Genomic DNA, 53195 nt, shown 5'->3' on the forward strand with positions numbered 1-53195 from the left:
ACTTCGCGCCGCGCTACGGCACCACCCGGGAATTCATGGCCATCGTCAAGCGCAACGCCGGCCGCGACCTGGACTGGTTCTTCCAGGCCTACCTGTACCAGGCCGCCCTGCCCGACCTGCAGGCCACCCGCAGCGGCGATACCCTGCAACTGGCATGGAAGACGGAAAAGGACACGCCGTTCCCGATGCCGGTCGAGGTGCGCGTCGGCGCCAAGGTGGTCACCGTGCCGATGACGGATGGACGGGGCAGCGTGGCGCTGCCGGCGGGAGCCAGCTACACGCTCGATCCGCATTCGAAGGTGCTGCGGCGCGAGGAGCAGATCGAGCGGTATCAGCAGTGGCGGGAAGAGCAGCAGAAGAAGACGAAGCCGAAAAACTGAGCGCCGTCGTCCCTGCGAAGGCGGGGCCCCATACTGAGCAACAGGAATCCGGTATGTCGGAAGTTCTTCTGATGTTTCCAAGGTACCGAATTCGGACGTTCAGCATGGGTCCCTGCCTTCGCAGGGACGACGTTGCTTAAAATAGCCAGGTTTCAGAACGCCGTCTCCAGCGTCGTCCTCAGCTTGATATTCCCCGGATACCTCCAGCTGCGCTTCTGCACCCCCGCCACCGGATCGATGTACTTCACCTCGAACCCGTCGTCCTCGCGCAGGATGTTCGCCAGCGCCACGCGCAGCTGCACCGTCGGCGCCATCTTCCACACCGCATACGCTTCCAGGTCGCGCCGCGCCGGCAGGTAGGTGGCGCGGTCGATGCTGCTCGAGACGGGCGCCGCGGCGCGGAAGGCGAAGCTGCCGCCGGCCGACCAGGCGCCGCCCTTCCAGTCCAGGCCCACGTTGGCCGTCAACGGGATCTGCTGCTCCATGCGGTTGTCCGGTCCGGGCACGTCGTCCACGCGCGACCAGTTGCGGGCGACGTTCGCACGCACATCGAGCGCCAGGGCCTTGATCGGGAATTTCGTGTCCAGCTCCAGGCTCCTGCTGTCGGCGCGGCCCACGTTCTCCGGCATGAAGATCCAGCGGTAGCCGTCGAAGTAGACACGGTTGCCCGTGTAGTTGCCGATGCGCCGCCATGACGTTGCCAGCGATACCATCGCGCCCTCGGCCCAGTAGTGTTCCCAGGCCGCGTCCACGCCCCAGGCCAGTTCCGGCTGCAGGCGCGGATTGCCGATGTAGTCGGCCTCGGTGGCGTCGTTGTTTTCCCAGGTCTGGCGGCGCGGCAGCAGGTTCGCCAGCTCGGGCGCCTTATACGTGCGGCTGACGGCCAGGCGCAGCTGGTCGCCCTTGCTGCCCGGGACCTTCCACAGCACCTGGGCGATCGGGCTCCAGACGCTGGAGCGCACGCGCGTGGTGGCGAAGGTGTTGCCGGCGGCGTCCGTGCGGATGCCTTCCCAGCGCGTGCCCAGGTACACGGACCAGGCCTGGTCGAGCGTCCACTCGTCCTGCGCATACAGCGCCAGGCGCGCCAGCCGGCCGTCGGAGAACTCGTCGGCCGGCAAGGTCGGCGGCAACGGGCGCACGGCGTCGCGCTCCGTGCGCGTCTCGTCGCGCCAGCGCATGCCGCCGTCCCAGCCGGCCGCCAGCACGTGGCCGCCGTCCAGGGTCTTCGTCAGCTTGCCCGTCGAATCGACGCCGCGCTCGCGCCCCTTCAGGCGGATGCGCTGGTCGGTGGCGGGACGTCCCGCCGCGTCGTCGCCGATGCCGGCGCTGTCGCTGTCCTGGTGCGCCCCTTCGATGCCCACCTTCGCCTCCAGCTTCGTACCGGAATCGAAGGCATGCGTCCAGCTCAGGTCGGACTTCAGCGTCGCGTTGTCGCTGGCCACGGTCGAACGCAGGTCCGGCACCTGCGGCGGCGCACCGATCGCCGTGGCCACCAGCGCATGCGCATGGTTGCGGAAGCGGTTGCCGTTGACCAGCGTTTGCCAGGACAGCGTATCGCCGCCGTCCAGCGTCCATTCCAGCTTGGGATTGATGCTGTAGCGGTTGATGTGCCCGTCCTCGGCCACGTCGGTACGGCGCAGCAGGTCGACGCTGCCATCCCGCCGCGTATTGTCCTGGAAACCGAAGAAGTGCCGGTCGAAGCTTTCGTGGTTGACGTTGGCCGCCAGCGCATAGCCGCTGCGCTCCCCCGTGCCGGACAGGTCCAGCGTCGCGCTCGGCCCCTTGAAGTCGCCGCCCGCCAGGTAGCCCAGCTTGGCCTCGCGCTTGGGCTTGGCCCTCGACTTGCGCGCGCTGCGCAGCACGATATTGATCGTGCCGGCCACCGCCTGCGTGGAGAACTCCGCCGTGGGCGCGCGCATGACCTCGATGCGCTCGACCGTGTCCGGCGCCAGGTCCTCGAGCGAGAAGCCGGGCGGCGTGCGCTGGCCATCCAGCAGCACCTGCGTGTAGCCGCTGCCCAGGCCGCGCATGCGCACTTCGACGCTGCGCCCCGTGTTCACCACGGTAACCCCGGGGATGCGCTTGAGGACATCGGGCAAGGACGTATCGCCATAGCGCTCGATGTCCTCGCGTCCCACGACGAGCTTCATGGCCGTGTCGTCGCGGCGGGCGTCGTAGTCGGCCGCCTTGCCCTTCACTTCGACCTGCGGGGTCGCCTGCTGGGCCATGGCCGGCCCGACGACACCGGCCGCGGCCAGCAAGACACATCGCGATGCAGTGGAAATACCGACCATGCTGCGCCTCCTCGGAGTGGAAAATAGCTGTTATTGGAACAACCATATTCCATACCGAAGTAGTATGCAACGTTTTTATGGAAGTTTTTTTACCACTTTGTAGCAATCGAGATTGCGTCATTCGCGCAAACGCCCTTCCGTATCGATCCGGCGCACCTCGCCCAGCTTCAAGGCGCGAATGTCCCCTTCGATCTTCGCCAGGTCGCCCACGACGATCCACACCGGCTGGCGCGGCAGGATGAGGCGGCGCGCCAGCGCATCGATGCCGGCCGGCGTCTGGGCCGCCACCCGCGCCGCATAGGTGTCGTAGTAATCGTCCGGCAGGCCGTACTGCAGGATGGTCGCGTAGGCATTGCTCAGCTGCGCCACGGTCTCGAAGGCGCCGGGCAGGCCCAGCGTCTCGTTGGCCTGGGCATCGGCGAGTTCGCGTGGCGTGACGGGACGGCTGCCGGCGATGGCCGCGTATTCCCCGGCCAGCTCGCGCAGCGCGGCGGCCGTGCGGTCGGTCTGCACGGGAGAGGCGCTGTACAGGATGCGCTGGCCCACGGCCTGCACGAGCGTCGAGCCGACGCCGTAGGACCAGTGCTTGTCCTCGCGCAGGTTCATGTTCAGGCGCGCGCTGAAGGTGCCGCCGAACACGTCGTTGAGCAGGTTCAGGGGGATCGTGTCCGGCGACGCGCGCGGCGGCGCCAGCTGGGCGGCCACGATCTCGCTCTGCAGCGCGCCCGGGCGGTCGATCAGGTAGACCGTGGTGCCGGCCGGCTGGGCCACCGTCGCCACGTGCTTCGCCGGCACCGTGCCGGGCCGCCAGCCGCCGAAGGCGCGCTCCAGCTGCGGCAGCAGCGCGGCCAGCGTCGTGTCGCCCACGACCAGCAGCGTCGCATTGCCGGGCTTGAACCAGGCCGCGTGCCAGGCCGCCAGGTCGGCCCGCGTGATCTGCGCCACCGCTTCCTCGGTGCCGCTGCCCGTGAGCGGCAGCGCATACGCGTGGCCGCGGCCGTAGACGAGCGCCGGCAGCGCGCGCAGGGCCATCGCGCGCGGCACCGTCTTCTCGCGCTGGATGCCGGCCAGGCGCAGCGCGCGCTGGCGCTCCACCTCCGCCGCCGGGAACGACGGATGCAGGGCCAGGTCCGCATACAGGTCCAGCGCCCACGCCAGCGTCGGCCGCAGCACGTTCATGTTGACGAAGGCGCCGTCCAGGTTGATCGTGGTACCGAACGAGGCGCCCAGCGCTTCCAGCGCGCGGCCGATCTGCAGCGCGTCGCGCGTGGCCGCGCCGGCCCCGCCCGTGCCCTCTTCCAGCATCCGCAGCGCGAAGCTGGCCAGGCCCGGCTGCCGCTGGGAGTCGGACGCGAAGCCGGCATCGACCATCAGCGACAGATTGATCACGGGCGCGCCGTGGCGCTCGGCCAGCACCACCTTCAAACCGTTCTTCAGCGTCGCCTTTTGCATGGGCGGCAGCGCCAGCGTTTCCGGGCCGCCCATGGGTGGCCCCTGGCTGCGGTCGAGCGTGGAGGCGCTGGCCGACAAGCCGGTCGGGAACGGGTCGACCTGCAGCACGAAGTCGCCGTCCGCCAGCCACTCGCGCATCGCCCGGCGCACGCTGTCCGGGGTGGCGGCGCGGATGCGCCCGGCGTACGTCTTGTAGCAGTCGGGCTGGCCCGTGAACACGGCGCAGCGCGCCAGCACGTCGCTCTTGCCGCCGAAGCCGCCGACGCGCTCGAGCGCGCGCGCCTGCCCGGCCAGGATGGCGATGCGGGCGCGCTGCAACTCCTCCGCCGTCGGACCGTGCGCGAGCAATGCCTGCAATTCCTCGTCGGCCGCGCGCGCCATGGCGGCCGTGTCGGCGCCCGGACGCGCCGTCAAGTTGATGCCGAACTGGCCGGCGATCTCCTCCGATTCGTCGCCAGCGAAGGCCGACGTCGCCAGCTGGTCCCTGACGACGAGGCGCTGGTACAGGCGCGAGGCCTTGCCGCCGCCCAGCACCTGGGCCGCCAGGTCGAGCAGCGCTTCTTCCGGCGTGTCCGCGCCGGGCACGTTCCAGATGCGGTAGATGCGCGATTGCGGCACGCGGTCCTGCACCTGGGCGCGGTGCGTGCCCGTGCGCCTGGCGATCCAGGCGCGCTGCTTCGCCAGCGGCGGTCCCGGCGGGATGTCGCCGTAGTAGCGCTCGACCTTGGCGCGCGCCTGCTGCGGCGTGATGTCGCCGGCCAGCACCAGCACGACGTTGTTCGGGCCGTAGTGGCGCTTGAACCAGGCCGTCACGTCGTCCATGCTCGCCGCGTCGAGGTCGGCCATCGATCCGATCGTGGTCCAGGAATACGGATGGCCGCGCGGCCAGGTGTTGTCGGCGACGAGCTGTTCGACGACGCCATAGGGCTGGTTCTCGCGCTGGCGCTTCTCGTTCTGCACCACGCCGCGCTGCAGGTCGAGCTTCTTGCGGTCGAGCACGGGCAGCAGGTGGCCCATGCGGTCGCTCTCGGCGAACAGCGCGTAGTCGAGCATGGAGGCCGGCACCGTCTCGAAGTAATTGGTGCGGTCCTTGTTGGTGGTGCCGTTCAGGTCGCGCGCGCCGATCCCCTCCAGGGCGGACAGGAAGGTCTTGTCGAAATGGGCGCTGCCGGAAAACATCAGGTGCTCGAACAGGTGGGCGAAGCCCGTCTTGCCCGGCTGCTCGTCCTTGGAACCCACGTGGTACCAGGTATTGACGGCCACCACGGGTGCCTTGTGGTCTTCGTGCACGATGACCGTCAGGCCGTTCTTCAACACGAAGCGTGTGTAGGCAATGTCGGGCGTCGGGACATCGACGGCGGGAGCGGCTTGCGCGCCAGCGCCATGCGATTGCACGACGAGCCACAAGCCCAGCAAGCAAGCCAGTACACGCATGGGTTCTCCCTGGAACGATCCATTCAAACAGGCTATTGTAGGCGCGATGCCTGCGTACCCGATGCACGCCTGTCTGCAAGAAATGTTGCAGCGGCTTGTAGTTCTGGACTGACATCCTCCGGAGGCGTGGTCTGTCTGCATGATCCCGCCATGGGGCGTATGATGCGGACTTAGCCACCAGCAAGGACAGCCTCATGAATCAACGACGCTCCTTTCTCAAAAGCTCCGCCGTTCTCGCCTCGGTGCTCGGTGCGCCGGCCGTGGTGAAAGCCAAGTCGGTACCGGCCGCCGTTGCCGCCGCACCGGGAGAACGCATCCTGCGCCTGTACAACACGCATACGGGCGAAACGACGCGCAGCGTGTTCTGGGCCGAGGGCCAGTTCATCCCCGACGCCTTGCAAGACATCAACAAATTGCTGCGTGACCACCGCAACAACAAGGTGGCGGAAATCGATCCGCAATTGCTGTTGCTGCTCGACCGTGTCAGCGCGAAATTCGGCGACCATCCGACCATCCACGTCATTTCCGGCTACCGCTCGCCGGAAACGAATGCGAAATTGCACGAGAACACGAGCGGCGTCGCCAAGCACAGCCTGCACATGGACGGCAAGGCGATCGACGTGCGCATCCCTGGCCAGGACCTGGCCAAGCTGCACAAGGCGGCCATGGCCGCGAAGGGCGGCGGGGTCGGCTACTATCCGGACTCGCAATTCGTCCACATGGACGTCGGCCGCGTGCGTTACTGGTAAGCGGCCGACGATGCGCCGGATCTTGTCGCTGCTTGCCTCCCTGCTGCCTGCTGTCGCCTTCTCCCAGGTGCAGCAGTCGGCGCAGGAGGCGCCGCCGGCCGCGGCCGTCGTGCCGCCCGCCCAGACGGTCACCGTGACCTCCACGCGCGATCCGGTCGACAAGTCCTACCGCAAGATGCTGCACGGCATGGAACGCTTCGAACGCCAGCACGGCCTGGCGCCGAAGGCATCGCTGCGCTTCCGCCTGTTGCCGCGCACGCCGCGGGTGGACATGAGCGGCATCACGCTGCGCGTGGTCGGCGACGGCATCACCCTGCCGATCCCCGTCGCGCCCGACAATACCTTCACGCTGCCGCGCAACGAGCAGGCGCTGCGCGAGGACGCGGCCGTGATCGCCAACCGCAAGACCACCAGCATGACCTGGCGCGCCCAGGTGATCACGCCCGGCCTGCCGCCCGACACACGCCGGCTGGGCGACCTGCGCCTCGAATGCCTGGTCGGCGTGGAGGCGGGCCTGGTGTCGAACAGCTCGCCGCTGTTCGGCTGGATCGCGAACGTGCTCACGAGTCCGGAGCAAGTCTGCAACAGCCCGGACGGCAATTTCCTGTTCTTTACGGAGCGCCCCGTGTTCTCCGTGACGCTGCGTGCCGGCGCGCGCACCGAGATCCTGCCCTTCCGCTTCCTGTACGCGGGCGGCGAACAGACGCGCGACATGCTGCAGTACTGCGATTGCCAGGTGCTGCTCGACCGCACATATTACGCACCGATCTGGGACAGGACCTGGCCCGACGACACGCTGGTCAGCTTCGACTACATGGATGACGCCGCGGAGGCCGCGCCATGAGCCGCCTGTTCGCCGCCGTCCTCATCGTCGCGGCCCTGGCCGGCTGCGCCACCCGTTCGCAGGCGCCGGGCACGCTCGTGCAGCAGCAGCGCTTCAACCAGCTCGTGGTACCGGGCAAGACCACGCGCGCCGAGCTGCTGGCCGCCTTCGGCCAGACCCGCAACGTCGTGTTCGACAGCGGCATGGAAGCCTGGGTCTACAGCACCGACGCTGGCAACGGCCGCACGGCCGAGCTGGTGCTGCTGCTGGACCGTGCCGGCGTGGTGCGCAAGATGCGCACGCGCCCGCCCTATCCGAGCGATCCGGCGCCCTGAACGGCGATGCGTGGCAGAATGGAAACTTTCAACCCAGCCACCACCGCCATGCACGATTCTCCCGAAGCCGTCGTCCAGCGCCAGCTCGACGCCTACAATGCCCGCGACATCGACGCCCTGCTCGCCACCTATGCGCCGGATGCGCGCCAGTACGAGCATCCGGGCAAGCTGCTCGCGACCGGAGCGGCCGAGATGCGCGAACGCATGGCCGTGCGCTTCCAGGAGCCGAACCTGCACGCGCGCCTGCTGCAGCGCGCCGTGATGGGCAATATCGTCGTCGACCATGAGGAAGTCACGCGCACCTTCCCCGATGGAACGGGCACCGTGAACATGGTGGCGGTCTACGAAGTGGTCGACGGCCGGATCGCCAGCGCCTCGGTGCAGGTCAGCAACAAACGCCTGCATGCGGCTGCCGAATCGGTGTAAAGTCGAGCATCATTATTTTTTGGAAAGATCATGATGCGCAGGACGATCGTCGCGGCCATGCTCGCCGCAGGATGCGTAGGGGCGGCCGCCGCCGATGAGCTGAGCCCAGTCGAACAGCGCATCGTCGCCGAGGTCAAGGCCCATTCGCCGCAGGCGCTGGCCCTGCTCGAGCAGAGCGTCCTGATCAACAGCGGCACCATGAACACGCAGGGCGTGCGCGCCGTCGGCAAGCTGTTCCGCGACCAGTTCGACGCACTCGGTTTTTCCACCCGCTGGATCGAGCTGCCGCCCGAGATGAAGCGCGCCGGCCACCTGGTCGCCACGCGCGAGGGCAGCCAGGGCAAGCGCCTGCTGCTGCTGGGCCACCTGGACACCGTGTTCGAGCCGGGCAGCGCCGTGCCCATGTGGCAGCGCAACGGCGACCGGATCCGCGGCCAGGGCGTATCCGACATGAAGGGTGGCGACGTCATCGTGATCGAGGCGCTGCGCGCGCTGAAGCAGGTCGGGGCGCTCGAGAACACGAGCATCGCAGTGATGTTCACGGGCGACGAGGAAGAAGCGGGCAATCCGAAGAGCGTCTCGCGCGGCGACATGGTCGCGCTGGCCAAGCGCAGCGACATCGCCCTGAGCTTCGAGGGCAGCATCATCGACAAGGACGGCCTGGCCACGGCTACCGTCGGGCGCCGCGCCACGGCGAGCTGGGAGCTGGACGTCAAGGGCAAGCCGGGCCATTCCTCGACCGTGTTCGGCGCCAACGGCTACGGCGCCGTGTACGAGGCGGCGCGCATCCTCGACGCGTTCCGGCGCGAGGTGGCCGAACCGGGCCTGACCTTCAACCCCGGCCTGATCGTGGGCGGCACCGAGCTGACGGCCGACGACGCCGCCTCGCGCGGCACCGCCTTCGGCAAGACCAACGTCATCGCGGCCGGGGCCAGGATCAAGGGCGACCTGCGCTACCTCGACTATGCCCAGCGCGACCGCGCCCAGGCGCGCATGCAGGCGATCGTCGCGCAGAGCCTGCCGGGTGCCAGCGCCACCATCGCTTTCCACGATTCGTATCCGCCGATGGCCGTCACGCCGGGCAACCTGAAGGTGCTGGAAGCGTATTCGCGCGCCAGCCGCGATGCGGGGCTGGGTCCGGTGGGCGCCGTGCCGGCCGAGGCGCGCGGCGCCGGCGACGTCCAGTTCGTGGCCCCGCTGCTCGACAGCCTGGACGGCCTGGGCGCCAACGGCAACGGCGCCCACTCGCCGGACGAGGACCTGGACGTCGGCTCGATCGAGCGGGGCGCGATCCGGGCCGCGCTGCTGATCTATCGCCTGACCAGGCCAACCTCGCGCTGAACTTCCGCTGATTTTTTATAGAATGCAGCCATGGCACGACTACAGCTTACCTTTCCCGAGGACCAGTACTGCTACACGACGCTGCTGACGGTGCGCGTCACCGACATCAACGCCGCCGACCACCTCGGCAACGACTCGATGATCTCGATGATCTCCGAGGCGCGGGCCCGCTTCCTGTTCGAGTACGGCGTCGCCGAGACGGAGCGCGACGGCACCGGCATCATCGTCACGGACCTGGCCACCGTCTACCGCGCCGAGGCCCATGCGCGCGACCAGCTGCTGTTCGAGGTGGGCGTCATGGACTTCAACAAGTACGGCGGCGACGTCATCTTCCGCGTCACCCGGCCCAAGGACAAGTGCACGATCGCGCTCGCCAAGCAGGGCTTCGTGTTCTACAACTACAAGACGAGCCAGGTGGTGGACATGCCGGACGACTTCCGCGGCAAGTTCGACCGGGTGAATTGGGTCGATTGATCGTCCGTCGTCCCTGCGCAGGCAGGGACCCATGCTGAAAAACCGAAGCCGGTGCTTCGGTTCCACTCAAGTCTGGCGTACCGAATTCTGGTGCTCAGCATGGGATAAAACAGTCCACTGGACTGTTTTATCCTGCGCGGGGACGACGGGCAGCGAAACGCTTACACCATCGGCGGATCGGTCTCGCGCACGAACACGCGGTGGCTGGCCAGCGCCGTCTTGAACGCGTCGATCGGGGCGTCGACCAAGAGGCCCGGGTCGGCCGAACCGTCCGGCAGCGTGGACGGGACCATGGCCTTGGCCAGCAGCTGGGCGCCGGCGCCCAGCACCAGGATGGTCTTGCAGTGGCGGTACTGTTCGCGCACGAAGTCGATCGCGTGGGCGTTGCGCGCCAGCGCTTCCACGGCCTGCGCGCCATCCGGCACGATCATCGCGTCGAACAGCACCGACGGCGCCGCTTCCAGCGTGACCTCGACGTCCAGCGCGTCGCCGTTCGCGGCCGGCAGCTTGCCCAGCATATTGCCGACCAGGCGCGGCACGGCGCCGTCGTCCAGCAGCGACTGGTACAGGGCGCGCACCTGGGCGGCGTCGCTGTCGCGGCCCACCAGGATGGCGACGCGGCGCGTGCGGATGCCGGTCTGGCCCGGGCGCGCCAGCAGCGACAGCGCCGGCGACGGGGCATAGCTCGGCACTGGCGCATCAAGGGCGCGCGGCAGCGGATCCGGCACGTCCATGCCGAGGCCTTCGGCGACCTTGGCCGCGAGGTCCGCGTCGACGTTGGCCAGCAGCGCCAGGATGCGCTCGCGCACGGCCGGGGTCTGCACGCGGGTCAGCTCGAAGCGGAAGGCGTTGGCGATGTGGGCCTGCTCGACCGGGGTCTGGCTCTGGTAGAACAGGCGCGCCTGGCCGTAGTGTTCGGCGAACAGCTCCGGATTGCCGCGTACCTTGTCCTCGGTGGTGAAGCGCTCCGGGAAGCTCATGAAGCCCATGCGGCCGGCCTGGAACGGGCAGCCGCCGCCCAGCGAATTCGGCTCGTAGTTGACGCGGCCGCGGTGGATCGCCTGGCGGTGGAAGCCGTCGCGCTGGTTGTTCTGGATCTGCACGACCGGCGAGTTGATGGGAATCTCGTGGAAGTTCGGGCCGCCCAGGCGAGTCAGCTGCGTGTCGAGATAGGAGTGGTTGCGGCCCTGCAGCAGCGGGTCGTTGGTGAAGTCGATGCCCGGCACGATGTGCGCCGTGCAGAACGCCACCTGCTCGGTCTCGGCGAAGAAATTGTCCGGGTTACGGTTCAGCACCAGGCGGCCGACCGGGGTCAAGGGCACCAGCTCTTCCGGCACGATCTTGGTCGCGTCGAGGATGTCGAAGGGGAAGGATTGCGCCTGCTCTTCGGTAAAGATCTGCAGGCCCAGTTCCCACTCGGGGAAGTTGCCCGACTCGATCGCTTCCCACAGGTCGCGGCGGTGGAAGTCGGGGTCGGCGCCGGAGATCTTGACCGCCTCGTCCCACACCAGCGAGTGCGTGCCCTGCAGCGGGGTCCAGTGGAATTTCACGTAGCGCGATTCGCCCTGGGCATTCACGAGGCGGAAGGTGTGCACGCCGAAGCCCTGCATGGTGCGGTAGCTGCGCGGGATGGCGCGGTCCGACATCACCCACATCAGCATGTGCGCGATTTCCGGCGACAGGCCGGCGAAGTCCCAGAACGTGTCGTGGGCGGTGGCCGCCTGCGGCATCGCATGGTGCGGTTCCGGCTTGGCCGCGTGCACCAGGTCCGGGAACTTCATCGCATCCTGGATGAAGAACACGGGGATGTTGTTGCCGACCAGGTCCCAGTTGCCTTCGTCCGTATAGAACTTGACGGCGAAGCCGCGCACGTCGCGCGCGACGTCGGTCGAGCCGCGCTCGCCGGCAACCGTCGAGAAGCGCACGAACACCGGCGTGCGCTTGCCCTTGGCCGCGAACGGCGCGGCACGCGTCAGGCTGGAGAAATCGTCATAGGCTTCGAAGAAGCCGTGCGCGCCCGAACCGCGCGCGTGCACCACGCGCTCGGGAATGCGCTCGTGGTCGAAATGGGTGATCTTCTCGCGCAGGATGAAGTCTTCCATCGCGGTCGGGCCGCGCAGGCCGATCTTCAGCGAGTGCTGGTTGTCGGCGACCGGCACGCCCTGGTTGGTGGTCAGGTGGCGCTCGGCCGGATCGACGCGCACGCGGTCCAGCGGCAGCACGGTGGCGTTCTCGCCTTCCGGCGGCTGGCCGCTGCCGACCTTGGACGAGCTGGCGATCTCGGTGCTGGTGCTGCCCGTGGCGGCGTGGGTGGCCGGCTTGGCGTGGGCGCCTTCCTGCGGGACGCGCGACGCATCGCCGTATTCGGCCGGCTTGTTCGGGTTGAACGGCATGCTTGCCGCCAGGTCCTTCTCGGCGGCGATCTTGTCGAACAGGCGGTCCTCGACCGGATTGTGGGGCTTGGCGGCGGGCGGGGTCGGGTCCGAGGGACCTGCCATGGTGCTCAGGACCGAGCCTGCGCCATCGGGCTTGCCTGTTGCCGGGGTCTTGCTGTTGGAAGTCATCCTGTCCTCACTGGTTGGTTGTTGGCATTTGTCCAACAGCCAAGTTAGCCCAGGAAGACCGGACGCTACGTTAGCGCGCTAACGTAGCGTTGATGTCAGCATTGAATCGTTTCTATCATTGCGATAGCTTTTTATTATATTACTGCCATCATCGGCCCGCGAGGCCACGCCGGTCCTTCAGCGGCGCGATCTCCTTGTCGAACCAGACGTCGATCATGCGCTTTTCGTAACGCAGCGGTTCCGTGTCGAAGTAACGGTTGAAGTTCTGCTGGTAATTCATGTCCGACAGCTTGGCGTCGCCGCTCTTGAGCACCTGGCCGTCCTGCTCCAGCGTGTAGTGCAGGTCCATGCGCGGCCAGTCGGCCATGCCCTTCACCACGCGGATATCCTTGCCGGCACGGGCATTCGGATACAGGCGTCCGGCCGGGTCGAAGTCGGTCACCTCGATGCGCAGGTTCTGGCCCGGCGGCAGCGACTTGCCCAGCTCGACGAAATGGTCGGTGATCTGCTGCAGCAATTCGTCGCGTTCCCAGGTGGCGAACGGCAGGTCGTAGAACGTTTCGGGTTTCACGTAGGTCACCGTGACGTCGGCGAACGCGCTGCTTGCGCCCAATGCCAGGACGCCCGCCAGGGCCGCCCTCTTCATGAACGATTTCATGGTCATGTCCTTTTCTCGAAATCGGGTATCCGGACACGAATATACGCCTGTTCGCACGGCGGTGTCCGTCGCCGGAACGTCAAACTTTGTATCGGAATGTTAGGCCCCGCACCGGCAATTCAAGAGCCCGCTCGCAGAATGGGGGCAGGAGGAGAACGCCATGCCCGAAGGTCCATCGCTGGTCATGCTGAAGGAACAGACGGCCCGTTTCGTGGGCCAGGAGATCGTGCGCGCCGACGGCAACACCTGGGCCATCGACACGGCGCGCCTGGTAGGCCAGCCCGTGCTGGCGCTGCGCACCTGGGGCAAGCATTTCCTGATCCGGACGCCGGCCATGACGGTGCGCATCCACTTCCTGCTGTTCGGCACCTACCGCATCGACGAGCGCCGCGACAAGGTGCCGCGCCTGTCGCTCGGCTTCGCCGACGGCGGTGAAATCAATTTCTATGCATGCTCGGTCAAGGAATTCCACGGCGACCTCGACGCCGACTACGACTGGGCCGCCGACGTCATGTCCGACGACTGGGATCCGGCGCGGGCACGCAAGAAGCTGCGTGCAGCGCCAGACATGCTCGCCTGCGACGCCCTGCTCGACCAGGATATCTTTTCCGGCGTCGGCAACATCATCAAGAACGAGGTGCTGTTCCGCATCCGCCTGCATCCGCTGTCGACGGTGGGCAGCCTGCCCCCGGCCAAGCTGCGCGCGCTGGTGCAGGAAGCGCGCCAGTACAGCTTCGACTTCCTCGGCTGGAAAAAAGAAGGGGTGTTGAAACGGCATTGGCTGGCGCACAGCCAGAAGACCTGTCCGCGCTGCCACATCCCCTTCCACAAGGGCAAGCTCGGCAAGACCGCGCGCCGCGGCTTCTGGTGCGAGCGCTGCCAGAAACGCTACGGCTGAGCCGCAGCGGTGCACCCGCACCGTGGCGGCGCCGCCGATGACCCATCCGGGGGCATGGACCTGCCCGTCGCATATTCCCGCATACCATGTGTTGCGACATTGTGACTTTTTTACGCGCCCACTCAATATTTCTTGTTGTTAATGGTTACTGCCCATACTACAATCAAATTGCCGTAGTACTGCCCTAACGCAATATCCGCTCTTTTTCCTGACGCATTCACGATACGGACATCGTTTATGTCATTCCTTGCTTCTGCCGCGCCCAAACTCGCTCCCTGGAAGGTCTTGCTGGTCGACGACGAACCGGATATCCACGACGTCACCAAGCTGACCCTGTCGCGTTTCCGCCTGGACGGACGCGCCCTGACCTTCCTGCACGCCTACAGCGGCGCCGAGGCGAAGGAGGTGCTGGCGCGCGAGAAGGACATCGCGCTGGTGTTCCTGGACGTGGTGATGGAGCAGGAAGACAGCGGCCTGGAAGTGGCGCGCTGGATGCGCCGCGAGCTGGACAACCAGTTCACCCGCATCGTGCTGCGCACCGGCCAGCCGGGCCAGGCGCCGGAAGAGCGCGTGATCGTCGACTACGACATCAACGACTACAAGGAAAAGACCGAGCTCGATCGCACCAAGCTGTTCACCACGACCTTCGCCGCGCTGCGCGCCTACCGCGACATCATGAAGGTCGAGGATGCGCGCCGCACCCAGCAGAACTACCGCGAAGGCCTGGAACGCGTGATCGCCGCGTCGACCCACCTGTTCCGCCAGCGTAACCTGAAGGATTTCGCCAGCGGCCTGCTGCAGCAGGTCGTGGCCCTGCTGCGCCTGGAACAGAGCATGCTGCTGCGCCTGGCCGGCGCCAGCGTGATCACGGGCGAGAGCAAGTACGAAGTGCTGGCCCGCATCGGCGACCTGGGCGAGCCCGACATCGGCCCGGAGCTCGTCGCCCAGCTCGACGAGGCGCGCCACAACCGCATCTCCAAGCTGCACGGCGACACCTATGTCGGCTACTTCCCCAACAGCAGCGGCAAGGCCTCGCTGCTGGTATTGAAAGGCGTCGAGGAGATCTCGGAGATCGACGTCCAGCTGCTCGACGTGTTCTGCTCGGGCGTCGCCGTCGCTTTCGACAACATCCTGCTGAACCAGGAAATCACCGATACCCAGGCCGAGCTGATCCTGCGCCTGGGCGACGTGGTCGAATCGCGCTCGAACGAAGCGGGCAACCACGTGCGCCGCATGGCCCAGGTCTGCCACATGCTGGCGCAGGAATCGGGCATGCCGGAAGACGAGACCGCCGTGCTGATGCATGCCGCGCCGATGCACGACATCGGCAAGATCGCCACGCCGGATGCCGTGCTGCTCAAGCCGGGCCGCCTGACGCCGGAAGAGTGGGAGATCATGAAGCAGCACCCGACCGTCGGCCTGCAGATCCTGGACGGCTCGCAGCGTCCGATCCTGAAGGCGGCCGCCGTGATCGCCCACCAGCACCACGAGAAGTACGACGGCAGCGGCTACCCGCAAGGCCTGAAGGGCGAGGACATCCACCCGTATGCGCGCATCGTGGCGGTGGCCGACGTGTTCGACGCGCTGACCCACGAGCGCGTCTACAAGGAAGCCTGGCCCATCGACCAGGTGCGCGACTACCTGCGCGAGGTGGCGGGCAAGCACCTCGATCCCTACTACGTCGACCTGCTCATCAAGAACCTCGACAAGGCGGCCGAGATCAACCGCATCTGGCCGGACTGACGACCGTTGCCCGGCGGGACAGCTGCCGTGTTGTCGGGTACCATGCGGGACGGCGAAACGAATCGCCCTTCCGACTCACTCCTGCATGCCTCCGATGCGCATTCGAACCCGCCTCCTGATCCTGATCCTCGCCGTGCTGGTGCCCGCCTTCCTGGCGGTCGCGCTGGCGGTCGGCTACGTCTACGTGGAGGAGCGGCGCGCGCAGGAAAACAGCGTCACGGAAACGGTGCGCGCCTTTTCCCTGCTGGTCGATAACGAGCTCCAGACCAACGAGGGCATCCTGCATGCGCTGGCCAGTTCGCCCGCGCTGGCCGAGGGCGACCTGGACGAGTTCTACCGCCACGCCAGGGCGATCGTACCGCTGCGCGGCGGCGCCATCGTGCTGTACGACGCGGCCGGGCGCAGGCTGCTCGACACCCGCATCGCACCGGGGAACGCGCTGCCGGAGCGGCGCCTGGCCAATATCGACGCGCTGGCGCGCCGCTACGGCGCCGACCGCACGCTGGTGTCCGACGTGTTCGCGTCGCCGGAAGGCGGCCACCGCTTCGTGATCCAGATCCCCGTGCACCTCGGCGGGCGCATCGCCTATTTCCTCAGCATGAGCTCGGATGCCGCCTCCCTGCAGCAACTGCTGACGCGCCAGCGCTTCCCCGATCAATGGCAGGCCGCGATCACCGATCGCCAGGGCCGTATCGTGGCGCGCCTGCAGGAAGCCGAACGGTTCCGCGGCCACCTGGTGCGCGACGAGGTGCTGCGCAGCTTCGCGGCGGTGTCCGAGGGCACCGTGTCCGCCACCAACCTGGCCGGCATTCCGATGCGCGGTTTCTTCAATACCGTGCCGGACGCCGGGTGGCGCGTCATGGTCACGATCCCCCAGGCCGAGTTGCGCCGCGTCCCCTTGCATACCGCCGCCTTCCTCGGCGCCATCATGACGGTGCTGCTGGTGCTGGCCGTGGCGGCGGCGCGCTGGTTCGGCCAGCGCGCCGCCGCGCCGATCGAATACCTGGGCCGCAGCGCCGAGGAGATGGGCCAGGGCCGCGAAATCGTCTACGAGCCGCAGGGCGTGCTGGAAATCGATACGGTGGCGCGGCGNACCTGGGCCGCAGCGCCGAGGAGATGGGCCAGGGCCGCGAAATCGTCTACGAGCCGCAGGGCGTGCTGGAAATCGATACGGTGGCGCGGCGCATGAGCGAAGCCAGCCGCCAGATCCTGCGCGCCCAGGGCGAGCTGGAACGGCGCGTGGCCGAGGCGGTGGCGAACAGCGAGCGCGCCCAGCACGCCCTGATGCGCGGCCAGAAGCTGGAAGCGCTGGGCCGGCTGACGGGCGGCATCGCGCACGAATTCAACAACCTGCTGCAGACCCTGACCACGGCGCTGCAGATGGCCGCGCTCACCTCCAACCAGCCCAAGGTGCAGTCGCTGATCGAGACCTGCCGGCGCACCGTGGGCCGCGCCACCGCGCTGACCACGCGCCTGGGCTCCTTCGGCCGCGTGCAGGATGCGCGCCTGCTGACGGTCGACCCGGCCGACCAGGTGCGCGGCTCGCTGCAGCTGCTGCGCGGCGTGCTGCGCCAGGGCAGCAGCCTGGAAGTCGACTGCGCCGAGGATGTCTGGCCGGTGACGGTCGACCCGCTGCAGTTCGACCTGGCCCTCCTGAACCTGTCGATCAACGCGCGCGACGCCATGCCGGACGGCGGCCGCCTGGGCATCGCGGTGCGCAACGTCGTCGTGGAGCAAAGCACGGAACGCGCCGGCGGCGACTACGTCCGCGTGAGCGTCTCCGACACCGGAACCGGCATGCCGCCCGACGTGCTGGCGCGCGCCCTCGACCCCTTCTTCACCACCAAGGAACCCGGCCAGGGCACGGGCCTGGGCCTGCCGCAAGCCTATGCCTTCGCCACCCAGTCGCAGGGCTGGCTGACGCTGTCCAGCAGCGTCGGCGCCGGCACCACGGTCGACCTCTACCTGCCGCGCTCGCGCCAGCCGCTGTCGCCGCAATCTCCGGCACGCACGGGCGCCGCGGCGCCGCGCGGGGCCGGCCGCGTGCTGTTCGTCGAGGACGACGAACTGGTGCGCGAGACCGTCGTGCGCGGCCTCGAGCAATCCGGTTTCGACGTGGTGGTGGCGCCGGGCGGCGACCAGGCCCTGGCCATGATCGAGGCGGGCCTCGATGCCGACGTCGTGTTCTCCGACATCGTCATGCCGGGCAAGGTGAGCGGCATCGACCTGGCCGGCATCCTGCACGAACGCCGTCCCGGCCTGCCGGTGGTGCTGGCCACCGGCTATACCGACCAGCGCGTGGCCGTCCCCGGCGTGCAGGTGCTGGCCAAGCCCTACGAAATCGACCAGCTGGTCGATCTGCTGGCCGGCCTGGCCCGGCAGGAGTAAATCCCATGGCAACGTCGCTGCACCCGCTCCCCTTGCGCATCGGCCCCGGCGCCGACCTGCGCGCCGAACTCGCCGCCGTGCCCGCGCGGCACGGCGTGGCCGCCGCCTTCGTCGTGCAGGGCATCGGCAGCCTGAACGTGGCGCAGATCCGCTTCGCCGGGCGGCCGGATTGCACGGCGCTGCACGGGGACCTGGAGATCGTCAGCCTGGGCGGCTCGCTGTCGCCGGACGGGCCGCACCTGCACATCGCCGTGTCCGATGCGGATGGGCGCGTGATCGGCGGTCACATGGGACCGGGATGCATCGTGCGCACGACGGCGGAGGTATTGGTGATGCTCTTGCCGGATCACCGGTTCAGCCGCGAGGACGATCCGGCGACGGGGTACAAGGAATTGTTCATCCGTTGAACGTACGGTAGGGTGGACGGCTCTGCCGTCCACGCGTTCCAGCGACACATGAGCCACCGATCGGTCAATCGGCTTCGTGCACGGTTACGACTGATCGCAAGACGCGTATCACCGCGTGGACGGCGAAGCCGTCCACCCTACTCCGCCGCGACCAGTTGTGGCTTCTTCAGTTTACGCGGGAAACGCAGGTGATACCGCAGCCCCTTGCCGGGTTCGCTCTCCACGCGCAAGGTGCCACCCAGCGCCCCCGTCACCAGGTTGTACAGGATGTGCGCCCCGAGGCCGCTGCCGCCGCTGCCGCGCTTGGTCGTGAAGAACGGGTCGAACAGCTTGGCCAGCGTGTCCGCGTCCATGCCGGCGCCGTCGTCGCCGTACTCGAACGTCACCATCTCTTCTTCCAGTGCGGCGTGAATGCGGATCTGCCCCGCCTGCTCGCGCTCGAAGCCGTGCACCAGGGAGTTCATCAGCATGTTCGTCAGGATCTGCGACACGGCGCCTGGGAAGCTTTCCAGGACCAGGTCCTTGGGACAATCCACCTCCACCTTGACGGGGCGGCCCTTCAGTTTCGGCTGCAGCGACAGCAGCACCTCGTTCACGTAGGCGCCCAGGTTGAAGCTGCGGATGTCGTCCGAGGACTGGTCCACGGCCACCTGCTTGAAGCTGCGCACCAGGGCCGCGGCGCGCTGGGTATTGGTGGTCATGATGCGCAGCGACTGGTCGACCACGTCGAGGAAGGCGTCCAGGCTCTCTTGCGTCATGCTGCCGTCGGCCAGCTCCTCGCGCGTGAGCTTGAGCTCCTGCACCAGGTGGCTGGTGGCGGTGACGCAGATGCCCAGCGGGGTATTGATCTCGTGGGCGACGCCGGCCACCAGGCGGCCCAGCGACGCCAGCTTTTCCTGGCGCACCAGTTCCGACTGCGCTTCCTGCAATTGGGTGAGGGCCTGGTTCAGCGCCGCGTTCTGCGCCTCCAGGCTCTCCTTGGCCTTGCGGATCGCGCGGTCGGCCTGCATGCGCGCGATGGCGACGGCCACGTGGCTGGCGATGAAGGCGAGCAGGTCCAGCTCGGCCTTGGAATACACGATGATGGGGTCGTAGCTCTGCACCACCATCACGCCGTAGGCCTTGTCGTGCACCAGCATCGGCGCGCCGATCCAGCTCGCGATGCCGACGTTGCCGAGCGGCTCGCGCACCTTGCCGGACGCCTGCAGGCGCGCGAAGCTGCCCGCATCGTGCAGCTGCGCCTGGCGCGTCTGCAGCACGTACGACACCATGCCGATGCCGAACGGGAAGCGCTTGTGCGGTGCTTCTCCATCCTTCTCGTCGACGAAATACGGGATGCTGATCTCGCCCGTGTCCGGATGCGTGAGGGCGATCAGGAAGTTCTTCGCCACCATCAGCTCGGCGATGATGCGGTGCAGGCTGGACGCCAGTTCGCCCGTCTCCAGCGCGGATGCGGACAGGTCGGCGATCTGGTACAGCGCATGCTGCACCTGCTCGGCGCGGCGCCGTTCGGCTACTTCGCGCGCCAGCGCGCGGGTGCGTTCCTGCACGGCGCGTTCCAGCCGGTCCATGCTCTGCAGGCCCTGCAGCGCATTCGAGATATGGTTGGCGATCAGGGAAAACAGCGCCTGGTCCTCGACGCTGTAGGTGTGTTCGGGCAGGTAGCTCTGGACGACGATGACGCCCACCGCCTCGTGCTGCTGGTCCAGCAGCGGGCAGCCCATCCAGTGCTCGGCCACGCTGCCCGTGCCCCAGGTGCTGCCGTTCTCGCGCGAGCGCTCCTCGTCCGACGTCATCGACAGCGCCTGCTTGTTGAGCAGCACCCAGGCCGTCGGCGACTGTTCGGGCGACGCCAGCTTCACGCGTTCCTGCGGGTCGGGCCCCTGGTCGAGCGTGTCGACGAAGTAGACGAAGCGCACGGTCCCGTCCTCGCGGTCGGCCAGGGCGACGTAGAAGTTTTCCGCATACATGATGCGGCCCAGCGCGCGGTGCACGGCGCCGATGAATTCGGTGATGTCGGTGCAGCTGGCGGACAGCTGCCCGATCTCGAGCAGCATCGCCTGGACGGCTTCCAGGCGGGCAAGACGGCTTTCCATGGTTCCCCTATCGGCACAATAATGCGTCAGGGAAATATTAGCAGCTCATATTGCCCGCTGGAGCATTTGTCGCGGAAATACCATCAGAAAACGTGGACGGATCCCCGCCCACGCGAAGACGCGCTCAGCGCGGCGCGCGGAAATCGTTCTCGACCCAGGCCATGGCCGACGCCGGCGACAGCTTGAAATTGGCCTCGACGCGCACCTGCGCCACCTGCTCGCCCATCTCGTCGATGGCGGCCAGCAGCGCGTAGGGGTGGTCCTCGTCCGGCACGATGTCCAGCGTGACCTTCAATTCGCCGTCGGCGGTGGAGACCACGGTGCTCTTGTGCAGGATCGCGTGCAGGTGCTGCTCGTGGCGGCGGATGACTTCCGACGCCGTCTTGACCAGCGTGTTGAACGCATTGACGTCGAGCGGCTTCGGGTTCTTCTTGTCGCGTCCCATGGTCCAGGGGCCGACCAGGGCCGGTTCGGACTCGCCCTCCTTGTACATGGCGACGGCCCAGCCCTCGTCGTCCTCGTTCTTGATGACGCGCGCGGTCCAGCCGTTGTCCTGCCACAGGCGCGCTTCCTGCACGGGCGCGTCGTTGTCGGGTGCTTCGTCGTGTACTTCGTCGTTCATGGGTTCCATCGTGATCTGCGGGCCGTGCCCAAAGCCAGATCATAGGGAATTAGCGCCTGCCGGACAAGCGCCGCACCCATGAAATTCCTCGCTTGATTCAGATGATGCGCAGGTCGGGTCCGCGCGGCGGGACGATCGGGGGCCCGGGCGGCGTGCGCAGCGGATCGATGGCCGGATTCGGGATCTGGCGGCCGGTCGGATCGCTGCGCGGATCGACGTGCGGATTGATGACGATGGGCGGAATGGCCGGCGGCGCCGAGGGCGGGTTCTTGTGGCCGCCCCGGTCGAACCATGCCCGGTACGCTTGCTGAAACAGTTGCATGGGACCTCCTGTGACACAGCAGGCTGTCAGTATAGACCGCATGTCCTGCATTGCAAGGCTTGCTTTCCGGCAGCTTCCCGCTTGCGCAGGCCGTACCACTCATCATCCCCTTGCACCGTTCGGCCCCGCCGGAATGCAGCCTGTCTCACGTCGATGGAGGCGCTGTTCCGATGCAGATACATTGTGACCATGCCGCCGACAAATGGGAACAGCGGAAAGAACGTCACAACGCATTCAACGAGGAGCCATCATGAAAAAGACCGCCGTATTCGTCATCCTGTTCGGAGTTGCCCTGCTGTTGTGGAACCTGTTCGCCTGGCACGGCGACATGGCCTTCCACGTCAACGGCGACGACATCGACGGCCCGCTGGAGGGACTGCTGGCCGTGCTGTTCGCGGGCGGCGGCGTGCTGCTCGCCGGCGTGATCATGCTGACCGTGGGCGCCGTGCTGGCCGTGGTGTTCGCCGGCGTCGGCATCCTGTGCCTGGGCGGCATGGCGCTCGGTGCGCTGGTCCTGGCGCTGGTGGTGTCGCCGCTGCTGCTGCCGCTGTTGGTGCCGGTGGCGATCGTGTGGTGGCTGGTGTCGCGCTCGCGCCGCAACCGGATCATGCAACATCCGGTGTAGGGTGGACGGGTTCCCCGTCCACGCGTTCAAGCAACCGGCGCGTCGAAGCGAACAAGGTTTGAACGCGTGGACGGCGGAGCCGTCCACCCTACGCCGCGTACTGCTCGTAACCGCGTGCCCGCAACGCGCACGCCGGGCAGGTGCCGCAACCGTGGCCCCAGGCGTGGGGCGCGCCCCGTTCCCCCAGGTAGCAGGTGTGGGTGTCGAAGCGGATCAGGTCGACCAGCGCTTCGCCGCCGCATTGTTCCGCCAGTTCCCAGGTCTGCTTCTTGTCGAGCCACATCAGCGGGGTCTCGACCTTCAGGCGCGTCGCCATGCCCAGGTTGAGGGCCACCTGCAGGGCCTTCATCGTGTCGTCGCGGCAGTCCGGATAGCCGGAGAAATCGGTTTCGCACATGCCGCCGACGAGCACCGTCAGGCCGCGCCGGTAGGCGACGGTCGCCGCCACCGTCATGAACATCAGGTTCCGTCCCGGCACGAAGGTGTTCGGCAAGCCGTTGGCCTGCATCTCGATGGCGACGTCGCTGGTCAGTGCCGTGTCGGAGATGCGCCCGATCAGCGACAGGTCGATCATGTGGTCCTCGCCCAGGCGCTGGTCCCACTGCGGCGACAGCGCGCGCATCTTGGCCAGCACGGTGGGACGCACCTCCAGCTCGATCGCGTGGCGCTGGCCATAGTCGAAGCCGATGGTCTCGACGCGCTCGTAGCGTTGCAGGGCCCAGGCCAGGCAGGTGGTGGAATCTTGGCCGCCGCTGAAGAGGACCAGTGCGGTATCGGGTTGATGCATGTTAAATATTCCTGAGCTAAGTTGACACTAAGCGTCCGCCATGGCGTTTGACAATCCGTTAAGATGTGGCCGGCAAATTGACACAATGGAGAGACATGTTTCCCGCAAGACCCGACCAGACCGAGGCGAAGACGACGGCGCAATCACGAATTTTGGCACAAATCGTGCTGGGCGTGAACGCGCTGTGCCTGATCCCTGCTGTCGGGGCGCAGGAACAGCAGCCCGCTTCCCCGCCTGTCGCTGCCGAGCAAAAGCCGGCCACGGAAGCCCGGCCCGACGACAAGACGGCCGCGCCGCTGCCGATGGACGCGCCCTCGCGCGCCGTCGACTACGACGTGCGCATCGAGGCGCCGCGCGATTTGCGCGAGCTCATCGAAGGGAACATCGACCTGATGCGCTGGCGCGGCAATCCGCGCGTCGATATGGAACAGCTGCAGCGCCTGGTCCGCGTCGCTCCCGAACAGATCAAGACCCTCGTCGCGACCGAGGGCTACTACTCGCCGCAGGTGTCCAGCACGCTGGATACGTCCGCAGCCAAGCCGGTAGTGCGCATCAATGTCGAGCCGGGCCAGCCGGTGGTGGTCGGCGACGTCGACATCGAATTGCGCGGCTTCGTCCCGGCCGACAAGGGCAGCGCCCCGGTCGATGCCGCCAGCCTGCGCCAGGGCTGGTCGATGGGCACGGGCGCGCGTTTCCGCACAGCCGACTGGGAAGCGGCCAAGCGCAACATGCTGCGCCAGATCGCCCAGCGCCGCTTCCCGCGCGCCCAGCTGATCGAGTCCAGCGCCACCGTCGATCCGGACACCCGCAAGGCGCAATTGAAGGTCGTCATCGACAGCGGCCCGGACGCGCGCTTCGGCGCACTCAGGATCGAGGGCCTGAAGCGCTATCCGGCCCGCGTGATCACGAACCTGAACCACATCCGCCCCGGCGACGAATACAGCGAGGCCGCGCTGCAGGCGCTGCAGGGCCAGCTGCAGGACACGGGCTACTTCGCCACGGTCGAGGTCAGCGCCGACATGTCCGGCGTGGTCGCGCAGCAGGTGGACGACCTGGCCCAGGGTGCGCAGCCCGCCGCCACGGGGCCCACCGCGGCCCCCACCACGCTGCCCGTGCTGGTGCGCGTGACGGAAAACAAGCGCAAGAACGTGTCCGTGGGTGTCGGCTACTCGACCAACACGGGCGCGCGCGCCCAGGCCACCTACGGCGACCTGTTCGTGTTCGGCAAGCGCAACAAGAGCAGCGTGCTGTACGAGCAGAAGCACCAGGCCGCGCGCACCGACTTCTATTGGCCGACCACGTCGAACGGCTACAGCAACAGCGTGGGCGGCGGCTTCGACCGCGAGGACATCGAAGGCCAGATCACCCGCACCACCAGCGTCTCGGCCACGCGCAGCTGGGGCTCGCCCTTGCTGGAGCGCAGCCTGAAGCTGGAAGCGCTGACCGAGCAAGTGACCCTCGAAGGCCAGACCACGCCCAGCACGCGCGTGAAAAGCCTGCCGCTGACCTTCTCGATCACGAAGCGCCACCTGGACAGCCTGGTGGCGCCGACCAAGGGCTACATCGCCAACGTCCAGCTGGGCGCGGCCGTGCTGCCGATCCTGACCGACGAAAAGTTCGTGCGCCTGTACACGCGCGCCCTCGCCTACAAGCCGGTCGGCAGCGAAGGCACGCTGATCCTGCGCGGCGAATTCGGCGCCGTCGGTTCCGGCGACAAGGCCGGCGTGCCCTCCACCTTCCTGTTCCGCGCCGGCGGCGACGGCTCGGTGCGCGGCTACGGCTACCAGCAGCTCGGCGTGCCGGTCGCCAGCGCGATCACGGGCGGCCGCTACCTGTTCACGGCCAGCGCCGAATACGACTGGTGGTTCAAGCCGCCATACGGCGCGGCCATCTTCTACGATGCGGGCAATGCCGCCGACAACTTCAGCGACCTGAAACCGAAAGCGGGCTACGGCGTCGGCGCGCGCTGGCGCAGCCCGGTCGGACCGATCAACGTCGACGTCGCCTACGGCCAGGCGGTGCACAAGGTCCGCCTGCACTTCTCCCTGGGATTCACCTTCTGATGGAAGTCGATAACAACACCTCCGAACAAGCGGCGCCGCCGACAGGACACAAACCGCGGCGCTGGCCGCGCCGCGTCGCGATCGGCGCCGCCGTCACCGTCGTGGTGCTCGGCGGCGTGGTCTGGTACCTGGGCCGCGAGACGACGCTGCAGATGATCGCCCAGCGCGTCGCCAATGCCAGCGGCGGCGCGCTGACGCTGTCCGGCGTCTCCGGCTCGCTGTACGGCCGCATGCACGTGGACCGCATCGTGTTCCGCACCGAGACCCAGCTGATCACGGCGAACACCGTCGACATCGACTGGAAGCCCTGGCAGTTCCTGTCCAGCGGCGTCGAAATCAACCAGCTGTATGCCGCGTCGCTGCGCCTGGAGACGCTCAAGGAAACGGACGAGAAGTCGACGATGCCCACGCGCCTGGCGCCGCCGTTCAAGATCGCCGTCGAGGATGCCCGCCTGGCCAAGCTGGTCATGGTCAACAAGGGCGCCTCGACCGAGATCGACGACATCCGCGCGCGCCTGCACGGCGACAAGCAGCAGTGGAAGCTCGACTACGCGGGCGCCTCCACGCCCTGGGGCCAGGTCAAGGCCAACGGCACCATCGCCAACACGCTGCCCTACAAGCTGGACCTGAACGCGAGCCTGAGCCAGACCCAGGCCCCGCCCCCGGCGGCAAAGCCGGGCGAGCCCGCACCTGCGGTGACACCGGCCAACCTGGGCGCCCAGCTCACCGTGCACGCGGGCGGCGACCTGCAACGCACCGTCATCGACGCCAGCGGCAAGGCCGCGCGCGCGCAGGGCAGCGGCCAGCTCGTGCTGGCGCCGTTCGCGGACCTCCCGCTCCAGGCGTTCAAGCTCGATGCGCGCAACATCGACCCCGGCTTCTTCAGCCCTTCGCTGCCGACGGCGGACCTGAACCTGAACGTGGCCGTGCGCCTCGACCCGGACCGCAAGCTGGCGGGCACGGTCGACCTCAAAAACGACGGCCCGACCGGCACGCTCGACCAGCAGCGCCTGCCGCTGCGCGCCATGCGCGGCCAGTTGAGCGGCAACCTGGATGCGCCCGTCATCTCCGACGTCCTGATCGACCTGGGCGCGGCCGGCCGCTTCACGGGCCAGGGCGGCGTGCAGCGCGGCCCCAACGAGGAGGGTCTCGGCACCGCCGAATTCGCGCTGCACACGGACCGCTTCGACCTGCACGAAATCCAGGCCAGCATGAAGCCGACGAAGATCGCCGGCGACCTGCGCATCGCGAACACGCAGGACACGCAGACGCTGAACATCAACCTGTCGGACGCCGGCATGCGCCTGGTGGCCGAGGCGGCGCTGAACAACAACGTGCTGACCGTGCGCGACGCGCGCCTGACGGCCGGCCGCAGCAGCGTGCGCGTGACGGGCAATGCCAACCTGCTCGACAAGAAGCCGTTCAAGGTCAATGCCGTCGCCAGCCGCTTCAACCCGGCCGACTTCGGCGACTTCCCGCAGGCCGACATCAATGCCGAAGTGAATGCGGCTGGCGCGCTGTCCCCGCAGTGGCAGGTGAACGCGGACTTCGCGGTGAAGCAGAGCCGCCTGTTCGACCAGGCGCTATCCGGCCGCGGCAAGCTGACGGCCGACGCCACCCACGTCGACAATGTCGACGCCAGCCTGGCGCTGGGCCAGAACACGGTCGACGTGCGCGGCGCCTTCGGGCGCGAGGGCGAACGCCTGTCGTGGCGCGTCGACGGCCGCCAGCTGGCCGCGCTGCGCTCGGACCTGTACGGCGCCGTGCAGGCCAATGGCGTCGTCACCGGCACCATGCAGGCGCCGCGCACCACCTTCGAGGTCGATGCGCGCAGCCTGGGCTGGGTGGCAAAGGAACGCAAGGCCAACGAAGGCCGCCTGCATGCGAGCGGCGAAGCCTGGCTGGGCGGCAAGGCGGACGCGCGCATCGTCGAGGTGCGCGCCAAGGGCGACATGCAGCGCCTGAACCCGGCCGCCTTCGGCTCGCCGCTGGCCGGCAGCATCAACGGCACGTTCGACGCCAGCGGGCGCACGGGCGAGAACATGGGCGGCTCCGTCAACCTGGCGCTGCAGCAGTCGACGCTGTCGAACTCCCCGCTGTGGGGCTACGCGAAACTCACGGCCGACAAGCGCCACGTGTCCGACGCCGACGTCGACCTGCACCTGGGCGGCAACGTGGTCGCCGCCAAGGGCGCCTTCGGCAGCGGCCGCGACACGCTGAACTGGCGCATCGACGCGCCGCAGCTGGGCGCACTGGGTCCCGACTTCGGCGGCCTGCTGCGCGGCTCCGGCACGCTGTCCGGCACCATGGACACGCCGTCGCTGACGGCATCGCTGGAAGGCCAGAAGCTGCGCATGGCCGGCCAGTCGGTGGGCAGCCTGCGCGCCAGCGCCAACCTCGGTTCCGGCCGCGGCGCCAGCGACCCGCTCGCCCTCGACGTGCAGGTGGCCGACTACGCCAGCAGCGCCGCCAACGGTTCGGGCGAGCAGACCCGCATCGCCAGCGCGCGCCTGCAGTCGACCGGCACGCGCGGCGCCCACACGATCAGCGCGGCCGCGCGCGGCGACATGTTCGACGCCGCCGTCGCCGTGCACGGCGGCTGGAACAACAATGCCTGGACCGGTAGCCTCGATACGCTGACCAACCGCGGCCGCTATGCCTTGACGCTGGCCGCGCCGGCGCCGCTGCGTATCGCGGCGCCGGCCGGCAGCGGCGTGGCCGGTCTCGCCAATCCCTCGCAAATCGCGTTCACCAATGCCACCATCCGCCTGCCGGCCGGCTCGATCACGGTCGAGTCGCTGCAGAAGGACGGCGCGCGCTGGACCAGCCGCGGCGGCGCCACAGGCGTGCCGGTCAGCTACCTGACGCAGGCCTCGGACGCCGTGCGCCAGAACCTGCGCGGCGACATGACCATCGGCGCGCAATGGGCGCTCGACCTGCGCGCACCGAGCAGCGCCGGCGCGGTGCCCGCGCTGGACGGCAACCTGCACGTGTTCCGCGAAGGGGGCGACCTGATCGCGGGCGACACGGCGCCGGTGAAGCTGGGCCTGCGCACGCTCGACCTGCGCGCCGACGTCGCCGGCGGCGCCCTGCGCGCCCAGCTGGGCGTGGACGGCACGCGCATCGGCAATGCCAAGGTGGACGCCACGGCCCAGCTGATCCGCGGCATGGTCGACAACGACAGCCCGCTGAAGCTCTCGGCCGAAGCCAACCTCGGTTCGCTCGCATGGGTGTCGCCCCTCATCGGCCAGCCGGGCCTGGAAGTCGACGGCGCCCTGCGCGCCAGCGTGACGGGCACGGGCACCGTCGGCGCCCCCACGCTCAACGGCGGTATCAACGGCGAAGGCCTGGCCGTGCGCTGGCCGGACCAGGGCCTGCGCCTGCGCAACGGCACCCTGCGCGCCACGCTGGCCGGCGACCAGCTGCAATTACAGCGCTTCTCCCTGGAAGGCAACAGCGGCCGCGCCAGCCTGGAAGGCAATGTGCGCTTTGCCGGCGCCCAGGCGGCGATGGACCTGCGCCTCGTGGCCGACAAGCTGGAAGCGCTGTCGCGCCCGGACCGCACCGTGATCGTCAGCGGCCAGGCCTCCGTGGTGCGCGACGCGAACCGCTTCGCCGTCGAAGGCAAGTTCCGCGCCGACCGCGCGCTGGTCGAATTCGCGCCGCAGGACCGCCCCACGCTGTCGGACGACGTGATCGTGCTGGGCCGCGGCACGCAGAAGCCGACGGCGGCAAAGAAAGAGAGGGAAGTGCCGCTGACGGTCGACCTGACGGCCGACCTGGGTGACGACTTCCACGTGCGCGGCCTGGGCGCCGACGCCTACCTGGCCGGCGCCGTGCAGCTGCGCATGGTCGGCGACGGCCCGCCGCGCCTGAACGGCAGCGTGCGCACCGTCAGCGGCACCTATGCCGCCTACGGCCAGCGCCTGTCGATCGAACGCGGCGTGGTCACCTTCAGCGGCCCGTACGACAATCCGTCGATCGACGTGCTCGCGGTGCGCAAGCGCCCGGACGGCGAACAGCTCAGCGAGACCAACGTCGAAGCGGGCGTGCAGGTGCGCGGCACGGCGCTGGCGCCGTCGGCCACGCTGGTGTCGACGCCGAACGTGTCCGACAGCGACAAGCTGTCCTGGCTGGTGCTGGGCCACGGCATGGAATCGACGACCGGTAACGAAGCGGGCGTGCTGAGCGCGGCGGCCGGCGCCCTGCTGGGCGGCAAGGGCGGCACCGGCGGCATCACCAGCAAGCTGGCCAATTCGCTGGGCCTGGACGAACTGGGCGTGCGCCAGGGCGCGGGCCAGGCCAGCGGCCTGGAAAGCACCGTGGTCACGGTGGGCAAGCGCATCTCTTCGCGCCTGTACCTGAGCTTCGAACAGGGTGCCGCCACCGCCTCGAGCGTGGTGCGCCTGCGCTACAAGATCAATCCGCGCATCACGCTGCAGCTGCAGACGGGGACCAACACGGCGCTGGATGCCTTGTATTCGTGGTCGTTTGACTAATTGAGCCGTCGTCCCTGCGCAGGCAGGGACCCAATTTCTGCGTGCGTTGCTGGCACGGTCAGAAATTGGCCCCCCGCCTGCGCGGGGGCGACGGGTCAGCGCGGAAAATAGCGCTCGCTGTCCACATCCTCCAGCAGCGTCGCCCCTTCCGGCGCCCACCCCAGCACCTCCCTCGTCCAGCCGCTCGCTGCCGGCGCATCGATCGCGGCGAAACGCGCGAACCAGCCGAAGTGCTGCTCCGCTTCTTCGCTACTCACACTCGCCGACGGCACGCCCAGCCGGCGCGCGATGGCCTCGGCGATCGCGCGGAACGGCACGCCCTCTTCCGCCACCGCGTGATAACGCGCGCCCCTTGCAGCGCGCTCGATCGCCAGGCGGTACACGCGCGCCGCATCGACGCGGTGCACGGCGGGCCAGCGGTTGCCTCCCTCGCCGACGTACGCCGCGAGACCCTTGGCACGCGCGGTCCCGACCAGGATCGGCACGAAGCCGTGGTCCCCCTCGCCGTGCACGGACGGCGGCAGGCGCACGACGGAAGCGTGCACGCCGCGCGCGGCCAGCGCTTCCGCTGCGTGTTCCGAGGCGCGCGGGAAGGCCTCGATGACGGGATGCGGCGCATCCCCCTCGGTCGCCAGGCGGCCCGGCGCGACGAGGGCCGTTCCCGACGTCACCAGCAGCGGCTTCGCCGTGCCTTCCAGGGCGGCGCCCAGCGCCTCGATGGCGCGCTTGTCCAGCGCGCAGCTTTCTGCAAAGCGGGAAAAGTCGTGGTTGAAGCCCGTGTGGATGACGCCGTCCGACGCGCGCGCCCCCTGCCCCAGGCCGTCCACGTCCTCGAGCGCGCCGCGCAGCACCTGGGCGCCCATCCTTTCCAGCCGTGCCACGCCCTCGTCAGAGCGCGCCAGTCCCAGCACCTCGTGGCCATTCCTCATCAACTCCTCGACGACGGCCGCGCCGACGAAGCCGGTGGCGCCGGTAACGAAAATTCGCATGGTGTTCTCCTTTGTTTGTGGATGTCCATTACTATCTGCGCTGGGCCCATGGGGGTAAAGTAGTGACTTTATACTGGTATAAGGACTGACAGGATGGACTTGCCGATCGCACGCGCGAGGGAGAACGATCACCCGCTGGGCGACTACCTGAAGGACCGCCGTGCCCGCATCGACCCGGTGGCGCTGGGCTATCCGGCCGCGCGCCGGCGCACGCCGGGACTGCGGCGCGAGGAAGTGGCGCAGCGCGCCCACATCAGCGCCACCTGGTACACCTGGCTGGAACAGGGCCGCGGCGGCGCGCCGTCCGCCGAGGTGCTGGAGCGGATCGCCCGCGCCCTCATGCTGACCGGGGCCGAGCGCGACCACCTGTTCCTGCTGGCGCTGGGCCGTCCGCCGGAACCGCGCTACCAGCCCGAGGCCGGCATGTCGCCGCGCGTGCAGCGCGTGCTCGACGCCCTCCCGACGAGTCCCGCCTTCGTCAAGACGCTGACCTGGGACGTGGTCGCCTGGAACCGCGCCGCCGACGCCGTGTTCGGCTACAGCGGCGTCCCCGCCGGCGAGCGCAACATCCTGCGCCGCATCTTCGGCGCGCGCGGCCGCCTGAGCAACGGGATCGACTGGGAAAAGGTGGCGCGCTTCGTCGTGGCCGCCTTCCGCGCCGACGCCGCGCGCACCAGCGCCAGCGCCGAAGCGCGGGCCGACGTCGACGCGCTGGTACGCGAGCTGTCCGAGCGCAGCCCGGAATTCGCCGCCTTCTGGCGCGACAACGACGTGCGCAGCTTCGGCGAGGGCACGAAGCACCTGCACCATCCGGTGGCAGGCGTCATCGCGATGGAGTATTCGTCGTTCACGGTCGACGGCCGGACCGACCTGGGCATGGTGGTCTACAACCCGGCGACGCAGGACGACGTCGACAAGGTGCGCCGGCTCATGGCTTGCTGACGGCCGGCACGCCGCGCAGGAAGGCCACGATGGCCGGCGCGAGCTTCGGGTGCAGCGGCAGCGACGGGTCGCCGTAGGAGGCCATCTGGCGCTGCGGATCGTCCGGCACCTCCTTGAGGACGTGGTTCATGCCCGGGATGATGGCCAGCGCGGCGTCCGGCTTGGCCTTCGCCAGCGCCTGCGCCTCGTCGACACCGACCTGGATGTCCGTCGTGCCCTGCACGACCAGCACCGGCACGCGCAAGGCGACGATCCGTTCGGCCGGCACGTACTTCATCCACGAGATCAGGTAAGGCTGCACGCTGGGCCGGTACAGGGCCGCCAGCGCGGGCGGCACGTCGGCGTCCGTCGCGCCCCGCTCTAGCGCGGCCAGGATGCGGTTGCTGGCCGCGAGCAGGTCGGGCGGCAGCTTGTCCGCCAACTGGGTCCGCAGCGCGGCGCCCGCGTTGCGGGCCAGGCCGGCGATCGACACGTAGGCATTGGCGCCCGCGCGCTGCGCGGCCAGCATGCCGACCAGCGAACCTTCGCTGTGGCCCAGCACGATCACGGGGCCGAAGCGCGGATCTCCCTTCAGCCTGGCGACCCAGGCCGCGGCATCGTCGACATAGGTGTCGAAGCGCAGCGCCGACTCGGCGGGACCGGCGGCCCTGCTGGCCGCGATGCCGCGCTTGTCGTAGCGCACCGAGGCGAAGCCGGCATCCGCGAGGGCCGCGGCCAGCAGCTTGATGCTGTCGTTGCGCGTTTGCGGCACGGGGCCGTTGCCGTCGCGGTCCGTCGGTCCGGAGCCGGACACCAGCAAGACCACCGGCACCTTGGCGCCGGCAGGCAGGTTCAGGGTACCCGCCAGCGTGCCCGTGGGCGTGGCGAGATCGATGGCCTGTTCGGCCGCCTTGGCGGCCTGCGCCGCCAGTACCAGCATGCACAAGGGCAGCAGCAGCCGCGCCACGGACTTCCTCATCGTTCCTCCTCGCATTTCGCGTCGTCATTCGGCCCATCGTCGGTCGATGGCGGTCCCATCGTAGTTTCTCGGGATGCAAGGGTCAATGCGCGGAGGGTATGGCCGACGGATCAGTGCAGGCGACGGCGAGCGGCGATGCTCGGATTCGGATCCGTCACCGGCGGCTCGTCGTTCATGGGCGTGCGGATCGGCGGCTGGTGCGGATCGGCCGGTTCGAACGGGTCTTCGGACGGTTCCTCGACGGGGACCGGGTCGGGGGCGCGGTGCGCTTCGATGGCGGTGGCAAACATGGCGGACTCCTCAAGATGATGCCAAAACACTACCATGGCCGCCGTTTGGCCGCCGTCCCGCTGGCATCCGGCTGGATTACAATGACGGATTCGACAGAAAGGGTCCGCCATGATGACAACGCCGATGGTTGCCGCCGTCCTCGTCCCGCTCGTGCTGTGGCGGATGTACAGCCGCATCCGGCGCCTGACGAGCCGCCAGCGCTCGAAGACCTGGCGCCACCGCACCACCCTCGTGTTCTTCCCGCTGCTGGTACTGGTGCTGGGCGCCGTCAGCCTCAAGGGCGGCCTGCTGGGCATCGCGGCCCTGGCGGCCGGCCTGCCCGTGGGCGCCGTGCTGGGCCGCATCGCCATCAAGCGCACGCGCTTCGAGCAGGTCGGCGACGACTACTATTTCACGCCGCATGCGCCGATCGGCCTGGCGGTGGCCGCCCTGTTCACGGGCCGCATGGCCTGGCGCGCCTGGGGGTTCTACCAGGAGGGCGCGTTCCAGCACCCGGAAGCGTTCCAGCACCATGAATTCGTCAGCAACCCGCTGACCCTCGTCATCTTCGGCGTCCTCGCCGGTTACTACATGAGCTACGCGTTCGGCCTGCTGTCCTGGCGCCAGCGCAGCGCATCGCTTACTATCCCTGCATGAGCATCACGACCCTCGCCCTCATCATCCTCATCCCCGTCCTGGTCTGGCGCATCTATTCGCGCCTGAAGAGCCAGATGACGCGCCAGCGTTCGATCATGTCGCGCCACTACACCGGCCTGCTGGTGTTCGGCGCCCTCGTGCTGGTGCCGGCCGCCAGCCTGCTCGACCGTCCCTACGGCCTGATCGCCCTGGCCGTCGGCGCCGTCATGGGCGTGCTGCTGGGCCGCTACGGCCTGCGCCGCACCCGCTTCGAAGACACCGACGAAGGCTATTACTTCACGCCCGACCGGCGCCTGGGCGTCCTGGTCGGCATGGTGCTGGTGGCGCGCATCATCTACCTCGGCATCGAGATCTACATGAACCAGGGCAGCAACCTGCCCAACCCGCGCCTCACCGACAGCCCCGTCACGATGTACTGCCTGGGCCTCACCGGCGCCTATTTCGCCGCCTACTCCTTCGGCCTGATGCGCTGGCGCCGGCAGAAGCGCCAGGAAATCGGCACCATGTGATCGATCGGGCGGCGCCGGGTCCGGCTGGCCTATACTCCCCGGTACCCACGCCACCGGAGACGCCATGACCCTGAACCGCCGCCGCTTCCTCGGCGCCGTACCGACGCTTTCCCTGGGCCTGGCCGCGGGCCACGCCCACGCCCAATACGGCGCCCCGGCTTCTTCCGCACCAGCCCCCGTCACCGACTACGACACGCTGGTCGTGCTGGCCGGCGACGCACTGCCGCGCAATCCGGCCGCCGAACCGGCGCGCCTGCAGGCGCTGATCGACAAGCATGCGAAACCGGTCGACAGCTACCTGGCCGGCGGCGCCGTCGCCGAACTCGAAGCGAAGTTCTCGGCCTTGCTCGGCAAGGAAGACACGGTCTTCATGCCGACCGGGACGCTGGCCAACCACATCGCCCTGCGCCTCCTGTGCGGCGAGGCGAAGCACGTGCTGGTGCAGCAGGAAAGCCACGTCTACCGCGACGAATCGAATGCCGTCACGACGCTGAGCGGCATCAACCTGGTGCCCCTCGCCCCCGGCCGCGCGGCGCCCACGCTGGAAGAAATCGGCGCCGCCATCGAGCGCGCGGAAGTCGGCCCCTACCCGATCAAGGTGGGCGCCATCGCGCTGGAAAGCCCCGTGCGGCGCGCCCAGGGCGCCACGCTGCGTCCCGAACTGGTCGCCGCCATCGCGCGCCAGGCAAAGGAAAAACGCATCGGCCTGCACCTGGACGGCGCGCGCCTGCTGCTCATGTGCGGCATGGCCGGCTTCGACGTGAAGCCGTACTGCGCCTATTTCGACACGGTCTACGTCTCGCTGTACAAATACCTGGGCGCGCCGTTCGGCGGCGTGCTGGCCGGCCCCAAGCCCCTGATGGCGCGGGCGCGCGAACTGCGCCACCTCTTCGGCGGCACGCTGTACCACGCCTGGCAGGCGGCCCTGCCCGCCCTCGACGCGCTGGACGGCGCCGAGCAGCGCTACGCCGGCGTGCGCGCGGCCGGCGAGCGCCTGCTGGCGGCGCTGGAACGCACGCCCGGCTTCACCGTGCGGCGCGTCGCGGACGGCAGCAACCTCGCCGTGCTGGAGATTGCTCCGCAGCGCCAGGCCGGCCTGGAGGAGCGCCTGCGCGCGGCCAACGTGCGGATCGGGAAGGTCGACGGCGGCAAGGTGACGCTTGGCTTCAACGAATCGATCCTGCGCCGCGACACGGCCTACCTCGTCAAGGCGCTGGCGGGATGAGCGCCGCCGACGGCGCGCAGCGCTACCCGCGCGGCCGCTTCATCCTGTTCCACCTGGGCGCGGTGGTCCTGACGGCCATCGCCGGCGTGTTCACGGGCATCGCGCCGCTGACGCTGATCGTGGCGCTTGCGCCGCTGCTGGGCATGCGCAAGGCGGGCGGCCAGGACAGGCGCACGCTGGCGCTCAGCACGGCGCTGGCGGTGCTGCTGGTCGCATGCGGCTATGCGCTGTTCCTGCTGGCGTTCGTGACGGGGCTGGGCAAGGACAGGGTCTGAAAGTAGAACGGCCGGCATCCCGAGGAGTGCCGGCCGTCATGCCGGGAAAGCGGGGCAGCCTTACGCCGCCTTCGCCTCCTCGCCTTCCTTGCGCCGCTGCAGGACGAAGATCGGCTGCGCCCACTGCGTGTCCTTCTTCTTCTTGCTCGTGATGAGCGTCAGGTCCGAAGGATCGTAGACGTCCGTGTTGTGCGTCAGCGGCGTCGTCATCAGGTACTGGGCGTCCGTGTTCTTCAGGAACTCGCCGACCAGCTGGATGTTGCGGATGTCCAGGTGGGCGAACGGTTCGTCGATGAACACGAAGCCGCCCGAACCTTCTTCCGACTTCAGCAGGCCGATCAGCAGGACCAGCGACTTCATGACCTGCTGGCCGCCCGAGGCTTCGCCGTCGTTCATGCCGATCTGGCCCTTGCCGTCGAACTTGAAGCGCACGTGCAGGCCGGCCTGGGCCAGCTGCACGTCGTCGTTTTCCAGGCGTACCGGGTCGGCCGTGACTTCGATGTTCGCGAGCTCGCCCAGTTCCTTGATGTTCTTCGAGTAGGTCTTGATCGTGTAGCGCAGGCGCTCGATGTAGGCGCCGCGCGCATTGGCCGTCGCTTCGATGGCGCGGTTGTTCTGGTAGCGGCGTTCTTCCGTCTCGTTCTGGCGGCCGGACAGCTGCTCGTTCAGGCGCGCGTACTGGTCGATCACGGTGGGGTCCTGTTCCCAGTCGTTGCGGCCCAGCGAGTGGTCGAGGGTGTTCATGCGCAGCTTGACCTGGTGCGCGTTCTGGTGCGTGGCCACCAGCGCGGCGCGCTGCTGCGGGTTGCGCCAGGCCTGGGGCACGTGGCGCCAGTTGCGGCGCAGCGCCAGCAGGTCGCGCGCGTGTTCGCTGCGCTGCTCGAGCTGGCGGCGGTTGTTCAGGCGCATGCCCGCTTCCGCTTCCGACAGCGCCATGCGCGCGTTCTGCCATACCGTGTCGGCGCGGGTGCGCGTGACGGTGGCGTTCTTGATCAGGACCTGCAGCTCGCCCAGGCGCGCGCCCACTTCCAGGCGCTCGGCCTTGAGCGGTTCCAGCGCGCGCGTGGCTTCCTCGAATTCGGCCTGGCGCGCGGCCAGTTCCTTGGCCGCGTCCACGCCGGCGATGCGCACGCGCAGCGCCGACACTTCCGAGGCCAGCTTGCTGATCGCCAGCGTCAGCGTGTCTTCCTGCGCTTCCAGCGCGGGCAGCGATTTCTGGATCGCTTCCAGGCGCTGGGTCTTGCCGGCCGCACCGAAGCGGTAGCGCGAGGGCTCGACGAACAGCGAGCGGCCGCCGCGCCGTTCGCGGTGGTAGGCGTCCGGCGTGATCCATTCGTCGGCATCGCTCTTGAAGCCGGCGTCGACGGATTCCACGCGCTCGATGCGTTCCAATTGGTCGATCAGCCAGCCGGGGGCCGCGCTGCTGAAACGCACGACGGACAGCAGCGTGTCGTCCTTGACGACGGGCGCGTCGACGCAATCGGGCACGATGAAGTGGCGGTAGCGTTCCTTTTCCGCCAGTTTATAGGCGGCCGGCGCGTCCTTGGCGCGTTCCAGCAGCACGACGGACGCATAGCCGCCCAGCACGCCCTCGACGGCGCCCTGCCACTTCGGATCCGTCACCTCGACGATGTCCGATAGCATGGCGTGCGGGATGCCGGCGTCGCGCAGCGCGCGGCGCATCTGGCGCTGGGCTTCCGGCTCGGGCATCGTGGTCTTGCCCTGCAGGGCGGAGACGGTCGCCAGCTCGCCGGCGATCTTCGTGGCCAGCGCATCGCGCTCGGCCTTCTTCTTCGCGAGTTCCGCTTCCTTGGCTTCGAGCTGGGCCGCCACCTCGGCGATGTCGGCGCCGGCGTCCGCGGCCAGCTTGTTCAGGCGCTCCTTCTGCTCCAGCAGGCTTTCCAGCGGTTTCAGTTTGCCGTTCAACTGGGTCAGCCGGCCCGCAAGTTCGGTGGCTTCCTGTTCCAGCTTGACTTCCTGCTGCTGGGCCTCGGTCAGCGCGCGCTGCTGGGCCGCGAGCGCGTTGCGCTTCTCGGTCAGGATGCTGTCGGCCTGGGCCAGGGGCTTCCTCGCCTCGCGCAACTGGCGGCTGATGTTGGCCGCCTTCTCGCGCGCCTCGTGGTATTCGAGGCTGGGCAGCACTTCCTCGACGAGGTTGCGCCGTTCCTTGTTCAGGTCCTCGAACTGGTGGAAGTTGGCCACGCGCAGGCGCAGGCCTTCCAGGTTGATGCGCGAGGTTTCCAGCTCGGCCTCGAAGCGCTTCAGTTCCGCCTCGGTGTCGCGCTGGTGGCGCTTGGCTTCGTCGTAGGCGTCCAGCACTTCCTTGTCGCCGAACACCTGGAACACCAGGTCGAGCAGCTGGCGCGGCGCGTATTCGCACAGTTTATCGGTCTCGCCCTGCTCCAGCGCCAGCACCTTGGACATGGCCGGCGACAGGCCGGCCGACGCCAATCGCTTCCTGTAGTTTTCCACGCCCAGCCAGTCGGTGGCGTCGGTGACTTCCTCGATCTGGATATTCCCGGGCCGCATCAGGTACTGGCGCTTCCAGTCTCCGCCGTTCTTCTGCACTTGGCAGAACAGCGTGACCTCGTCGTCGCTGAAGAAGCCGGAGTGGCGGAACGGGCGGTTCGACAGCTGCAGGCCGACCGGCTTGTTGTCGACGACGGCGCGGATCCAGGCACTCTGCTGGCCCGAATGGCGCGCATAGTGCTTGTACGTGCGGCCCATCGAACAATCGAGGCCGAACAGGGTGCGCAGCGCGTCCAGCAGCGTGGTCTTGCCGGAGCCGTTCTGGCCGGCGATGGTGATGATCTTGGCGTCGAGCGGGATGTTCTTGATGCGCTGCCAGTAGTCCCAGTGGACCAGCTCGAGTGATTTGATGTGGAACATGCGTCTCTTAACCTTCGGTCGTATCGGGGGCTACGGCAGCGCCAGTTGCGGGAACATCGGCAACCGGCTCGGCCACGGCGGCGGCAGCATCGTTGGCCGCCTCGCTGGCGGGGCGGCGCGGCGCGGCGGCCAGCGGCGCGCGCTTGAACACGTCGGCCAGCGCGCCGTTGATGATGCGTTCCTTCAGCACGTCGGTGTCCATCAGGAGGTCCAGCAGCGGGCCTTCCAGGATCACGTCGCCGCGGCGCTCGATGAAGCCCAGCTTGGACAGCAGGCCCAGGTTCATGTCCATGCGGGTCTTCTTGCCCAGCTTGTCGCCGAAGTCGGCCAGCAGCGCGGAATACGAGATGCCGATCGAGGTGTCCTCGGCGCGCGGGATCGGGTTGTCCTTGTCGAACATGTCGGACTGGTCGACGTCGATCGCCTGGTGGGTTTCCTGGCGCTCGCGCTTGGGCAGGATGATCTGCGCCCACAGCACGACCAGCAGCGCCACGCCGTCGCGCGTGAGGCCGAAGTTATTGTTCTGCCAGATGTCCTTGGCGCCGAAGATCTTCGGCTCGACGTTGCGGTGCAGCGCCAGCGTCACGTGGTCGGCGTACACGTTGTCGAGCAGTTTGAGGCCCGTCTCGAGCAGGCGCTTGTCGACGTCGGCCCGGAAGGTGTCGTCGGACAGCGCGCGCTTGACCATCTTGTCGTCGCGGCGCAGGGTCTGGTGCGTGAGCAGCCGCGCGATCAGGATTTGTGCGTCGTCATTCATCTTGCGTCTTGCTTTCCAGGTCTAGGGTGAGGTCGTCCAGGTTCAGCGACAGGGTCGCGCGCGACATGGCGGCGACGTGCGGGTCGTCCAGCTGCACCATCTCGTCCTCGGACGTGAATTTCACGGGCAGGCGCGCCAGTTCGGCCGTCGCGCCCTGCAGGTTGGCCTCGGCCGCGTCGCCCAGCAGGGGCAGCAGCGAGGCGCGGTAGGAGGCCACCGCGAAGCTGGCCGGCAGCAGCGACTCCTGGATCGGCACGCTCTTGGGCGAATCCTCGGACATGACGGGGAAGTTGCCCAGGTTGGCGAAGTCGGACAGGCGCTTGATCCAGTCGTCCAGTTCCGCCTGCATCGCCGGGTTGTCGTTGATGGTCATGGGCGCGTCCTCGCCGTTCGGCAGGCCGCCCGGCGCCATCACCGGCGCGCGCTCCGTCATCAGTTCGGTCTCGGCCACGTCGATCATTTCGGCCGGCGTGGTAAATAGCGGTACCACCGGGCGGTCGATCGCGTTCTCGGCCAGGCTCGCGAGGTCCTCGTGCGCCAGCAGCCAGCGCTTGATGTCCGTCGTCGACAGGCCGGACTGGCCCAGGTGCACGCGCTGGCGCTCGATCTGGTTCAGCGCGCGCGAGAACATGCCCTGCATGTTCAGCAATTGCGACTGGGCGCGGCCGATCGCCTGGGCGGCGCGGTGCGTGGCGAAATCCGCGCGCTCGTCCGAGGTGATGGCGCGCAGGATGTCGGATCCCTTCTCGACCCAGTCGCAGGCCGTGTGCCACTTCGCCTGCGAGGCGCGCAGGCGGAATTCGGAGCCGGACGCGATGGCGTCGCGGAATTCCTCGTGCAGCTCGACCAGGCGCCCCAGCAGGTGCTTCAACTGTTCGACGGTGACGCCGCCCACGGCCTGGGCGCCGGCCACCTGCGACAGCAGGAAGCCCATCTCGGCCTCGTCCTCGTCCGGCTGGCCCAGGGCCAGCAGCGTGTCGAGGGCGGCCAGCACGTTGCGCGCCAGCGGCGTGATGCGATACACGCCGGCCTGGTTGTCCCAGGCCAGCAGGCCGTGGCTGCGCAGGCGGCCCAGCACCGTTTCCAGGCTTTCCGGAATCAGGTAGGCGAACTTCTGGTTGATGTCGGCGCGCGAGAACGCCGACGTGCCGCTGTCGGCCGCGAGGTCGCGCAGCACCAGCAGGCGCACGATGACGCCGTCCTGGGCGCCGTGGAACAGCGCCGTGAACGCCTGCAGCATGGGCGCGGCGCGCTTGAGGTGGTAGACCTGCTCGATCTCGTCCGGCGCCACTCCCTCGTGGAAGTGGGCCTGCAGCGGGTCGAGCTCTTCTAACGCCGGGGAATGGGGTTCGGCGGCGGGTGCGCCGGCCAGGTTGTCGATCATCGTAGGGCTTACCAATCTGCTGTCGCGCGCGGCGGCCATGCGGCAGGCGCGGGGGCGTCAGTATAACAGTTAAGGGTTGGCAACTTGAAAGGAATGGCCGGGGCGATGTCACATCTGGCGAATTAGCAACGGAAACCGGAAATGCTTGACTTGCCAGGATGGCAACGGCGATGCATGTCGCAGTGGGGCAGGCGCGCGCCTTCAGCGAGCTCGTCCGTGGATAATCGACGTTGTCTTATTTACATTCCCACATCGAGGAGGAACGCCATGCAACGCACATACGCCGCGGCCGTCGTCTTGGCCGCCTGCCTTGCCGTCTCCGCCGTCCAGGCCGCCGGACCGCAGCAACAGAACGGCATCAGCTACATCAACGGCGGCGTCGGCCAGGACGAGCAGAACGCCATGCGCGCCCTGCGCGCCGACTACAACCTGCTGCTGACCTTCGCCACCCGGCAAAGCGGCGCCTTCCGCTCCGACGTCCAGCTCGACATCATGGACGCCAAGGGCGCCACGCTGCTGAGCGTGCCGAACACGGGCCCCATGTTCTACGCCAAGCTGCCGGCCGGCACCTACCGCATCAGCGCCGCGGCGGAAGGCAAGACCTTCAAGCGCACGGTCAAGGTGGGCAATGCGCCGCGCGAGATGACCTTGCACTGGGAGAACGATTCGCCGGACGATCCGGGGCCGCAGGACTGAAGCGCTGCGGCACCGTCGTCCTTTATTTCTTCGTGATCTTCTGCAGCACCTGCTCGACGACCTCGCCGCGGTCGCCCTCGGTGAAGCGCAGCTTGACCGGATACCACTCGTTGCCGGGGGCCAGCCACATGTCCAGCGTCTGCTCGCGAGAGCCCGGCGGCGTGCCGCGCGAAACGTGCACGGCCTCGACTTCGCCCATGCCGGTCTGGATCTTCTCGTTGCCCACCACGCGGAAGGTCCAGGGGTCCGCATCGCGCGGGCCCACCACGAAGAATTTCCACTCGGACCCCGGCTTGAACTTGTCCTTGGCGGCGCGCGCGACGGCGACCAGTTGCCAGGAGATCGACACGCGATCCTGCTCGCCGCCCTTGATCGGGTAGGTCTTGTCGCCGTCGCTGAAGCTGATGGTCCTGGCGTCGCGGTCGAAGGTGGCCGTGACGGGCTCCTTGCGGATGCGCTTGTCGTAGAACTCGGCGGGTGCCAGGCCGTAGCTGTCGACCGTGCCGTTGCTGCGGTTTTCCGTCAGCTTGCCCATGATGGCCACGCGCGACTCGGCGCTCGCCGCATACTTGCCGGTGTCGGCGCGCCAGGTGATGACAGCGTCGCCCTTCAGGGCCAGGCCGCGCTGGGTGGCGCTGATGGCGTAGGCCAGGTCGGCCGAGGGCGGCAGGTCGAACGGGCGCTTGACGGCCGGGTGCTCCCCGGCGTCCTGGGCCCGGACGGCGGGCGCCGCGGCAAGGGTCAGCGCCAGGGCGGCGGCGGTGGCTTTGATCAAGGTGTTCATATCAGTTTTCCGCATGTCATTTTTCCATATTCTTGTTGTCGATCTTGATGCTGCTGGCGGTCTGCGTCGTCACCGCCCCGTTCGCTTCGGTGTTGCGGATCTGGACCGGATACCAGCCGTAGCCCGGCGCCAGCCACAATTCCAGGCGCGAGTGGTAGGACCCCGGCTTGGGCGGGCGCACGAGGCGCCAGGTGGCGATGCGGCCCAGCTTCGTGTCGATCTCTTCCTGCCCGGCCACCGTGAAGCTGTACACGGTGGCGCCGCGGTCTTCGCCGACCAGCAGGTCGATCGTGCCGGACAGTTGCTTGGGGTCGCCGCGGGCGATCGCCGCCAGTTGCAGCGGCACGCTGGCCTTGTCCTGGGCATACGGCACCAGCGGCACCTTCGCTTCGGATGCCGAGAACGTCAGCGTGCCTTCCTTGCGGTTGAAATGCGTGGCCGTCATCGCGCGGCCGCGCCGTTTCTCCGTCATCAAGGTGGGGACGAATCCCTCGTCTCCAACCGCGCCTTCGCTCGTCAGCGTCAACAGGTTCACGTGGGCGAACATGATCTTGATGCCGGCCTCGACGCGGATGGTGTAGCCCGTCGGCGCGATGCGCCACGATAGCAGCTGGTCGCCGTTCCACTTGGTGCCGTTGGCGTCGGTACGCGCGACGTCGAGCACGATGTCGGCCGACGGCGGCAGGTCGATGCGGTAGCGGCGCGCGGCCGGCGCGGCGGCTTCCGGCGCGGGCGGGGCGGCCTGCGCCGCTGCCGGGGCTGCCGGCGAGGACGCGGCGGCGGCTTGCTGCGATTGTACGCCCGTTGCGGAAGCGGGAGCGCCCGCCTGTCCTGCCGCGTCGCCGGCCGCGGCCGGCGCACCGTCCGCCGACTCCGGCGCAGGGGCGCCCTCGGCGACGGCAACATCGGCACCGGCCCCCGTCTCGGGCGGAGGCGGCAGCGGCTCGGGATCGATCTCGGGCAAGGGCGGCGGCGGTTCCGTGGCCGGCTGCGGCGGAGCCGGCGGCGGCAGCGGCGCGGGGGCCGGTTCCGGGACCGGCACCAGTTCCGCCGTGACCGGCGCGGCCGGACGGGCCGCATCGCCGCGGTGGCCGGGCGCGCGTCCAAGCTGGCCGCTCAACCACTCGAACACGAGCACGTGCAACAAGACCGTCAACGCGCCCAGTACGAATTGCCGGCGGCGACGGTTCGGTACGGTAGTGGTGCTCATCCCGCTAGTGTAGCCTGTCCACCCGTCCCGCGTCTGCGCGAACGGCTTTGACGGCCATTACTTATCTGTTAGGCTACCCGCAAACAGAGGCTGTCGCAAAAGGCGCATGGCGGCGTTGCGGCGCCTCGCCGTGCACCTTTTGCGACAGCCTCAAATACGAGGAGACGATCATGCTGAAACCACCTGCCTCCGGCATTCCCGGGATGACGGACACGCTGGATTTCGTCAAGAACCTGTGGGGATCGATGCATCTTCCCGGCGCCGGCCTGCCCGGCATGTCCGGCATGGCGGGGCCGCCGCTGTCCATGGAAGACCTCGACAAGCGCATCGCCGACATGAAGGCCGTCGAATCCTGGCTGAACCTGAACCTGACCATGCTGCGCGGGACGATCCAGGCGCTCGAGGTGCAGCGCGGCACGCTGGCGACGCTGCGCTCGATGAGCAGCTCGATGGCCGAAGCCATGCGCCAGTCCGGCGTCAGCGCCGAGAAGATGGCCGCGATGCCGTTCGCGCCCTTCTTCGCCGCGCCGCCGGCGGCTGGCGATGCGCCCAAGCCGGCCGCCGAGGCCGCGCCGCCGGCCGCATCGCCGGCCGAGGCCGCAGGCGGCGACAGCGCCCAGCCCGGCGCATCCGCGCCGGCGGGCCAGGGGCCGGACGGTGCAGGCGCCGCCGCCATGGGCATGCCGGCCGCGATGGCGTGGTGGAATATGTTGCAGGACCAGTTCGCCCAGGCCGTCAACGTGGCGATGGCGCCTGCGGCGGACAGCGGTGCAGCCGCCAAGCCCGAACCGGGCCAGGACACGGCTCGGGCGCCCGAGCCCGAAGGAAAACCCGCCAGTGTCAACGGCAAGAGCCGCACCAGACCAAAAGCCGACAAGCCGTAGGGTGGACGGCTTCGCCGTCCACGCGGTGATACGCGTCGTCTTCCGATCGATCATGCGATCGAAGGCAATACCCGTCTTCTTCCGATCGATCACCCGATCGAAGGCGATACCCGTCGTCTCCCGATCGATCACGCGATCGAAGGCGATACCCGTCCTCTTCCGATCGATCACGCGATCGAAGACGCATGCGTTCCTTGAACGCGTGGGCGGCGAAGCCGCCCACCCTACTTTTCCTCGGGCTCCGGCTCGCGTTCCGGTTCGGGCTCCGGCTCCGGCTGCGGCTGCAGCAAGGCCAGCTGCTCCATCAACTGCGCGAAACGCTGCTGCCCCGGCAGCAGGCGGTCGACGTGGTGCAACACCTCGTACGCTTCGGCCGACAGCGCCGCGTCGTAGCCCTGCTGCTGCATGTGCGACACCATGATCTGGGCCGCATTGAACAGGATGCGCTGGTTGTTCGGCACCTTGCGGCGGGCGTCGCGCATCCACTGGACGGCGGCGTCCAGCTTGCCCGTCTTCCACAGCAGCACGCCCTGGTTCATGAGGTCGCTCGCTTCCTTCTTCGAGGCCTGGATCAGGGCCATGCCCTCCTCGCCCATCTCCGCATTGTCGAAGATCTTCTGCACGTCTTCCAGCAGCAGCGGATTGTCGTGGTTGTTGCGGATCACGTAGCACAGCAGCTCGGCCGGCGCTTCCTTCATGCCGACCGCGAACATCAGGGTCGCCTGCTCCAGGCAGGTGGCCACGTCCGGGCGTTCCGGCGCCGCCTCCAGCAGCGCTTCCAGCTCCTCGCCGACCTTGCGCGCGCGGCGCTCGTCGCCGCTCTCGTGGTAGACGAGGCCTTCGGTGACCTTGGAGCGCACGATGACGTCCGGATGGTCGGCCACGAATTCGCGCTGGGCCTGGGTCAGGAGGCGCAGGGCTTCCTTCGTATCGCGCTTCTGGCCGTGCACGCGCGCCAGGCCCAGGTAGGCGTCCGGCGTCTTCATGACGGAATACTCGCCGATCGCCAGGCACTTGCGGTACGCTTTTTCCGCCAGCGGCATGTTGCCGATCTTGAGGGCGATATTGCCCAAGGAGCGCTGGCGCGTCACGGAGTTCGGCGACAGCTTCGCGGCCCGCTCCAGGATCGCGCACGCCTCTTCCTGCTTGCCCATGTTCTGGTAGGCCAGCGCGAGCTGGTCGTAGGCTTCGATGAAGTGGCGGTTTTCCGCGATCACGCCCTGGAACATCTGGCGCGCCTGCTCGAATTCGCCGTTCGCCATGCGGATCTTGGCCAGGCCCACGCGCGCCCACTGGTATTCGCGCTGGGCCAGCACGCGCTCGTACACGTCGCGCGCCTTGACCGGCTCGCCGCTCTTTTCCATCAGCCGCGCCTTCATGCGCAGCAAATCGATCTCGTGCGCCTTGTGCGCCTCGATCTGGACGTCGCACAGCCTGGCCGCGCGCAGGTAATCCTTGTCGGCATAGGCCTGGTCGATCGAGCGGAACACCTGCTTGCGGTGCCACACGCGGTTCAGGCGCGTGAGCAGCACGCCTTCCGTGATCGGCTTGATCAGGTAGGCATCCGGCTGGTGCTCGGCCGCGCCCATGACGGATTCCACGCTCTTCTCGGCAGACACCATCAGCCACACGGTGCTGGGATTGACGAGGTTGCGCACGCGCGCCTCTTCCAGCACCTGCTGGCCGTTCTTGCCGTCGCCCAGGTTGTAGTCGCACAGCACGACGTCGTAGCGGATGCGCGCGAGCAGGCCCATCGCCTCGCCGCCGGACGAGGCCTGGTCGATGTTCTTCGCGCCGAGGCTGCGCAGGCTCTCGCGCAGCAGCTGGCGGATGCCGACGAAGTCGTCGACGACGAGGTAGTTCTTGTCGGCCCAGTCGACGTCCTCGATCTTGCCGGCGCCGGCGGCGGGATGGGCGGCGGCGTTCATGGCAGGCTCAGGATGAAGCAGCCGCCGCCGTAGGCGCCGCCGTTCTCCAGGCGCAGCGTGCCGTGGCGGCCGCGGTGGCGGTGCATCTTCGCGACTTCGCTCGAGAAATACAGGCCTAGGCCCGTGCTGTTGGTCAGGAAATTGACGCCGCCGATGTCGCGCGCGGCGCTGGCGCCGGCCTCGAGCAGCGCGGGCGGATAGCCGGGACCGTTGTCCTCGACGCGCAGCTCGAGCGAGCCGTCCAGTTCCCGGATCGCCAGGCGCACCGTATCGCAGGTGTAGTGGATGGCGTTGTTGATCGCATGCGACAGCACGCCCACGACCAGGTCTTCGTCCACGTGCCAGATCTGTGCGCGGTCGACGTCGACGTCCAGGCGGATGCCGCGCGAGCCGAGCAGCACGCGCGCGATCGCCACCACCTGGTCGACCAGGTGGCCCATCTCGAGCGGCTGCAGGTCGAACGGATAATCCGGCTTGCCGACCTTTTTATACAGGGCCAGCAGCTGCATCAGGTTGTCGTTCAGGCGCTTGGTCTGGTACAGCATGTGCGCCAGCTGCGGATAGGCGCCGTCCTGGGCCGGAGAAGACTCGGCCAGCAGCCGTTCCAGCGTGCCGGACAGGACGCTGATCGAATTCTTCATGTCGTGCGCTGTGGAAGCGAGAAACAGGAACAGCTCGTGCTCCGGGGCGTTGGGCGATTCGTCCATAGCGTCCATGACCGTCAGTGTGAAATGTTGCCGATCGCCAATTATACCTTTGAAACTTCCAGTTTCTCTGGAAAGATCAAAGTTCGGCACTCGCCACGCCCCGCGGACCGCGCGGACTGCGGCGCGCACGCAACACGAACCGGGCCGGGTCTAGCGCATCGACGAGGTTCGCTTCCAGCGGCAGCGGTTCGCCCTCGATCTGGGCCGCCAGCAGCTCGGCGCCCAGGCCCGCCCAGATCAGGCCGCGCGAGGCATAGCCCAGCAGCGCGTACAGGCCGGGGTGGCGCGGAACGTCGCGCAGGCGCTCGGTGGTGCCGGCCGCGTCGAAGTCCGGCAGCCGACCCACCAGCGGCAGGCGGTCCGGCGCGATGCAGCGAAAGCCCACGCGTCCCTGCAGCGGCGCGCCCGCCGCCGCCCGGGGGTCCGACAGCAGGCCGCGCAGCCGCTCCAGGTTTTCCGCATGCGAGGCCGGCGACAGGGCCGGATCGGGATCGGCGTCGTAGGTCGCGCCGGCACTGCACACGCCACCGGACGGCGGCGTCAGGTAGGCTTCGCGGCACAGCACGACGGGCAGCGCCGGCAGCATTTCCGCGGGCACGTGGCTGACCTGGCCGCGCATGGCGGTCAGCGGCAGCGCGGCCGCCTGCGGAATGCGGATGGCGCCGGCGCCGTTGGCCAGGACCAGGTTCGGGGCATGGGCGACGAGGTTGCCGGCCGCGCCGCGCACCTGCCACTGGCCGTCCGCGCGTTCGATGGCCACGTCGCCCACGCCGAAGCGCTGCTCCAGCCGGGCCCCGCAGGCGGCCACCAGGGCGTCGCACACGCTGCCGGGGCGCGCCCAGCCGCCCTGGCGGAACAGCCAGCCGCCGTCCGGCGCGGGCAGGCCGAGCAGCGCCTCGGCCCGGGGCGCTTCCAGCCATTCGGCGAAGTCCGCCGGCACGGCGCCGCTGGCGGCGATCTCGCGCGACACGGCGGCGTGATCCGCATCGCGCGCCAGCTGCAGCACGCCGCAGGCGGCGCCGTCGATGGCGCGGCCGATGCCGCCGAGGCGTTCCCAGTGGCGCAGCGCGAACAGGAAGGCGGCGCGCGTCAGGCGCGTCGGGACGTTGTCGTCCTTCGACAGCAGCGGCATGAAGATGCCGGCGCGGTTGCCGGACGCCTCCATCGCGGGACGCGCGTGGCGCTCGACCAGCGTCACCTGCCAGCCGCGCGCGCACAGGCGCTCGGCCGCGGCGCAGCCGGCGATGCCGGCGCCCAGCACGACGGCGCGCCGCTCCGGCGCGGGGGGCAAGGGCGGACGGGGCTTGCGGCTGGCGAAGCGCGCGCGCTGGGTGCCGGGTTCGAACACGAAGCCCTGCGCCTGCAGCGCGGCCACTTGTTCGCCGGTCAGTCCATGGCCCAGCAGGCGCGCATTGGCGGCGGCCACGCGTGCCAGCGGCCGCGCAAAGCCGGTGCCGGCATGCTCCAGGCCCACCAGGCGGAACAAGTCGACGCGCCCCACCAGCTGCGCCAGCGCCGTCTCGACCGGGGCGTTGACCAGGTCGACCGTCAGCCCCGGCTCGGCCTGCGGAAAGCGGTGGAAGCCCGGCTGCAGGTGGTCGCACACGGCGATCAGGTGCAGGTGCGGCGGGCGCTGCGGGTCCGTGCGCCAGACGTCCGCGAGCACGCGCACGTCGGCTCCGCCGCCGTGGCGGGAATCGAAGACGGTGTAGCGCGACGAGGCGTGCCAGTGCTCGCGGTAGTCCATCGCCGTCATCCCCGGCGCTTGCGGCACAGGCAGTTCCGGTCATGGTCGTCCACCATGCCGATGCCCTGCATGTAGGCATACACGATGGTCGAACCGACGAACTTGAAGCCGCGCCTGGCCAGGTCTTTGGAGAGGCGGTCGGACAGTTCGGTCCTGGCCGGGCGGGCGCCGTCCGGCCAGTCGTTGACGATGGGCCGGTGGTCGACGAAGGACCACAGGTAGTCGTCCAGCGTGCCGCCCTCCTCGCGCAGGCGCAGGTAGGCCTTGGCGTTGTTGATGGCGGCGGCCACTTTCAGGCGGTTGCGCACGATGCCGGGGTCGGCCAGCAGCGATGCCACCTTGGCATCGTCGTACGCGGCGATTTTTTCCGCATCCCAGCCGTCGAAGGCGGCGCGGTAGTTGTCGCGCTTGTTCAAGATGGTTTCCCACGACAGGCCCGCCTGCGCTCCTTCGAGGTTCAGCATTTCGAACAGCGTCGTCTCGTCATGGCAGGGCACGCCCCATTCGTGGTCGTGGTAGGCGATGTAGCGCGGATTGGCCATATTGGCCCAGGTGCAGCGGATCTCGTTCATGGAACAAGTATACCCCTCGGCGGTGGCGCGGCAATGGCCCTGCGGCCCGATTGGAGGGAAATGCGTGCGATGTCCCTTAACGAGGGTTATTCGTCTCAATGGCCATCTGTTTAATGCTGACAATGGTCTCCCCGAAAATCAACCAATGAGGTAATCCATGAAGAAAATCCTGTCCGCCCTGGCGCTGTCGCTGACGGCCTTTTCCAGCGTTGCGCCCGCCTCCGCCGCCGACAATGCCGACATGCGCCTGTACCGCTTCGACTGCGGCACCATGACGCTGGGCGACCTGAGCATGATGTCCGACGCGGGCGAGTACAAGGGCCGCTCCTACGACATCGTCATCTCGTGCTACCTGATCAAGCACGGCGACGACTGGCTGCTGTGGGATACCGGCTATCCGCGCAGCTTCCAGGGCGGCGTCACCCAGGGCACGCTGAAGATGAACCTGGAAAAACCGCTCGTCGACGAGCTGGCCACGGTGGGCGTGAAGCCGGCCGACATCCGCTACGTCGTGCTGTCGCACGCCCACTTCGACCACGCCGGCCAGTCGAACGACTTCCCGCAGGCCACGCTGGTCATGCAGCGCGCCGAGTACAAGGTCCTGGCGAACAAGAAAGACGCCGAAGCCCACTTCATCCAGCCCGAACTGCTGGCCGCCCACACCGAAGGCAAGCAGGACAAGCTGCGCCTGCTGGACGGCGATACCGACCTGTTCGGCGACGGCTCGGTCAAGCTCTACGCCCTGCCCGGCCATACGCCCGGCCACCAGGCGATGGAACTGACGCTGCCGCACGCGGGCAAGGTGGTGCTGTCGGGCGACCAGTGGCACTTCACGGAAAACCACGAGCGCAACCAGGTGCCGACCTTCAACTACGACCACGACCAGACCGTCGCTTCCTCCAAGCGCCTGAACGACATCGTCGCCCGCGACCATGCGCGCCTGATCCTCGGCCACGAGCCGAAGGACAATGCCGCGCTGCCGCGCCCGCCGAAGTACCTCGACTGAAGCACGTCGGCCGGGCGGTCCCGCCACCGGGTGACGAAACCCCGGTTCGGCGGGACGAAACGGGGCGGGGGCGCTGCTATACTTTTTGGATGACGCCAGCGCCCTTCTCCCTTCCCGTTCTTCCGCCACGGTCCGCCGCGAAGACCATCGCCGTCACCGTGCTGGTGTGGACGGCGATCAGCGCCCTGGGCGCGCTGCAGACCTACAGCGACAACCTGCGCGGCGGCGTGGACAGCCACTACCCGTCGCTGCTGGTCACCTGGTTCGTCGAGTACGCGCTGCCGCTGATCGTGCTGAGCGCCGGCCTGTCGCTGGCGCTGGCGCGCTGGCCCGCGCTGATCGAGCGGCCGCGCAACGTCATCCTGCTGTTCGTCGCCCTCGTGTGCGTGTTCCAGCCGGCGCAATGGGTCTACATGGCCTGGCTGCGCGGCTACCTGGCGGCCATCGACAGCCCCTGGCAGCTGCTGCGCCGGATGCTGCTGGTCGGCTGGTTTTCCACCACGGGCACCTTCGCCGCCATCCTGGCGCTGCACTATTTCCGCCGCGCGCGCGAACGCGAGCTGGCGCTGCTGGGCCTGCGCCTGGCGCTGGAAGAACAGCGCATGCTGGCGCTGCGCGCCCAGCTCGAACCGCACTTCCTGTTCAACGCGCTGAACGCGATCAGCGCCCTGGTGCGCGACGACGACAAGGCCCTCGCCCTGGGCGGCATCGGCCGCCTGAGCGACCTGCTGCGCTACGCGCTGTCGGCCAGCGCGCACGGCAACGCCCATGCCGGCGCCACCGTCGCCACCGAGCTGCAGTTCGTGCGCGACTACCTCGACCTGCAGCGCCTGCGCTACGGCGAACGCCTGCAGGTCCACATCGACGGCGAGACGGCCCTGCTGCACGAGGTGGCGTGCCCGCCGCTGCTGCTGCAGCCTTTGATCGAGAACGCGCTGCGCCACGACCTCGACTGCCATGCGGGCCCGAGCGACATCCGCCTGGAATTCGCCGAGCACGGCGACGCGCTGCGCATCCGCGTGACGAACCCCGTGAGCACGCAGACGCCGCCGAATCCGGGCACGGGCCTGGGCCTGGCCAATACGCGCGAGCGCCTGCGCCTCGTGCATCCTTCGGCGTCGCTGGATGCCGGCGTGCAGGGCGCACGCTACATCGCCGAGGTCCGCCTGCCGATCGTGGAGCCGGAGTGAGGCCATGGCCATCCGCTACCTGATCGTCGACGACGAAATTCCCGGCCGCGCCAACCTGCGCCTAGCGATGGCCGTCCATGCCGGCTGGGAGCTCGCGGCCGAATGCGACGGCGCCCCGGCCGCGCGCGCCGCGCTGGCCCCCGGGAACATCGACGTCGTCTTCCTCGACATCCGCATGCCGGGAGAGTCCGGGCTCGTGCTGGCGCGCGAGATCAGCCGCATGCGGGAGCCGCCGCTGGTCGTGTTCGTGACCGCGTACGGCGAGCACGCGCTCGATGCCTTCGACGTGCACGCGCTCGACTATCTGCTGAAACCCGTCGGCGACGCGCGCCTGGCCCAGGCCGTGGAACGCACCGCCGCCCTGCTGCGCCAGCGCCAGCGCGAGGCCTACGGCGCGGCGCTGCGCGACTACGTAGACGGCACGGCCGACCAGCCGCTCGACCACCTCAACGTGCGCTCCGTCGGCCGCATCGAACGCATCGACATCGCCGACATCCTGTGGATCGAATCGGCCGGCAACTACGTCGAATTGCACCTGGCGGCGCGCACGGTGCTGCACCGGATCACGCTGAACAAGCTGGAAGCACTGCTGCCGCCCGGCGCCTTCATCCGCGTGCACCGCGGCGCCATCGTGCGGCGCGGCCAGATGGCGCGCCTGGATGCGACGGGCGACGGTACCTGGCGCCTGCTGCTGCGCTGCGGCGGGACAGTGGCGGTCAGCGAACGCTACCTGGGCGTCGTCAAGGTCGGCATGTGACGAAAGGCCGGTGCGCCGGGACGGCCGCCCTGTGCCGCCGGGGGCGGCGTCGCTACACTGGTCGCCATCATCGAACGACACTGGAGAGACCCACGTGAACATCCGCCGTACCGCCTTCGCCGTCCTTGCCGCCCTTGCCCTGAACACCGCTCCCGCCGCCGTGGCCGCGGACGCCGCCGCCGTCCGCGCCGCCGTCGACCGCGTCATCCGCCCCCTCATGAAGGAATACGACGTGCCGGGCCTGGCGGTCGGCGTCACCGTCGACGGCCAGGCGCTGTTCTTCAACTACGGTGTCGCGGCCCGGGACGGCGGCAAGCCCGTGAGCGAAACGACGCTGTTCGAGCTGGGCTCCGTCAGCAAGACCTTCACGGCGACGCTGGCCTGCCACGCGCAGAACCTGGGCCGCATCGACTTCGCCGACCACCCCGGCACCTATGTACCGCAACTGAAGGGCAGCCCGATCGACCGCGCCACGCTGCTCGACCTGGGCACCTACACGCCGGGCGGCCTGCCGCTGCAATTCCCGGACGACGTCGATACCGACGAGCAGGCGACCGCCTACTACCGCCAATGGCAGCCGGACGCGCCGCCCGGCACGCTGCGCCGCTATTCGAACCCCAGCATCGCCCTGCTGGGCCGCGCCGCGGCGGTCGGCCTGGGCGTGCCCTACGGCGAAGCCGTCGAGCGCCGTCTGCTGCCGGCCCTGGGCCTGCGCCATACCTATGTGACGGTGCCCGACAGCGCGATGGGCGACTATGCCTGGGGCTACAACCAGGCAAACAAGCCGGTGCGCGTGAACCGCGGCCCGTTCGACCTGGAAGCCTATGGCGTCAAGTCGAGCAGCGCCGACATGGTGCGCTACATGCAGGCGCAGATCGATCCGTCGCAACTGCCGGCCGCGATGCGCGCCGCGCTGGACTGCACGCACGTCGGCTATTTCCAGGTCGGCGAGATGACGCAGGGCCTGGGCTGGGAACAATACCGCGGCACGCCGACGCTGCCGCGCCTGCTGGCCGGCAACTCGACCGATGTCAGCTGGAAGCCGAATCCGGCGCGGAAGATCGCACCGACGGCCGCGCCGCCGGGCACGCTGCTCAACAAGACCGGCGCGACGGGCGGCTTCGGCAGCTATGTCGTCTACGTGCCGGAAAAGAAGATCGGCGTCGTGCTGCTGGCCAACCGGAATTACCCGACGCCGGCCAAGGTGACGGCCGGGTGGAAGATCCTGGAAGCGCTGCAAGGGCAACGCTGATCGTCGGCCTGGTCCGACACGACGGCGCGGTCTCGATTACCCAAGATGGGTCTTGCGGGCGCCGCCGCCGTCCCTACCTGTAAAGCGTACCTCCGGTGAGTAGGTTTCATTGGTGGCTCCCTGTCTCCTCCAGGCTCTCCGCCTGGATTCACCGCCCGCGGCAGCGATGCACGGGCGGATTTTTTTGGTTCTTCGCGGGGAATGGGGGAAGACGGAGTTGACGAACT

The 53195-nt window shown here is 68.5% G+C and carries 45 protein-coding genes (1 of these 45 cut by a window edge); 25 read left to right on the top strand and 20 right to left on the bottom strand.

Annotated elements, in window-relative coordinates; translation table 11 throughout:
* Nucleotides 1–380, top strand: partial view of a M1 family metallopeptidase gene (locus tag QPK32_RS17050; protein ID WP_290413987.1) — the end only. 1327 nt of this gene lie to the left of the window's left edge; 380 of the gene's 1707 nt are visible here — the last part of the coding sequence; the start codon falls outside the window, past its left edge; it ends in the stop codon at nt 378–380.
* Between the two features lie 152 nt (nt 381–532).
* On the opposite strand, the gene QPK32_RS17055 is transcribed toward QPK32_RS17050, so the two are convergent.
* Nucleotides 533–2674 (bottom strand): TonB-dependent siderophore receptor, encoded by a 2142-nt coding sequence (locus QPK32_RS17055; protein WP_290413988.1) that lies wholly within the window; start codon nt 2672–2674, stop codon nt 533–535.
* A gap of 117 nt (nt 2675–2791) precedes the next feature.
* Nucleotides 2792–5560, bottom strand: coding sequence for a pitrilysin family protein (locus QPK32_RS17060; protein ID WP_290413989.1), 2769 nt, complete (start codon nt 5558–5560; stop codon nt 2792–2794).
* Between the two features lie 194 nt (nt 5561–5754).
* On the opposite strand from QPK32_RS17060, the gene QPK32_RS17065 reads away from it, so the two are divergent.
* The 6 genes from QPK32_RS17065 to QPK32_RS17090 are packed head-to-tail and all read left to right on the top strand — an operon-like array spanning nt 5755 to nt 9708.
* Nucleotides 5755–6309, top strand: a complete 555-nt coding sequence (locus tag QPK32_RS17065) for a DUF882 domain-containing protein (protein WP_290413990.1) — start codon at nt 5755–5757, stop codon at nt 6307–6309.
* Nucleotides 6310–6319: 10 nt separating this feature from the next.
* Nucleotides 6320–7153 carry a hypothetical protein gene (locus tag QPK32_RS17070; protein ID WP_290413991.1) on the top strand — a complete coding sequence of 278 codons (834 nt, stop codon included), beginning with the start codon at nt 6320–6322 and terminating at the stop codon, nt 7151–7153.
* Nucleotides 7150–7467 (top strand): hypothetical protein, encoded by a 318-nt coding sequence (locus QPK32_RS17075; protein WP_290413992.1) that lies wholly within the window; start codon nt 7150–7152, stop codon nt 7465–7467. Before QPK32_RS17070 ends, QPK32_RS17075 begins: the two co-directional genes overlap by 4 nt.
* Nucleotides 7468–7485: 18 nt before the next feature.
* The gene (locus tag QPK32_RS17080) at nt 7486–7893 is read left to right on the top strand and encodes a nuclear transport factor 2 family protein (RefSeq protein WP_290413993.1); all 408 of its coding nucleotides are present in this window, start codon (nt 7486–7488) and stop codon (nt 7891–7893) included.
* Nucleotides 7894–7923: 30 nt separating this feature from the next.
* Nucleotides 7924–9234 carry a M20/M25/M40 family metallo-hydrolase gene (locus tag QPK32_RS17085; RefSeq protein ID WP_290413994.1) on the top strand — a complete coding sequence of 437 codons (1311 nt, stop codon included), beginning with the start codon at nt 7924–7926 and terminating at the stop codon, nt 9232–9234.
* 30 nt (nt 9235–9264) lie between these two features.
* On the top strand, nt 9265–9708 hold the full coding sequence (locus QPK32_RS17090) for a thioesterase family protein (protein ID WP_290413995.1): 444 nt from the start codon (nt 9265–9267) through the stop codon (nt 9706–9708).
* A 161-nt stretch (nt 9709–9869) separates the two neighbouring features.
* On the opposite strand, the gene QPK32_RS17095 is transcribed toward QPK32_RS17090, so the two are convergent.
* Both QPK32_RS17095 and QPK32_RS17100 read right to left on the bottom strand, forming a co-directional pair.
* On the bottom strand, nt 9870–12272 hold the full coding sequence (locus tag QPK32_RS17095) for a catalase (protein ID WP_290413996.1): 2403 nt from the start codon (nt 12270–12272) through the stop codon (nt 9870–9872).
* 148 nt (nt 12273–12420) lie between these two features.
* On the bottom strand, nt 12421–12936 hold the full coding sequence (locus QPK32_RS17100) for a DUF3016 domain-containing protein (protein ID WP_308632581.1): 516 nt from the start codon (nt 12934–12936) through the stop codon (nt 12421–12423).
* A 154-nt stretch (nt 12937–13090) separates the two neighbouring features.
* On the opposite strand from QPK32_RS17100, the gene QPK32_RS17105 reads away from it, so the two are divergent.
* The 4 genes from QPK32_RS17105 (at nt 13091) to QPK32_RS17120 (ending at nt 18366) form a co-directional block, all read left to right on the top strand.
* Nucleotides 13091–13828, top strand: coding sequence for a DNA-formamidopyrimidine glycosylase family protein (locus tag QPK32_RS17105; protein ID WP_290413997.1), 738 nt, complete (start codon nt 13091–13093; stop codon nt 13826–13828).
* A gap of 237 nt (nt 13829–14065) precedes the next feature.
* Nucleotides 14066–15571 (top strand): HD domain-containing phosphohydrolase, encoded by a 1506-nt coding sequence (locus QPK32_RS17110; RefSeq protein WP_290413998.1) that lies wholly within the window; start codon nt 14066–14068, stop codon nt 15569–15571.
* 1116 nt (nt 15572–16687) lie between these two features.
* On the top strand, nt 16688–17959 hold the full coding sequence (locus QPK32_RS17115) for an ATP-binding protein (protein WP_290413999.1): 1272 nt from the start codon (nt 16688–16690) through the stop codon (nt 17957–17959).
* A gap of 17 nt (nt 17960–17976) precedes the next feature.
* The gene (locus QPK32_RS17120; protein ID WP_290414034.1) at nt 17977–18366 is read left to right on the top strand and encodes a PPC domain-containing DNA-binding protein; all 390 of its coding nucleotides are present in this window, start codon (nt 17977–17979) and stop codon (nt 18364–18366) included.
* Nucleotides 18367–18503: 137 nt separating this feature from the next.
* Here QPK32_RS17120 and QPK32_RS17125 read toward each other — a convergent pair whose 3' ends face one another.
* From QPK32_RS17125 to QPK32_RS17135, 3 genes are all read right to left on the bottom strand, one after another.
* Nucleotides 18504–20462, bottom strand: coding sequence for a GAF domain-containing sensor histidine kinase (locus QPK32_RS17125; RefSeq protein WP_290414000.1), 1959 nt, complete (start codon nt 20460–20462; stop codon nt 18504–18506).
* Between the two features lie 124 nt (nt 20463–20586).
* Nucleotides 20587–21084 (bottom strand): hypothetical protein, encoded by a 498-nt coding sequence (locus QPK32_RS17130; protein ID WP_290414001.1) that lies wholly within the window; start codon nt 21082–21084, stop codon nt 20587–20589.
* Between the two features lie 97 nt (nt 21085–21181).
* Nucleotides 21182–21406, bottom strand: coding sequence for a hypothetical protein (locus tag QPK32_RS17135; RefSeq protein WP_290414002.1), 225 nt, complete (start codon nt 21404–21406; stop codon nt 21182–21184).
* A 250-nt stretch (nt 21407–21656) separates the two neighbouring features.
* On the opposite strand from QPK32_RS17135, the gene QPK32_RS17140 reads away from it, so the two are divergent.
* A complete protein-coding gene (locus QPK32_RS17140; protein ID WP_290414003.1) occupies nt 21657–22031 on the top strand; it encodes a hypothetical protein in 375 nt (124 codons plus the stop codon).
* Between the two features lie 88 nt (nt 22032–22119).
* Here the strand turns inward: QPK32_RS17140 and queC are convergent, their stop codons facing one another.
* Nucleotides 22120–22818, bottom strand: a complete 699-nt coding sequence (queC, locus tag QPK32_RS17145) for a 7-cyano-7-deazaguanine synthase QueC (protein WP_290414004.1) — start codon at nt 22816–22818, stop codon at nt 22120–22122.
* 95 nt (nt 22819–22913) lie between these two features.
* Here queC and QPK32_RS17150 point away from each other — a divergent pair, with 95 nt between their 5' ends.
* Together QPK32_RS17150 and QPK32_RS17155 are read left to right on the top strand one after the other, a co-directional pair.
* A complete protein-coding gene (locus QPK32_RS17150) occupies nt 22914–24881 on the top strand; it encodes an autotransporter assembly complex family protein (RefSeq protein ID WP_290414005.1) in 1968 nt (655 codons plus the stop codon).
* Nucleotides 24881–29380: a translocation/assembly module TamB domain-containing protein gene (locus QPK32_RS17155; RefSeq protein WP_290414006.1), complete on the top strand. Its 4500-nt coding sequence runs from the start codon at nt 24881–24883 to the stop codon at nt 29378–29380. The genes QPK32_RS17150 and QPK32_RS17155 overlap by 1 nt, the downstream gene beginning before the upstream one ends.
* 95 nt (nt 29381–29475) lie before the next feature.
* Here the strand turns inward: QPK32_RS17155 and QPK32_RS17160 are convergent, their stop codons facing one another.
* The gene (locus tag QPK32_RS17160) at nt 29476–30369 is read right to left on the bottom strand and encodes an SDR family oxidoreductase (protein WP_290414007.1); all 894 of its coding nucleotides are present in this window, start codon (nt 30367–30369) and stop codon (nt 29476–29478) included.
* 93 nt (nt 30370–30462) lie between these two features.
* On the opposite strand from QPK32_RS17160, the gene QPK32_RS17165 reads away from it, so the two are divergent.
* On the top strand, nt 30463–31311 hold the full coding sequence (locus QPK32_RS17165; RefSeq protein WP_290414008.1) for a helix-turn-helix transcriptional regulator: 849 nt from the start codon (nt 30463–30465) through the stop codon (nt 31309–31311).
* On the opposite strand, the gene QPK32_RS17170 is transcribed toward QPK32_RS17165, so the two are convergent.
* Both QPK32_RS17170 and QPK32_RS17175 read right to left on the bottom strand, forming a co-directional pair.
* Entirely contained in the window at nt 31298–32269 is a 972-nt protein-coding gene (locus tag QPK32_RS17170) for an alpha/beta hydrolase (RefSeq protein WP_290414009.1), read from the bottom strand. The genes QPK32_RS17165 and QPK32_RS17170 overlap by 14 nt on opposite strands.
* 110 nt (nt 32270–32379) lie before the next feature.
* The gene (locus QPK32_RS17175; RefSeq protein ID WP_290414010.1) at nt 32380–32559 is read right to left on the bottom strand and encodes a hypothetical protein; all 180 of its coding nucleotides are present in this window, start codon (nt 32557–32559) and stop codon (nt 32380–32382) included.
* A gap of 109 nt (nt 32560–32668) precedes the next feature.
* Here QPK32_RS17175 and QPK32_RS17180 point away from each other — a divergent pair, with 109 nt between their 5' ends.
* The 4 genes from QPK32_RS17180 to QPK32_RS17195 all read left to right on the top strand — a co-directional run bounded on the left by QPK32_RS17180 (nt 32669) and on the right by QPK32_RS17195 (nt 35205).
* Nucleotides 32669–33196: a hypothetical protein gene (locus tag QPK32_RS17180; RefSeq protein ID WP_290414011.1), complete on the top strand. Its 528-nt coding sequence runs from the start codon at nt 32669–32671 to the stop codon at nt 33194–33196.
* Nucleotides 33193–33705 (top strand): hypothetical protein, encoded by a 513-nt coding sequence (locus tag QPK32_RS17185; RefSeq protein WP_290414012.1) that lies wholly within the window; start codon nt 33193–33195, stop codon nt 33703–33705. Before QPK32_RS17180 ends, QPK32_RS17185 begins: the two co-directional genes overlap by 4 nt.
* A gap of 64 nt (nt 33706–33769) precedes the next feature.
* Complete coding sequence (locus QPK32_RS17190; protein WP_290414013.1) at nt 33770–34930, top strand: low specificity L-threonine aldolase; 1161 nt, start codon at nt 33770–33772, stop codon at nt 34928–34930.
* Nucleotides 34927–35205 (top strand): hypothetical protein, encoded by a 279-nt coding sequence (locus QPK32_RS17195; RefSeq protein WP_290414014.1) that lies wholly within the window; start codon nt 34927–34929, stop codon nt 35203–35205. Before QPK32_RS17190 ends, QPK32_RS17195 begins: the two co-directional genes overlap by 4 nt.
* A gap of 60 nt (nt 35206–35265) precedes the next feature.
* Here the strand turns inward: QPK32_RS17195 and QPK32_RS17200 are convergent, their stop codons facing one another.
* From QPK32_RS17200 to QPK32_RS17210, 3 genes are read right to left on the bottom strand one after another with little or no spacing between them, the layout of a single operon-like run.
* The gene (locus QPK32_RS17200; RefSeq protein WP_290414015.1) at nt 35266–38094 is read right to left on the bottom strand and encodes an ATP-binding protein; all 2829 of its coding nucleotides are present in this window, start codon (nt 38092–38094) and stop codon (nt 35266–35268) included.
* 7 nt (nt 38095–38101) lie between these two features.
* On the bottom strand, nt 38102–38851 hold the full coding sequence (locus QPK32_RS17205) for a hypothetical protein (protein WP_290414016.1): 750 nt from the start codon (nt 38849–38851) through the stop codon (nt 38102–38104).
* Complete coding sequence (locus tag QPK32_RS17210) at nt 38844–40235, bottom strand: hypothetical protein (RefSeq protein WP_290414017.1); 1392 nt, start codon at nt 40233–40235, stop codon at nt 38844–38846. The genes QPK32_RS17205 and QPK32_RS17210 overlap by 8 nt, the downstream gene beginning before the upstream one ends.
* Nucleotides 40236–40502: 267 nt before the next feature.
* On the opposite strand from QPK32_RS17210, the gene QPK32_RS17215 reads away from it, so the two are divergent.
* On the top strand, nt 40503–40931 hold the full coding sequence (locus tag QPK32_RS17215) for a hypothetical protein (protein WP_290414018.1): 429 nt from the start codon (nt 40503–40505) through the stop codon (nt 40929–40931).
* 22 nt (nt 40932–40953) lie between these two features.
* On the opposite strand, the gene QPK32_RS17220 is transcribed toward QPK32_RS17215, so the two are convergent.
* Complete coding sequence (locus QPK32_RS17220) at nt 40954–41715, bottom strand: DUF3108 domain-containing protein (RefSeq protein ID WP_290414019.1); 762 nt, start codon at nt 41713–41715, stop codon at nt 40954–40956.
* A gap of 16 nt (nt 41716–41731) precedes the next feature.
* Nucleotides 41732–42925 carry a DUF3108 domain-containing protein gene (locus QPK32_RS17225; protein ID WP_290414020.1) on the bottom strand — a complete coding sequence of 398 codons (1194 nt, stop codon included), beginning with the start codon at nt 42923–42925 and terminating at the stop codon, nt 41732–41734.
* Between the two features lie 170 nt (nt 42926–43095).
* Between QPK32_RS17225 and QPK32_RS17230 the strand changes: the two genes are divergently transcribed.
* Nucleotides 43096–43809, top strand: coding sequence for a PhaM family polyhydroxyalkanoate granule multifunctional regulatory protein (locus QPK32_RS17230; RefSeq protein WP_290414021.1), 714 nt, complete (start codon nt 43096–43098; stop codon nt 43807–43809).
* 224 nt (nt 43810–44033) lie between these two features.
* Here QPK32_RS17230 and QPK32_RS17235 read toward each other — a convergent pair whose 3' ends face one another.
* The 4 genes from QPK32_RS17235 to QPK32_RS17250 all read right to left on the bottom strand — a co-directional run bounded on the left by QPK32_RS17235 (nt 44034) and on the right by QPK32_RS17250 (nt 48763).
* On the bottom strand, nt 44034–45737 hold the full coding sequence (locus QPK32_RS17235; RefSeq protein ID WP_290414022.1) for a tetratricopeptide repeat-containing response regulator: 1704 nt from the start codon (nt 45735–45737) through the stop codon (nt 44034–44036).
* Nucleotides 45734–46444: a sensor histidine kinase KdpD gene (locus tag QPK32_RS17240; RefSeq protein WP_290414023.1), complete on the bottom strand. Its 711-nt coding sequence runs from the start codon at nt 46442–46444 to the stop codon at nt 45734–45736. The genes QPK32_RS17235 and QPK32_RS17240 overlap by 4 nt, the downstream gene beginning before the upstream one ends.
* A gap of 76 nt (nt 46445–46520) precedes the next feature.
* Complete coding sequence (gene mnmC, locus QPK32_RS17245; protein WP_290414024.1) at nt 46521–48218, bottom strand: FAD-dependent 5-carboxymethylaminomethyl-2-thiouridine(34) oxidoreductase MnmC; 1698 nt, start codon at nt 48216–48218, stop codon at nt 46521–46523.
* Nucleotides 48197–48763 (bottom strand): DNA-3-methyladenine glycosylase I, encoded by a 567-nt coding sequence (locus QPK32_RS17250; RefSeq protein WP_290414025.1) that lies wholly within the window; start codon nt 48761–48763, stop codon nt 48197–48199. The genes mnmC and QPK32_RS17250 overlap by 22 nt, the downstream gene beginning before the upstream one ends.
* Before the next feature lie 157 nt (nt 48764–48920).
* Between QPK32_RS17250 and QPK32_RS17255 the strand changes: the two genes are divergently transcribed.
* The 4 genes from QPK32_RS17255 (at nt 48921) to ampC (ending at nt 52968) form a co-directional block, all read left to right on the top strand.
* Nucleotides 48921–49769, top strand: coding sequence for an N-acyl homoserine lactonase family protein (locus tag QPK32_RS17255; RefSeq protein WP_290414026.1), 849 nt, complete (start codon nt 48921–48923; stop codon nt 49767–49769).
* A gap of 89 nt (nt 49770–49858) precedes the next feature.
* Nucleotides 49859–50959: a sensor histidine kinase gene (locus QPK32_RS17260; protein WP_290414027.1), complete on the top strand. Its 1101-nt coding sequence runs from the start codon at nt 49859–49861 to the stop codon at nt 50957–50959.
* Nucleotides 50960–50963: 4 nt separating this feature from the next.
* Nucleotides 50964–51716, top strand: coding sequence for a LytTR family DNA-binding domain-containing protein (locus QPK32_RS17265; RefSeq protein ID WP_290414028.1), 753 nt, complete (start codon nt 50964–50966; stop codon nt 51714–51716).
* Nucleotides 51717–51816: 100 nt separating this feature from the next.
* A complete protein-coding gene (gene ampC, locus QPK32_RS17270) occupies nt 51817–52968 on the top strand; it encodes a class C beta-lactamase (RefSeq protein ID WP_374046761.1) in 1152 nt (383 codons plus the stop codon).
* Nucleotides 52969–53195 lie beyond the last annotated feature (227 nt).

The sequence above is a fragment of the Massilia sp. YIM B02763 genome, assembly GCF_030412015.1.
In the GTDB taxonomy this organism is placed as follows: Bacteria; Pseudomonadota; Gammaproteobacteria; order Burkholderiales; family Burkholderiaceae_D; genus Telluria.

What these genes read in the sequence shown, in the direction of transcription:
- QPK32_RS17055 (WP_290413988.1), bottom strand. Translation starts at nt 2,674, where the DNA reads ATGGTCGGTATTTCCACTGCATCGCGATGTGTCTTGCTGGCCGCGGCC.
- QPK32_RS17060 (WP_290413989.1), bottom strand. Translation starts at nt 5,560, where the DNA reads ATGCGTGTACTGGCTTGCTTGCTGGGCTTGTGGCTCGTCGTGCAATCG.
- QPK32_RS17065 (WP_290413990.1), top strand. Translation starts at nt 5,755, where the DNA reads ATGAATCAACGACGCTCCTTTCTCAAAAGCTCCGCCGTTCTCGCCTCG.
- QPK32_RS17070 (WP_290413991.1), top strand. Translation starts at nt 6,320, where the DNA reads ATGCGCCGGATCTTGTCGCTGCTTGCCTCCCTGCTGCCTGCTGTCGCC.
- QPK32_RS17075 (WP_290413992.1), top strand. Translation starts at nt 7,150, where the DNA reads ATGAGCCGCCTGTTCGCCGCCGTCCTCATCGTCGCGGCCCTGGCCGGC.
- QPK32_RS17080 (WP_290413993.1), top strand. Translation starts at nt 7,486, where the DNA reads ATGGAAACTTTCAACCCAGCCACCACCGCCATGCACGATTCTCCCGAA.
- QPK32_RS17085 (WP_290413994.1), top strand. Translation starts at nt 7,924, where the DNA reads ATGATGCGCAGGACGATCGTCGCGGCCATGCTCGCCGCAGGATGCGTA.
- QPK32_RS17090 (WP_290413995.1), top strand. Translation starts at nt 9,265, where the DNA reads ATGGCACGACTACAGCTTACCTTTCCCGAGGACCAGTACTGCTACACG.
- QPK32_RS17095 (WP_290413996.1), bottom strand. Translation starts at nt 12,272, where the DNA reads ATGACTTCCAACAGCAAGACCCCGGCAACAGGCAAGCCCGATGGCGCA.
- QPK32_RS17100 (WP_308632581.1), bottom strand. Translation starts at nt 12,936, where the DNA reads ATGACCATGAAATCGTTCATGAAGAGGGCGGCCCTGGCGGGCGTCCTG.
- QPK32_RS17105 (WP_290413997.1), top strand. Translation starts at nt 13,091, where the DNA reads ATGCCCGAAGGTCCATCGCTGGTCATGCTGAAGGAACAGACGGCCCGT.
- QPK32_RS17110 (WP_290413998.1), top strand. Translation starts at nt 14,066, where the DNA reads ATGTCATTCCTTGCTTCTGCCGCGCCCAAACTCGCTCCCTGGAAGGTC.
- QPK32_RS17115 (WP_290413999.1), top strand. Translation starts at nt 16,688, where the DNA reads ATGGGCCAGGGCCGCGAAATCGTCTACGAGCCGCAGGGCGTGCTGGAA.
- QPK32_RS17125 (WP_290414000.1), bottom strand. Translation starts at nt 20,462, where the DNA reads ATGGAAAGCCGTCTTGCCCGCCTGGAAGCCGTCCAGGCGATGCTGCTC.
- QPK32_RS17130 (WP_290414001.1), bottom strand. Translation starts at nt 21,084, where the DNA reads ATGAACGACGAAGTACACGACGAAGCACCCGACAACGACGCGCCCGTG.
- QPK32_RS17135 (WP_290414002.1), bottom strand. Translation starts at nt 21,406, where the DNA reads ATGCAACTGTTTCAGCAAGCGTACCGGGCATGGTTCGACCGGGGCGGC.
- QPK32_RS17140 (WP_290414003.1), top strand. Translation starts at nt 21,657, where the DNA reads ATGAAAAAGACCGCCGTATTCGTCATCCTGTTCGGAGTTGCCCTGCTG.
- queC (WP_290414004.1), bottom strand. Translation starts at nt 22,818, where the DNA reads ATGCATCAACCCGATACCGCACTGGTCCTCTTCAGCGGCGGCCAAGAT.
- QPK32_RS17150 (WP_290414005.1), top strand. Translation starts at nt 22,914, where the DNA reads ATGTTTCCCGCAAGACCCGACCAGACCGAGGCGAAGACGACGGCGCAA.
- QPK32_RS17155 (WP_290414006.1), top strand. Translation starts at nt 24,881, where the DNA reads ATGGAAGTCGATAACAACACCTCCGAACAAGCGGCGCCGCCGACAGGA.
- QPK32_RS17160 (WP_290414007.1), bottom strand. Translation starts at nt 30,369, where the DNA reads ATGCGAATTTTCGTTACCGGCGCCACCGGCTTCGTCGGCGCGGCCGTC.
- QPK32_RS17165 (WP_290414008.1), top strand. Translation starts at nt 30,463, where the DNA reads ATGGACTTGCCGATCGCACGCGCGAGGGAGAACGATCACCCGCTGGGC.
- QPK32_RS17170 (WP_290414009.1), bottom strand. Translation starts at nt 32,269, where the DNA reads ATGAGGAAGTCCGTGGCGCGGCTGCTGCTGCCCTTGTGCATGCTGGTA.
- QPK32_RS17175 (WP_290414010.1), bottom strand. Translation starts at nt 32,559, where the DNA reads ATGTTTGCCACCGCCATCGAAGCGCACCGCGCCCCCGACCCGGTCCCC.
- QPK32_RS17180 (WP_290414011.1), top strand. Translation starts at nt 32,669, where the DNA reads ATGATGACAACGCCGATGGTTGCCGCCGTCCTCGTCCCGCTCGTGCTG.
- QPK32_RS17185 (WP_290414012.1), top strand. Translation starts at nt 33,193, where the DNA reads ATGAGCATCACGACCCTCGCCCTCATCATCCTCATCCCCGTCCTGGTC.
- QPK32_RS17190 (WP_290414013.1), top strand. Translation starts at nt 33,770, where the DNA reads ATGACCCTGAACCGCCGCCGCTTCCTCGGCGCCGTACCGACGCTTTCC.
- QPK32_RS17195 (WP_290414014.1), top strand. Translation starts at nt 34,927, where the DNA reads ATGAGCGCCGCCGACGGCGCGCAGCGCTACCCGCGCGGCCGCTTCATC.
- QPK32_RS17200 (WP_290414015.1), bottom strand. Translation starts at nt 38,094, where the DNA reads ATGTTCCACATCAAATCACTCGAGCTGGTCCACTGGGACTACTGGCAG.
- QPK32_RS17205 (WP_290414016.1), bottom strand. Translation starts at nt 38,851, where the DNA reads ATGAATGACGACGCACAAATCCTGATCGCGCGGCTGCTCACGCACCAG.
- QPK32_RS17210 (WP_290414017.1), bottom strand. Translation starts at nt 40,235, where the DNA reads ATGATCGACAACCTGGCCGGCGCACCCGCCGCCGAACCCCATTCCCCG.
- QPK32_RS17215 (WP_290414018.1), top strand. Translation starts at nt 40,503, where the DNA reads ATGCAACGCACATACGCCGCGGCCGTCGTCTTGGCCGCCTGCCTTGCC.
- QPK32_RS17220 (WP_290414019.1), bottom strand. Translation starts at nt 41,715, where the DNA reads ATGAACACCTTGATCAAAGCCACCGCCGCCGCCCTGGCGCTGACCCTT.
- QPK32_RS17225 (WP_290414020.1), bottom strand. Translation starts at nt 42,925, where the DNA reads ATGAGCACCACTACCGTACCGAACCGTCGCCGCCGGCAATTCGTACTG.
- QPK32_RS17230 (WP_290414021.1), top strand. Translation starts at nt 43,096, where the DNA reads ATGCTGAAACCACCTGCCTCCGGCATTCCCGGGATGACGGACACGCTG.
- QPK32_RS17235 (WP_290414022.1), bottom strand. Translation starts at nt 45,737, where the DNA reads ATGAACGCCGCCGCCCATCCCGCCGCCGGCGCCGGCAAGATCGAGGAC.
- QPK32_RS17240 (WP_290414023.1), bottom strand. Translation starts at nt 46,444, where the DNA reads ATGGACGAATCGCCCAACGCCCCGGAGCACGAGCTGTTCCTGTTTCTC.
- QPK32_RS17250 (WP_290414025.1), bottom strand. Translation starts at nt 48,763, where the DNA reads ATGAACGAGATCCGCTGCACCTGGGCCAATATGGCCAATCCGCGCTAC.
- QPK32_RS17255 (WP_290414026.1), top strand. Translation starts at nt 48,921, where the DNA reads ATGAAGAAAATCCTGTCCGCCCTGGCGCTGTCGCTGACGGCCTTTTCC.
- QPK32_RS17260 (WP_290414027.1), top strand. Translation starts at nt 49,859, where the DNA reads ATGACGCCAGCGCCCTTCTCCCTTCCCGTTCTTCCGCCACGGTCCGCC.
- QPK32_RS17265 (WP_290414028.1), top strand. Translation starts at nt 50,964, where the DNA reads ATGGCCATCCGCTACCTGATCGTCGACGACGAAATTCCCGGCCGCGCC.